Annotated in this window: 46 protein-coding genes, 1 tRNA gene and 1 pseudogene (1 of these 48 running past the window's edge); 19 read left to right on the top strand and 29 right to left on the bottom strand. The window is 55.2% G+C overall.

All coding sequences use genetic code 11. The annotated features are described in order from the left end of the window. Positions 1 to 109, bottom strand: partial view of a co-chaperone GroES gene (locus ACMHXI_RS04170; protein ID WP_025010152.1) — the 5' end (the start) only. The gene continues 182 nt to the left of window position 1, outside the view; 109 of the gene's 291 nt are visible here — the first part of the coding sequence; it begins with the start codon at positions 107 to 109; its stop codon lies beyond the left edge, outside the window. A 248-nt stretch (positions 110 to 357) separates the two neighbouring features. Between ACMHXI_RS04170 and ACMHXI_RS04165 the strand changes: the two genes are divergently transcribed. The 3 genes from ACMHXI_RS04165 (at position 358) to ACMHXI_RS04155 (ending at position 3,338) form a co-directional block, all read left to right on the top strand. Continuing rightward, positions 358 to 1,722: an MATE family efflux transporter gene (locus ACMHXI_RS04165; RefSeq protein ID WP_129979973.1), complete on the top strand. Its 1,365-nt coding sequence runs from the start codon at positions 358 to 360 to the stop codon at positions 1,720 to 1,722. Between the two features lie 19 nt (positions 1,723 to 1,741). Continuing rightward, positions 1,742 to 2,326 carry a DUF4274 domain-containing protein gene (locus ACMHXI_RS04160; protein ID WP_413734086.1) on the top strand — a complete coding sequence of 195 codons (585 nt, stop codon included), beginning with the start codon at positions 1,742 to 1,744 and terminating at the stop codon, positions 2,324 to 2,326. A gap of 79 nt (positions 2,327 to 2,405) precedes the next feature. Beyond that, a complete protein-coding gene (locus tag ACMHXI_RS04155) occupies positions 2,406 to 3,338 on the top strand; it encodes a CPBP family intramembrane glutamic endopeptidase (protein ID WP_413734084.1) in 933 nt (310 codons plus the stop codon). A gap of 111 nt (positions 3,339 to 3,449) precedes the next feature. On the opposite strand, the gene ACMHXI_RS04150 is transcribed toward ACMHXI_RS04155, so the two are convergent. Beyond that, complete coding sequence (locus ACMHXI_RS04150) at positions 3,450 to 5,507, bottom strand: ATP-binding protein (protein WP_413734082.1); 2,058 nt, start codon at positions 5,505 to 5,507, stop codon at positions 3,450 to 3,452. Then, the gene (locus ACMHXI_RS04145) at positions 5,458 to 8,454 is read right to left on the bottom strand and encodes a histidine kinase dimerization/phospho-acceptor domain-containing protein (RefSeq protein ID WP_413734080.1); all 2,997 of its coding nucleotides are present in this window, start codon (positions 8,452 to 8,454) and stop codon (positions 5,458 to 5,460) included. The genes ACMHXI_RS04150 and ACMHXI_RS04145 overlap by 50 nt, the downstream gene beginning before the upstream one ends. 340 nt (positions 8,455 to 8,794) lie before the next feature. Here ACMHXI_RS04145 and ACMHXI_RS04140 point away from each other — a divergent pair, with 340 nt between their 5' ends. Next, positions 8,795 to 9,883, top strand: coding sequence for a two-component system response regulator (locus ACMHXI_RS04140; RefSeq protein WP_208185108.1), 1,089 nt, complete (start codon positions 8,795 to 8,797; stop codon positions 9,881 to 9,883). 44 nt (positions 9,884 to 9,927) lie between these two features. On the opposite strand, the gene ACMHXI_RS04135 is transcribed toward ACMHXI_RS04140, so the two are convergent. Continuing rightward, on the bottom strand, positions 9,928 to 10,677 hold the full coding sequence (locus ACMHXI_RS04135; protein ID WP_071238714.1) for an SDR family oxidoreductase: 750 nt from the start codon (positions 10,675 to 10,677) through the stop codon (positions 9,928 to 9,930). Positions 10,678 to 10,777: 100 nt separating this feature from the next. Between ACMHXI_RS04135 and ACMHXI_RS04130 the strand changes: the two genes are divergently transcribed. Beyond that, the gene (locus ACMHXI_RS04130) at positions 10,778 to 11,167 is read left to right on the top strand and encodes a winged helix-turn-helix transcriptional regulator (RefSeq protein WP_025010160.1); all 390 of its coding nucleotides are present in this window, start codon (positions 10,778 to 10,780) and stop codon (positions 11,165 to 11,167) included. Positions 11,168 to 11,276: 109 nt separating this feature from the next. Here the strand turns inward: ACMHXI_RS04130 and ACMHXI_RS04125 are convergent, their stop codons facing one another. Beyond that, on the bottom strand, positions 11,277 to 11,927 hold the full coding sequence (locus ACMHXI_RS04125) for an FxsA family protein (RefSeq protein WP_208185109.1): 651 nt from the start codon (positions 11,925 to 11,927) through the stop codon (positions 11,277 to 11,279). Between the two features lie 200 nt (positions 11,928 to 12,127). On the opposite strand from ACMHXI_RS04125, the gene cutA reads away from it, so the two are divergent. The 6 genes from cutA (at position 12,128) to ACMHXI_RS04095 (ending at position 18,826) form a co-directional block, all read left to right on the top strand. Continuing rightward, the gene (cutA, locus tag ACMHXI_RS04120) at positions 12,128 to 12,460 is read left to right on the top strand and encodes a divalent-cation tolerance protein CutA (RefSeq protein WP_037475009.1); all 333 of its coding nucleotides are present in this window, start codon (positions 12,128 to 12,130) and stop codon (positions 12,458 to 12,460) included. Next, the gene (locus tag ACMHXI_RS04115; RefSeq protein ID WP_208185110.1) at positions 12,457 to 14,262 is read left to right on the top strand and encodes a protein-disulfide reductase DsbD; all 1,806 of its coding nucleotides are present in this window, start codon (positions 12,457 to 12,459) and stop codon (positions 14,260 to 14,262) included. The genes cutA and ACMHXI_RS04115 overlap by 4 nt, the downstream gene beginning before the upstream one ends. Positions 14,263 to 14,389: 127 nt before the next feature. Further along, positions 14,390 to 16,009 (top strand): cation:proton antiporter family protein, encoded by a 1,620-nt coding sequence (locus tag ACMHXI_RS04110; RefSeq protein WP_062793692.1) that lies wholly within the window; start codon positions 14,390 to 14,392, stop codon positions 16,007 to 16,009. A 206-nt stretch (positions 16,010 to 16,215) separates the two neighbouring features. Continuing rightward, positions 16,216 to 17,367, top strand: coding sequence for a galactokinase (gene galK, locus ACMHXI_RS04105; RefSeq protein WP_062793691.1), 1,152 nt, complete (start codon positions 16,216 to 16,218; stop codon positions 17,365 to 17,367). Positions 17,368 to 17,399: 32 nt separating this feature from the next. After that, the gene (locus ACMHXI_RS04100; protein ID WP_107005161.1) at positions 17,400 to 18,431 is read left to right on the top strand and encodes an aldose epimerase family protein; all 1,032 of its coding nucleotides are present in this window, start codon (positions 17,400 to 17,402) and stop codon (positions 18,429 to 18,431) included. Beyond that, positions 18,428 to 18,826, top strand: a complete 399-nt coding sequence (locus ACMHXI_RS04095) for a DUF2391 family protein (RefSeq protein WP_025010163.1) — start codon at positions 18,428 to 18,430, stop codon at positions 18,824 to 18,826. Before ACMHXI_RS04100 ends, ACMHXI_RS04095 begins: the two co-directional genes overlap by 4 nt. Positions 18,827 to 19,017: 191 nt before the next feature. On the opposite strand, the gene ACMHXI_RS04090 is transcribed toward ACMHXI_RS04095, so the two are convergent. The 3 genes from ACMHXI_RS04090 to ACMHXI_RS04080 all read right to left on the bottom strand — a co-directional run bounded on the left by ACMHXI_RS04090 (position 19,018) and on the right by ACMHXI_RS04080 (position 21,529). After that, positions 19,018 to 19,611, bottom strand: a complete 594-nt coding sequence (locus ACMHXI_RS04090; protein WP_107005162.1) for a hypothetical protein — start codon at positions 19,609 to 19,611, stop codon at positions 19,018 to 19,020. A gap of 108 nt (positions 19,612 to 19,719) precedes the next feature. After that, positions 19,720 to 20,124: a hypothetical protein gene (locus ACMHXI_RS04085; RefSeq protein WP_025010165.1), complete on the bottom strand. Its 405-nt coding sequence runs from the start codon at positions 20,122 to 20,124 to the stop codon at positions 19,720 to 19,722. Between the two features lie 424 nt (positions 20,125 to 20,548). Then, positions 20,549 to 21,529 carry an NAD(P)H-quinone oxidoreductase gene (locus ACMHXI_RS04080; protein ID WP_107005163.1) on the bottom strand — a complete coding sequence of 327 codons (981 nt, stop codon included), beginning with the start codon at positions 21,527 to 21,529 and terminating at the stop codon, positions 20,549 to 20,551. 579 nt (positions 21,530 to 22,108) lie between these two features. Here ACMHXI_RS04080 and ACMHXI_RS04075 point away from each other — a divergent pair. Beyond that, a complete protein-coding gene (locus ACMHXI_RS04075; protein WP_107005275.1) occupies positions 22,109 to 25,243 on the top strand; it encodes a M9 family metallopeptidase in 3,135 nt (1,044 codons plus the stop codon). 62 nt (positions 25,244 to 25,305) lie between these two features. Here ACMHXI_RS04075 and ACMHXI_RS04070 read toward each other — a convergent pair whose 3' ends face one another. The 5 genes from ACMHXI_RS04070 to fdhD all read right to left on the bottom strand — a co-directional run bounded on the left by ACMHXI_RS04070 (position 25,306) and on the right by fdhD (position 29,184). Next, a complete protein-coding gene (locus ACMHXI_RS04070) occupies positions 25,306 to 25,530 on the bottom strand; it encodes a sulfurtransferase TusA family protein (RefSeq protein WP_025010173.1) in 225 nt (74 codons plus the stop codon). Positions 25,531 to 25,551: 21 nt separating this feature from the next. Beyond that, positions 25,552 to 26,589 carry a YeeE/YedE family protein gene (locus ACMHXI_RS04065; protein WP_107005164.1) on the bottom strand — a complete coding sequence of 346 codons (1,038 nt, stop codon included), beginning with the start codon at positions 26,587 to 26,589 and terminating at the stop codon, positions 25,552 to 25,554. Positions 26,590 to 26,599: 10 nt separating this feature from the next. Further along, entirely contained in the window at positions 26,600 to 26,833 is a 234-nt protein-coding gene (yedF, locus tag ACMHXI_RS04060; RefSeq protein WP_025010175.1) for a sulfurtransferase-like selenium metabolism protein YedF, read from the bottom strand. Next, a complete protein-coding gene (yedE, locus tag ACMHXI_RS04055; protein ID WP_028780618.1) occupies positions 26,833 to 28,047 on the bottom strand; it encodes a selenium metabolism membrane protein YedE/FdhT in 1,215 nt (404 codons plus the stop codon). The genes yedF and yedE overlap by 1 nt, the downstream gene beginning before the upstream one ends. A 300-nt stretch (positions 28,048 to 28,347) precedes the next feature. Beyond that, positions 28,348 to 29,184, bottom strand: a complete 837-nt coding sequence (gene fdhD / locus ACMHXI_RS04050; RefSeq protein WP_025887984.1) for a formate dehydrogenase accessory sulfurtransferase FdhD — start codon at positions 29,182 to 29,184, stop codon at positions 28,348 to 28,350. Between the two features lie 141 nt (positions 29,185 to 29,325). Between fdhD and ACMHXI_RS04045 the strand changes: the two genes are divergently transcribed. After that, positions 29,326 to 29,420: transfer RNA gene (locus tag ACMHXI_RS04045), tRNA-Sec, on the top strand. 69 nt (positions 29,421 to 29,489) lie between these two features. Here ACMHXI_RS04045 and selB read toward each other — a convergent pair. The 8 genes and pseudogenes from selB to ACMHXI_RS04005 form a co-directional block, all read right to left on the bottom strand. Further along, positions 29,490 to 31,325: pseudogene (gene selB, locus ACMHXI_RS04040) on the bottom strand (selenocysteine-specific translation elongation factor); the annotation flags it as partial. Then, positions 31,322 to 32,743: an L-seryl-tRNA(Sec) selenium transferase gene (gene selA / locus ACMHXI_RS04035; RefSeq protein ID WP_342180323.1), complete on the bottom strand. Its 1,422-nt coding sequence runs from the start codon at positions 32,741 to 32,743 to the stop codon at positions 31,322 to 31,324. The pseudogene selB and the gene selA, both read right to left, overlap by 4 nt. A 63-nt stretch (positions 32,744 to 32,806) precedes the next feature. Next, positions 32,807 to 33,721, bottom strand: a complete 915-nt coding sequence (gene fdhE, locus ACMHXI_RS04030) for a formate dehydrogenase accessory protein FdhE (RefSeq protein WP_215794438.1) — start codon at positions 33,719 to 33,721, stop codon at positions 32,807 to 32,809. After that, on the bottom strand, positions 33,722 to 34,363 hold the full coding sequence (locus ACMHXI_RS04025; protein ID WP_025887980.1) for a formate dehydrogenase subunit gamma: 642 nt from the start codon (positions 34,361 to 34,363) through the stop codon (positions 33,722 to 33,724). It abuts the gene before it with no gap. Continuing rightward, positions 34,360 to 35,283: a formate dehydrogenase subunit beta gene (gene fdxH, locus ACMHXI_RS04020; protein WP_025010179.1), complete on the bottom strand. Its 924-nt coding sequence runs from the start codon at positions 35,281 to 35,283 to the stop codon at positions 34,360 to 34,362. The genes ACMHXI_RS04025 and fdxH overlap by 4 nt, the downstream gene beginning before the upstream one ends. A gap of 2 nt (positions 35,284 to 35,285) precedes the next feature. Next, positions 35,286 to 38,300, bottom strand: a complete 3,015-nt coding sequence (gene fdnG, locus ACMHXI_RS04015; protein WP_093983768.1) for a formate dehydrogenase-N subunit alpha — start codon at positions 38,298 to 38,300, stop codon at positions 35,286 to 35,288. Positions 38,301 to 39,197: 897 nt separating this feature from the next. After that, positions 39,198 to 39,920 (bottom strand): single-stranded DNA-binding protein, encoded by a 723-nt coding sequence (gene ssb / locus ACMHXI_RS04010; protein ID WP_071238700.1) that lies wholly within the window; start codon positions 39,918 to 39,920, stop codon positions 39,198 to 39,200. A 34-nt stretch (positions 39,921 to 39,954) separates the two neighbouring features. Then, a complete protein-coding gene (locus ACMHXI_RS04005; RefSeq protein ID WP_107005167.1) occupies positions 39,955 to 41,322 on the bottom strand; it encodes an MFS transporter in 1,368 nt (455 codons plus the stop codon). 221 nt (positions 41,323 to 41,543) lie between these two features. On the opposite strand from ACMHXI_RS04005, the gene uvrA reads away from it, so the two are divergent. The 4 genes from uvrA to ACMHXI_RS03985 all read left to right on the top strand — a co-directional run bounded on the left by uvrA (position 41,544) and on the right by ACMHXI_RS03985 (position 47,804). After that, complete coding sequence (gene uvrA / locus ACMHXI_RS04000) at positions 41,544 to 44,366, top strand: excinuclease ABC subunit UvrA (RefSeq protein WP_107005168.1); 2,823 nt, start codon at positions 41,544 to 41,546, stop codon at positions 44,364 to 44,366. 7 nt (positions 44,367 to 44,373) lie between these two features. Continuing rightward, entirely contained in the window at positions 44,374 to 44,724 is a 351-nt protein-coding gene (locus tag ACMHXI_RS03995; RefSeq protein ID WP_129586019.1) for a hypothetical protein, read from the top strand. 73 nt (positions 44,725 to 44,797) lie between these two features. Continuing rightward, positions 44,798 to 45,829, top strand: a complete 1,032-nt coding sequence (locus tag ACMHXI_RS03990) for a M20/M25/M40 family metallo-hydrolase (RefSeq protein ID WP_243887489.1) — start codon at positions 44,798 to 44,800, stop codon at positions 45,827 to 45,829. Between the two features lie 169 nt (positions 45,830 to 45,998). Beyond that, positions 45,999 to 47,804 (top strand): DEAD/DEAH box helicase, encoded by a 1,806-nt coding sequence (locus ACMHXI_RS03985; protein WP_037475015.1) that lies wholly within the window; start codon positions 45,999 to 46,001, stop codon positions 47,802 to 47,804. 35 nt (positions 47,805 to 47,839) lie between these two features. On the opposite strand, the gene ACMHXI_RS03980 is transcribed toward ACMHXI_RS03985, so the two are convergent. Further along, positions 47,840 to 48,046 (bottom strand): cysteine-rich CWC family protein, encoded by a 207-nt coding sequence (locus tag ACMHXI_RS03980; protein ID WP_062793687.1) that lies wholly within the window; start codon positions 48,044 to 48,046, stop codon positions 47,840 to 47,842. Continuing rightward, a complete protein-coding gene (locus ACMHXI_RS03975; RefSeq protein ID WP_037436873.1) occupies positions 48,043 to 48,423 on the bottom strand; it encodes a GFA family protein in 381 nt (126 codons plus the stop codon). Before ACMHXI_RS03975 ends, ACMHXI_RS03980 begins: the two co-directional genes overlap by 4 nt. Positions 48,424 to 49,045: 622 nt before the next feature. Here ACMHXI_RS03975 and ACMHXI_RS03970 point away from each other — a divergent pair. Continuing rightward, entirely contained in the window at positions 49,046 to 49,441 is a 396-nt protein-coding gene (locus ACMHXI_RS03970; protein ID WP_025010187.1) for a hypothetical protein, read from the top strand. A 229-nt stretch (positions 49,442 to 49,670) separates the two neighbouring features. Here ACMHXI_RS03970 and ACMHXI_RS03965 read toward each other — a convergent pair whose 3' ends face one another. The 5 genes from ACMHXI_RS03965 to slyA form a co-directional block, all read right to left on the bottom strand. Further along, positions 49,671 to 50,723, bottom strand: a complete 1,053-nt coding sequence (locus ACMHXI_RS03965; RefSeq protein ID WP_413734068.1) for a c-type cytochrome — start codon at positions 50,721 to 50,723, stop codon at positions 49,671 to 49,673. A gap of 9 nt (positions 50,724 to 50,732) precedes the next feature. Beyond that, a complete protein-coding gene (locus ACMHXI_RS03960; RefSeq protein WP_232785981.1) occupies positions 50,733 to 51,287 on the bottom strand; it encodes a c-type cytochrome in 555 nt (184 codons plus the stop codon). A gap of 288 nt (positions 51,288 to 51,575) precedes the next feature. After that, positions 51,576 to 52,604 carry a DUF2955 domain-containing protein gene (locus ACMHXI_RS03955; RefSeq protein ID WP_025010188.1) on the bottom strand — a complete coding sequence of 343 codons (1,029 nt, stop codon included), beginning with the start codon at positions 52,602 to 52,604 and terminating at the stop codon, positions 51,576 to 51,578. A gap of 8 nt (positions 52,605 to 52,612) precedes the next feature. After that, positions 52,613 to 53,671: an HlyD family secretion protein gene (locus ACMHXI_RS03950; RefSeq protein ID WP_028780629.1), complete on the bottom strand. Its 1,059-nt coding sequence runs from the start codon at positions 53,669 to 53,671 to the stop codon at positions 52,613 to 52,615. Between the two features lie 10 nt (positions 53,672 to 53,681). Next, positions 53,682 to 54,149, bottom strand: a complete 468-nt coding sequence (slyA, locus tag ACMHXI_RS03945; RefSeq protein WP_025010189.1) for a transcriptional regulator SlyA — start codon at positions 54,147 to 54,149, stop codon at positions 53,682 to 53,684. A gap of 353 nt (positions 54,150 to 54,502) precedes the next feature. Between slyA and ACMHXI_RS03940 the strand changes: the two genes are divergently transcribed. After that, positions 54,503 to 56,350: a methyl-accepting chemotaxis protein gene (locus tag ACMHXI_RS03940; protein ID WP_413734115.1), complete on the top strand. Its 1,848-nt coding sequence runs from the start codon at positions 54,503 to 54,505 to the stop codon at positions 56,348 to 56,350. Positions 56,351 to 56,413: 63 nt separating this feature from the next. Here the strand turns inward: ACMHXI_RS03940 and metF are convergent, their stop codons facing one another. Further along, positions 56,414 to 57,304 (bottom strand): methylenetetrahydrofolate reductase, encoded by an 891-nt coding sequence (metF, locus tag ACMHXI_RS03935; RefSeq protein ID WP_025887953.1) that lies wholly within the window; start codon positions 57,302 to 57,304, stop codon positions 56,414 to 56,416. Positions 57,305 to 57,671 lie beyond the last annotated feature (367 nt).

The following is a 57,671-nucleotide window of genomic DNA, read 5'->3' as shown; positions in this document are numbered from 1 at the left end:
GGGTAGACTTTTCGGCTGCGCTGCCGGTCAGTACGATGCCACCGGCCGAAGTGCTTTCAACTTCCAGGCGTTTGACGATCACGCGGTCATGTAATGGACGAATATTCATCTATGGATTCTCCTAATGATTTTTGCCCAATATGAGGCGGTTCATGGTTTATGTAAAAGACGGCCAGGCCAACAGGCTTTAGCCGCTTGATGTTGGCTTATATGGGGCCGGATTTGGCACTTCCAAGGGGACAGGTCAAAATTTTTTGAAAATTTTTGACCCTCGTTTTTTAAAGCCGGGGCAATCCTGTTAGAATCGCGCTTCCGCACGATTGACTTCATCCATTTCACAAGAGGCAGATACGGGCCATGAGAGACAGACACGGGCTGCTCAGTCAGCCGATAGGTCGTGTACTGCTTAATATGAGTGTTCCCAACATGTTAGGAATACTCACCGTGCTGGGCTTCAACCTGGTAGACACCTACTTCATCAGTAAGCTGGGCACAGAGGCGCTGGCGGCGATCAGCTTCACCTTTCCTGTGACCCTGGTGGTGTCCAGTATTGCCATAGGCATAGGCGCCGGGGTGTCCACCAATCTTGGCCGCCTGATAGGCGCCGGGCACGCCCCCAAGGCCAAGGTGTTTCTGCACGACGCCCTGCTGCTGACCTTTATTTTGACTGCCGGGCTATCCTTGCTGGGCAGCTTGTGTATCGACCCGCTGTTTTCCCTGCTTGGCGCCAAAGACGACATACTGCCCTTGGTGCATGAGTATATGAATCTCTGGTATCTGGGGGCGCCGCTATTGGTGGTGTTGATGGTGGGCAATCAGGGCCTGAGAGCCACCGGCGATACCCGCTCACCGGCGGCAATTTTGTCACTGGCGGCACTGATTAACCTGATCCTCGACCCGCTGCTTATCTTTGGTATCGGCCCCTTCCCCAGGCTGGAAATTCAAGGTGCCGCCGTGGCGACCCTGATCTCCTGGTTGGTGGCGCTGTCGCTGTCCAGTTACCTGTTGGTGGTCAAACGCCATATGTTGGTGGCCGCGGGCTGGTGTTTCAGCCGCTTTGTCGATAACTGGAAACAGCTGGCCCATATCGCCCAACCGGCGGCGCTGATGAATATGATCAACCCCCTGGCCAACGCCGCGATGATGGGGATGCTGGCGCGGATAGATCACGCCGCCGTGGCCGCCTTCGGTGCCGGAACCCGGCTGGAGTCCTTGCTGCTGATTGTGGTGATGGGGCTATCTTCCAGCCTGGTGCCCTTTATCGCCCAGAACCTGGGGGCCGGACAGAAGGAGCGCGCCCGTGAGGCACTGTTGCTGGCGCTGAAGTTTGTGCTCCTGTTCCAGACCCTGCTGTATATCCCGCTGGCGCTGCTGGCGCCGCAAATTGCCGCCCTGTTCAGTACCGACCCTCAGGTGCTGGAATGGCTCAGTTTCTATGTTCTGGTGTTGCCCGCCGCCTATGGCCCGCTGGGCGTGGTGATCATAGTGGCCACCTCGCTCAACGCCTATCACAGACCCATGGCCTCGCTGGTACTGAATCTGTGTCGCCTGTTCCTGCTGATGCTGCCGCTGGCAGCGCTGGGCGCCTTCCTCGGCGGGGTAAAAGGCCTGATGCTGGCACTGCCGGTAACCAACATACTCATGGGCATTGCCAGCTATTATCTGGCCAGCAACATCAGCGAACCGCAAAAAATCAAATCCCCCTGCCCCAACGAGGGATGATAAAGGACAGGAGACAAGGATGGCCAAACGTCTGACCCAAGAGCAGTTTTTCAGGGCCTTTGAATGCGCCGAGAGCGGCGCCATCTGCGATGCCAAGCAGTTAAAGGCACAATTGGCAGACCCTGAAATCGGCGCCGCACTGGCGGCTATTGCCGGTGAATTTGCCAAGACTGCCGATAGCCTAATGACCATAGCCGAGCTGCAGAGCATGGAAGAGCTGCATTATGTGGCCGCCAATCTCAATTGGGACAACGGCCTTGCAAGCCCGGCCGCCATACTCAATCACCCTCTCTGTGATGCCGGCACAGCCTTGCTGCTCTACTGGTATGGGCAGGGCTTTTTCCATTCCAATCCGGCAGACGCTGAGCCGGAGGAGAAGGCACTGTTCGACCGCCTGATAACCCGCTTCAGCCAAGGAGATTTCGCCAGCTATCGCATCGCTTTTGATGCCATCAAAGAAGACATGTTGCCACCTCTGAAACAGATGCAGGAACGTGGCTGGCAGTTTCCTGGCATCTTACTGGCGCCCTACAGCACCATGGAGATAGCCACCTATCAGGGCGACTATCAGACTTGGGTTAATCAATTGCTCGGCAAAGGCTGAACAAGTCCGATCTCTGTTAGCGGCGCTTGCCCGGTATCCTCTATACAGCTTTAATCGCCGCTTTTTCGGAGCCTTCCCCATGCCCTTTGTGCCTTCTGTCGACTTGCTTATCTGGCTAGCACTGATGCTGGCGGTGCCTTTTGCGCTGCTGCGCCGTTTTCCCATCGCACTCTTGCTGCTCGCCACCAGCCTGCTACTGGCGCTGTTTTTGGGCCGCATTGCGGCGCCGACTCTGATACTTGTGAGCCTATTGCTGGCGCTGGCATTCAAGTTGCCACAATGGCGCCAGCGGTTTTGCCGACAGGCAAATTCAGCCAAGAGTGCGGCGGCGAATAATGAAGCAAGCGAGCAGGGCCACATACGGCTCAAGCAGCTTGCCGTTTATGGCGCCCAGGGCTTGATACTGCTGAGCGCCGTGGCACTCACAGTGCATCTGCTGCCAGGCTTTGACAACCTCAAGCTGCTGGATAAAGTGCAAGCCAGCAGCGGCAGTGCGCCTTTCAGCATGTATCTCAACCTGGATAAGCCGCTGAGCCTGTTCCTGTTGCTGCTGGCCTGGCCGCTGGTTGCGGGTACGCCGACATCTTTGCCAAGGCGAAAAATAATCCTGCTGGCCTTGCTGTTTGCCGCCACGCCCGCGCTGCTGGGGCTGGCCAGTTTAAGCGGCGCCATCAATTGGGATCCCAAGCTGCCGGGCTGGTGGTGGCTGTTTGCGCTCAATAATCTGCTGCTGACCTGCGTCGCCGAGGAGGTGCTGTTTCGCGGCGCATTGCAGCAGTATCTGGTCAAGCGCGGCGGCGCCCTGCTTGGGATAACGCTAGCCAGCGTGCTATTCGGGCTGGCGCACCTGGCCGGGGGTTGGACTCTGGTGCTGTTCGCCGCCCTCGCCGGTGTCCTCTATGGTTTGGTGTTCCAGCTGAGCGGCCGTTTGTGGCTGGCGGCGCTGTGCCACTTCTGCCTCAACTTCTGCCATCTGCTGCTGTTCAGCTACCCTATGGCGCTACCGCACTAGCTGCGCCACAGGGTTTTGAGACGCTCGGTTTTAGTGCAGCCGGTTTTAGTGCAGCAGGCTTTTACCAGACAGGCTTTACCCAAGCTGCCGCTTGATAGGGAGACAGCACCATCAAACCCCGGCCAACTGCCGAAGCCTGGCTAGTTCAGTGGCGGCGCGCTCGAAATCAAAGGCCCGCACCGCCCGCTGCAGCCGCTCAAGCGACTCGCGCCAGGGCTGCAGTGCCGAATGCTGAAACAGGGCATCGACCTGCTCCAAAGCTTCTGTGTTGTATTCATCCAGGCTCTGATGCAGGGCATCGAACTGGGCAGCAAATGTGGTCGCAGACGCACTTGAGCTGGAACTGCCTATTGGAGGCAGTGTCTCAAACGTCTGAGGCTTTAATGACGGCTGCGATGACGGTTGCGATGACGGCAGTGATGACGGCTGGGGCAAGGCCTCCAGGGCGAGAACCAGTGCCTCCAGCGCTTGCAATAGACTGTCCAGCCGAGTCTGTATCTGCGGCAAGTCGGTTGGATTATCCTGCTCCTGTTGCTGACCAAACTGCGAGCCGAGTGCTGTGGCTATCCGGCTATTCAGTGCCAACTCCAGGGCACCGGCGCACTCGGCCAGCTCAATAGCGCCGATATTGGCGGCCGAGCCCTTGATACTGTGACTCAGAAGCTGCAGATGCGGCCAGTCCTGGCGCTGCATCGCCTCTGCCAATTCAGTTGCCACCCCCTTACCAGTGTCGCAAAAAAGTTGCAGTAAGCGCAGGTAAAGTGCCTCATTGCCGTTGCAGCATCTGAGCCCAGCGACCTTGTCCAGCCCGGGAAACTCGGGTAAGCCACTCGCAGGCATGGATTCAGCAGGCGATTCCGCTGCCGGAGTTTCTTGCCTGGCTTTGACCCAACGCGCCAGCGCCCCATAGAGCACCTCGGCCTGAATCGGCTTGGTGATATGCTCCACCATGCCCGCCGCCAGCGCCTTTTCTCTGTCCCCCACCATGGCGTTGGCCGTCATAGCCAGCACAGGCACCCCCTTCAGCGCCGGATTGGCACGAATAGCCCGGGTCGCCTGATAGCCATCCATCACAGGCATCTGACAATCCATCAGCACGGCATCGAAGTCTTGCTGCTGCAGTAGCTCCAGCGCCTGCTGCCCATGCTGGGCCAGCTTGACCTGCATCCCCACCTGACTCAATAGCGCCAGCGCCAACTCCTGATTGAGCGGGTTATCTTCCACCAGCAGGATACGGGCGCCCTTGAGTTGTTGCCTTATGTTCACATGTGTTCGCGGCTCGTCGGAGTAACAGGGCGTTTCGCCGGACAGATCCAGCAAAGATCGCAGCGCCGTCAACTGACCACAGGGAGTGTAGGGACGCAGCAATCTCTGCTCGCCGCCGATGCGGCTTAACTGTTCATCCTGACTCAGGTTCCCCAGCAGCCAGACTCCGGCATGGCTTGGCAATGGCAGCGCCGCCAGGGCGTCCGGGCATTCGCGGCTCATATCCAGCAGCAGCGGCAAGCCTTTGAGCTTGGCTTCGCTGTCTGCTTCGAGGCCGCCCAACCATTCGCCAAGCTGTTGCAAACTATGGAAACGCTGCAGCCTGATGCCGAGCTGGCGACACAGCCAATGCCAGTGTCGGTACTCGCCGTCATCACTGCTGACCAGAGTCACCTCATGACCTCTGAGTGGCGCGTAATCGGCCAGATAGTGGTACTCGTCCCGGCAGGTGAGCTCCAACTCCAGATAGAAGCGGCTGCCCTCACCTTCGCGGCTCTGACACCAGATGCGGCCATGCATCATCTCGCTCAAGCGCTTGCAGATAGCCAGCCCCAGCCCGGTACCACCATACTTGCGGGAGGTGGAGGCATCCACCTGCTCGAAAGAGTCGAACAGGGTTGCCAACTTGTCCTCAGGAATACCTATGCCGGTGTCCTGAACACAAAACTGCAGCCGCACCTTGTCCCCCTGGCGATGCAGTAAACGGCCCCGCAGGCAGATTTCGCCGCCTTGGGGAGTAAACTTGAGGGCATTGCCCAGCAGATTGGTAAAGATCTGATTGAGCCTGAGCGGGTCCCCCAGATACAGGCGTGGCATATCCAGCGGCAGCTCCATTCGCAGTGCCAGCTGCTGCTCATCGGCCTTGAAGCCCATCACCCCCCACCAGTTGCCCCACAAGTTCAAACAGATCCAACTGCCGCTGTTCCAGTTTCAGCTTGTCGGCCTCTATCTTGGAGAAATCGAGAATGTCGTTGAGGATCCCCAAAAGCGACGACGCCGCCTGATGCACCTTGTCGAGATAGTTACGCTGACGACCGTCAAGCTCTGTCTGCAACACCAGCCAGGACATGCCCAGAATGGCATTCATCGGCGTGCGGATCTCATGGGACATATTGGCCAGAAACTCGGACTTGGCCCGGGTGGCCGCTTCGGCCAACTCTTTGGCATGGGCCATTTGAGTCTGCACCTGCTTGTTTTGAGTGATATCCACCACCCAGCAGAGGCTGGCGGCCTGGCCGTCCAGCTCGGTGCGATAGAGACTCAGCTGCACATCCCGAAAGCCGCCCTCGTCGGAGAAAATACGGGTCTCTATGGTCACGACATCGTTTTCCCCTTCCAGCCGCTGCACAGCTTCAGTGTAGGCCTCCGGCTCGGGGAACCAGGGCTGTAGCGGTTGCCCCAGGCGCATTCCCGTCATCCGGGTCATGGGCTCGTTGACATACCTGAGCACACCGTCAACGGCAATCCACACACCGACCGGACTGTTGCCCAGCACCTTCTTGAGAATGTCCCGCTCCCGCGCCAGTGACTGCTGCATCTGCCGCTTCTGGGTCAGGTCGTGGTAGGAGCAGAGGATCAGCGAGCGTTGCTGCAGCATCACCCGCACCAAGGTACCTTCAACCGGAACCCTGCGCCCATGAACCCCGAGCAAGTCGCCATCGAAGCACACTTTACCTTGGCTCAAGACCTGCTTCAGCCTTTGGTCCACCTGTTGACGATTCCCCGGCGCCGGGTAGTAGTACCAGTCCGGCTTTTGCCCCAGTAAGGGGGATTTTTCCTCACGCCCCAGCAGTGCCAGCATCGCCTGGTTGCAGTCGAGGATAGTTCCCTGACTGTCGGCCAGCACACAGGCATCCACCGCCGAGTCAAACAACGCCTGAAACCTCTGCATACTGGCCTTCAACTCGGTTTCTACTCTCAGCCTCTGCTGCACCTCGCGGTTGAGACGCCGGTTCCAGCGCCAAAACAGCAACAGCAAGGTGATGGTCAGCGCCGCGGCCACCAGGCTCCACTTGAGCACCTTACTGTGATGTATGCCGAAGTCGTACTTGACGTTGATCCAGCGGTTCTGGATCTCCTGTGACTTATAGGTTGGGATCTGCGCCAGGGCCTTGTCGAGAATAGACGCCAGCTCAGGCCAGTCTTTGCGCACCGCCATCGCCACCTGGAACTTATACTCGGTATCGCTGGCGAGCCAGAGTGGGCTGTTGAGGTGAGTGCCCAGATAGTGATTGGCCGTGGGCAGATTGGTAAATACGGCAGCGACCTGGCCTTTTTCCGCCGCCCGCATCATGGCTTCGATGGAGCGAAAACGCCGCAATGTCATCTGCGGATAGTCCCGCCGCATCACCTCTTCGGTGACATCATCCTTGAGTACGCCCAGAGTTTGCTGCTGCAGATCTTTAAGGCCGTTGATCTTCTTGGCATCGTGACGGGTAAGCAGCACTCCGGGGAACTCGGCCAGCGGCCGGGTAAACAACATATGCTCCTGGCGCTCGCTGGAAGGCGAAGCCAGACTCAGCATGTCCACCTCGGTATCCTTCAGCGCCCGGATATTCTTGTCCCAACTGAGCTCATTGCGGACATTGAACACCAGCGGCAGGAAGCGATCTATCTCGTAGAGAAAGTCGGCCATCATGCCCTGATGTACGCCCTCCAGGCTGAGAAAGTCCACCGGCGCCGCATCCGGTGCAACCCCGACATCCACCACCTGATGCTGCTGCAAAAACTGCAGCTCTTCCGGGCTCAAACGGGCAATAAATTCGTGCACATCCAGATCCGGGATCAGGTTTTCCAGTCGAAAATCCAACGACATGATCCTGGGGTTAGCGGCCATGGAGATCTGGGAAAAGTAGGGATTGAAGTTGCTGACATCAAACAATTGCCAGTAACGATTGAGGTTTTCGCCATTAATGGCGATCAGGTTGAGATACTGATTGAACGCCTGCCCGGACAGATCCACGCCGCGCAGGTGATCCGCCAGCATCACCAGGGCAAAGGCACCTTGAAACTCCACCCCGCCAATGCCTGCGTGGATTTTTCCTCCGCGCATCGCCTCGGCAATATCGGTATCCCAATTACTGGTACCCAGCAGCAGCCCCTCTTCCTCGGCTTGTTTGGCAACTGCCAATGCCATCACCGCATTCATGGCCAATACCGCGTCCAGGCCCTGCTGCTCCAACGCTTGCTTCAAGGCTCGCTCGGCATCTCTGGCGCGCCATTGGGTGTATTTCACCGTTAGCTTCACCGGCTGCGGCAGGATATCCAGATAAGCGCGGATCCCCGCCAGTTGCTGTTGCACCTCGGGGTCGGACTCAGGCCCGGCTATCACCAGCAGTTGCAATTCGGGTTTCTCAGGATCGGCTTGCTCCAGCAGTTGCCGGGCCAGCATGCTGCCCAGCACCTTGCTGTTGGCCGTGACACTGCCAATCCAGTTGCGGTGCATTACATGGGGCTTGTGTGTCGACTCGGGAAAGGAGGATTTGATGGTAACTGTCGGCACACCATAACTGTCTGCCAATGCCAACAACTCTTTACTCTGCTCACCGAAAGGGGAAAAGATCAGCCCGGATGCCCCCTGCTCCAGCGCTTCGCGCCCGATAGACAGTTGGTTCCGCCCCTTGGCATCGCAAAAGCGAACCTGCAGATCCAGCTTGAGATCCTGCGCCGCCATCCGGGTAAAGCGTTCCACCCGCTGCCAAAATGGGCTGCCGTCTTCCAGCAAGAGCACCACCTTGGGCGTTTCCGACTGTGTCCCATCATCAAGCTGCAGCGGCAGATCGCCCACCTTGGAAAACCCAAAGGGGCTCAAGCAAATCAGCAGACAAAACAGCAACAGGGATTTTCCCATTATTTATTCCTTCGTGCTTGTGCCAAGCAGAGTAAAACGGAGTCGGGTGTCAGATTGCTGACACTGCCTCAATTCGGGCGTCAGCTGCCTAAAAAAGGCGCATATCTTGCGCGAAAGCCGCGATGGATGCCAAAGATAATTTGGCTTTAGTGAAGTAGATCGCCCCAAAGAAACAAACTGATACAACATTAACTGCTGAAAAGTGCCAAAATCTCAGCGCCTTTCAGATGAATATGGCATAAAAAGTAAATAGGATGTGACAGGATATTCAATATAACAAGGTGGTGACAGGAAGTTTCAGACACTAACTCGACCGCCCCATTGGGCACTGAGGAGATATATGCAAACTTTCGACAAGGCCTGCATTCTGGCCGTGGACGATACCGCCGACAATCTGCAACTTATCCATGCAGTACTGGCCAAGGATTATAGTCTGCGCGCCGCCACATCCGGTGAAAAGGCCCTGGCCATGCTGGATCAGGGGCTGGAGCCCGATCTTATCCTGCTGGATGTGATGATGCCCGGCATAGATGGTTTTGAAACCTGTCGCCGCCTGAAACAGCACCCCAGATCGGCGCAGATCCCGGTGATCTTCATCAGCACCAAGAATGAAGTGATCGACGAGCAAACCGGCTTTGAGTTGGGGGCCGTGGATTACATCTCCAAGCCCATCAGTCCGGCTATCCTCAAGGTACGTATCGCCAACCAGCTGGCATTGGCCAATCAGGCCAGGCAACTGCAACAACTGGTGAAGCTGCGCACCCGGGAGCTGGAACAGACCCGTCATAAGATCATTAACCGCCTGGGGCGCGCCGCCGAATATCGTGACAACGAAACCGGCCTGCATGTGCAGCGCATGAGCCACTATTGCCGGGTATTGGCCCGGCAGTTGGGCGCCTCTGAATCCTGGGTTGAGCTGTTGTTCAATGCCGCGCCCATGCACGATATCGGCAAGATAGGTATTCCGGATCATATTCTCTTGAAGCCGGGCAAGCTGACGCCGGAGGAGTACCGCATCATGCAGGGGCATACCAAGATAGGCGCCGATATTCTCGGCGATGATGCCTCACCTTTGCTGCAACTGGCGGCGGAAGTGGCCCGCAGCCACCACGAACGCTGGGATGGCAGTGGCTACCCTGAGGGTTTGCAGGGCAATGCCATTCCCCTCAGCGCCCGTATAGCCGCCATTGCCGATGTGTTCGACGCCCTGACCTCTGAGCGGCCTTACAAGAGCGCCTGGAGCAATCAGGAAGCCTTTTCCTACCTCAAGAAGGAGGCCGGAGGCCAGTTCGACCCACAGTTGGTGGCAGCCTTTTGTGCCTGCGAAGCTGAATTGCTCGACATTCAACAGCGCTTTGCCGAGCAGCAAGAGCCCAAGATAGGCAAGCTGATTCAACCCAAGCCCCCTGTCGAAGCCCTTTCGGCCTAGCCTCTGCCGACGTAGAGCACACATGGGACTGGCTCGCACCTTCCTTAGAGATTGGCAACGCCACCATCGACCAGTAATTCGGTGCCGATGACAAAGCGCGACTCGTCGGATGCGAGGAACACGGCCGCCTTGGCGATTTCCCAGGGCGTTCCCATACGGCCTATGGGCACCAATTGCCGAATCTCCTGCTGCAGTGCCTTTTGCTCTTCAGCAGCCAGCCCCAACTTACCCAAAGCCGCAGTCTCTGTCGGCCCGGGGCTTAAACAGTTGACTCTGATGCCAGACTCAAGCAGCTCTGCCGACAGGGTTCGCGCCAGCGACAGCAGCGCCGCTTTACTGGCGGCATAGGCACTGCTTTGCACCAGGCCGATATGCGCGCTGGTTGAACCACAGAGGATGACAGAGGCCGGGTTTGCCAATAGGGGCAAGAGTGATTGGATAAGAAAAAACGGCCCTTTGAGATTCACCGACATCAATCTATCCCAGGCGGTTTCGTCCCAATCCGCCAATGGCAGATGAGTAACGTCTCCGGCATTGGCATACAAGACGTCCAAACGCGGCCACTGGCGGCTGAGCGTTTGTGCCAATTCCCGTTGTGAGTTTATATCGCCGGCATCACAGCAAATGGCCAAGGTGTTACCCCCCAACTCTTCCCGAACCCGGTTGAGGGCATTGATGTCGCGCCCAGTGATGGCAACCTTGGCCCCCTCGGCAAGAAACTGTCGTGCGGTTTCCAGGCCTATACCACTGGTACCCCCGGTAACCAAGGCAAACTTATCTTGCAGTCGTTTCATGCATACTTCCCTCTACGCTGTTGGAGGGCGCATTTTATTTACAATAGTATCCATTGTATAGTAGGCACCTTTTTGATACTAAAGAGGCATTTGGATAGCTATGTCCGCCGCAGAGAGCTCTCAGAAAACAAGTTTAACGGCCGCGCCCTCCTATGAGTTGGATAGCTCTGAACCCTGTCCTATGGTGAGCTTTGTCAATCTCATTTCGGGTAAATGGGCCATCCCCATTCTCTATCGTTTGATAGTGATCGACTCTCCGGTACGCTTCAGTGAATTGCAGCGGGCCGTAGCCCCCATTACGCAGAAGGAACTGACGCGACAATTACGCCTGTTTGAACGTCGCAAGCTGGTGCAGCGCAAGGTTTATGCCGAAGTGCCGCCGCGTGTGGAGTATCGAATAACCCCATTGGGGAAGTCTTTGAAACCTACCTTGGATTCACTGGCCGACTGGATGCGAACCAAGGGCGCAGATTTGGCTGACGATAGTTGAGAATACGCTGCCGGCCTTTTCACTTCTTGAGGCAACAGGCTGTTTGCCGGCTATGAGAATAAAAAAGACCTTCCGAGCGGAAGGTCTTTTTTATCAGTGTTTATGCTGATCACCGGCTACCGGGCCGATCATCGTCTTGGTTTTCCGTATCCTGCGACTGAGGGCCGTTTTCACTTCGCTGAGGGCTATCTTCTTCCAGCTGATGGCCATTTTCACCTCGCTGAGGGCTATCTTCTTCCAGCTGAGGGCTCTCCCCACCCAGCTGATGGCTCTCAGGACGCTTATCGGAAGGGTCGGCCTTGCGCTCAAATTCACCTTCGAATACATCACCGCCCTGGCTTCTTTGATGTGGCGGCTCAAAGGGGTTGGTACCGGCTCTGAACTGAGCACCGGCAACCACCTTGAGCTGCATCCGCTGATAGAAATAACGCGCCAGCGGTGCCCGGGTGATTGGAGTCAGCAGGATAAGGCCGATAAGGTCGGTAACAAACCCTGGAATAAGCAGCAGAATACCAGCCATGGCCAGCATCATGCCCTCGACTATCTCTTGCCCCGGCGCTTCACCGGCGGCCAACTTTTTCTGTACCGACATCAGGGTACTCAAGCCCTGGCTGCGAACCAGAGAAACACCGACCACCGCGGTGAGGATCACCAATGCCACTGTGTTCCAGCTGCCCAGAACTTCGCCGACCCGGATAAGCACCGAGAGTTCGACGACAGGGATCAGCACAAAGATGATAAACATTATCAGAAATGGCATGTAGGCCTCATTTTTTACCTTAATTGAAAACTAAATGGGGATAACCCGGTCTGATTTCAAGTCCGCAGCCAGCCCCGGGTTTGACGCCTGAGCTCACTGTTTCAGTAAAGCCTTAATGCAAGCTTGCGGCAAAACACGTAAAGTAGACGCTCGATTTTAATCCCCTTGGCTTAAGTCAGGTTTAATTTAACCCGCTCATTATGGACATAAAATCTCAACAAGCGCTGCTGGTTTTTTGCAGTTGCCCGGATACAGACAGTGCCAAGAGCCTGGCCGCAACCTTGGTGCGCGAGTCGCTGGTGGCCTGTGCTCAGGTGAGCCAGACTGTGGATTCGTTTTATGTCTGGCAGGGCGAACTCTGCCAGGAGACTGAAGTCAGCCTGCAGCTCAAGTGTCTGGCCAGCGCTTACCCCAGGCTGGAGCAGAGAATACTCGAACTGCATCCCTATGAAGTACCTGAAATTATTGCTGTGCCCATCAGCCATGGGCTGCCCGCCTATCTGGATTGGATAAAAGACAACACTAAGCTATGAAGAAAATACTTACCCTGCTGCTAGGCAGCCTGTTGCTTCTCAGCCCGCTGGTTCAGGCCGATGGGATCTTTGGCAACAAGCAATTCGATTTTCTCAAGAGTGAACCTGAGCTGATGCCCGTGGATCAGGCCTTCGCCTTCGACTTCAGTCAGCAAGGCAACAAGGTCAAGCTCAGTTGGGTAATAGCCGACGGCTACTACATGTACCGCGACAAACTCAAGTTCAGCATAGATGGCGGTGAACTGGGCGAGATAGCCCTGCCCCAGGGCAAGGGTCACACAGATGAGTATTTCGGTGAGCAGCAGGTGTACTACTCCTTTATCGAGATTCCAGTTGCCATTAAGGAGGCGGGTGAAGCCGCCAAGTTGTCCGTAACCTTTATGGGCTGCGCCGAGGGCAAGCTCTGCTTCCCGCCCACCACCCGTGACGCCCTGCTTAAACCTGTGGCGGTCAATGATGGCATACTGCCCGATGCCGACAAGGGCGCAGATGCCCAGGCGGCTCCCAAGGGCCAGGCGGTGACCCAACAGGATAACCTGTTGGATAAACTGCTCTCCGGTGACAGCACCCTGCTCAACTATCTGACCTTCTTCGTGTTGGGGATAGGTCTAGCGCTGACTCCCTGCGTGTTCCCCATGTATCCCATTCTATCGGGGATCATTGTCGGTCAGGGGCAGAAAGTCTCCACCGGCAAGGCCTTTACCCTGTCGATGGCTTATGTGCAGGGTATGGCTATTACCTATTCGCTGCTGGGGTTGGTGGTGGCTTCGGCCGGCCTCAAGTATCAGGCGGCGCTGCAACACCCGGCTGTGCTTATCACCATAGCCGTGCTGTTCGTGGTACTCAGTCTGTCTATGTTTGGCCTCTATGAGTTGCGCCTGCCCGCCAGTTGGCAGCAAAGGATGAACAGTCTCTCCAATAAGCAAAAGGGTGGCAATCTGCTGGGCGTGGTCGTCATGGGTGTGCTTTCGGGCCTGGTGGCCTCGCCCTGTACCACGGCGCCTTTATCGGCAGTACTCGTGTACGTGGCGCAAACCGGCGATCTGCTGCAGGGCTTTTTGACCCTCTACATCCTCAGCATGGGGATGGGACTACCACTGCTGCTGATAGGCACCTCGGGCGGTAAGTTGCTGCCGCGCGCCGGCACCTGGATGAACATCATCAAGCATGTGTTCGGTTTCCTGCTGGTGGCCGTGTCCATCATAATGCTGGGCCGCATCTGGCCTGGATTGGTGTCGGATCTTATGTGGTCTGTGTGGGCCATCGTCTTTGTCGGCTACCTGATGCACCAGAACAAGCTGAGCCAGTTCAACTGGAAACAGACGGTGCGCAGCGTGATCCTGACCCTGCTGCTGCTGTCGAGCTTTTCCTATGGCCTCCAGGCGGTAATGAGCGCCATAGGTTACCACTTCATGGGGCAACAGCAAGCCGAGCATCATGCCTTTAAGCGCATCAAGTCGCTTGAGGACTTCAAGGCCGAACTGGCGGATGCCGAGGCGGCCGGCAAGCCGGTGATGCTGGATCTCTACGCCGATTGGTGTGTGGCCTGTAAGGAGTTTGAGCAGATCACCTTCAAGAATGCCGAGGTTAAACAGCGGATGGAACAGATGGTGCTGCTGCAAGCCGATGTGACCGCCATGGATGAAACCGATGTCGCTCTGCTGGAGGCCTACGATGTGCTGGGGCTGCCGACACTGTTGTTTATCGATGAACAGGGCCAGTTGAAGAATGAGCTGAGAGTGACAGGTTTCATGGGCCCGAAAGAGTTTGCCGCCCACCTGGATATTTTGCTCAAAAACTAGCATTCAACACGCCGACATTTCTGAAAAAGCGAATTTATCAGCAGATAAGTTCGCTTTTTTATTTAAATTTAATGCTCTTCTTATAGAATACTCTTTAAACAGCTAGCCTCCTTCCTGAAAGAGCAAAATGGAACCTGCAATTCTCGTTATTACCTTGGCCTGCGGTATGCTGGTCAACCGTATCAATTTACCACCGCTTATCGGCTACCTGGCCGCCGGCTTTGTGCTCTATACCATGGGCATAGAAAATGAAAGCCTGCCGCTGCTCAACCAATTGGCCAGTCTGGGTGTGACCCTGCTGCTGTTTGCCATAGGTCTCAAGCTGGATATCCGCAGCCTGTTCAAGGCCGAAGTCTGGGCAGGCTCCAGCCTGCACCTGATGTTGTCCATGGTAATCTTTGTCCCCATTCTCAAGCTGCTGGGCTTGATTGGCCTGGTGCAATTGACCAATCTCACGGTCGAACAGCTGACCCTGCTGGCCTTTGCCCTGAGCTTTTCCAGTACTGTGTTTGCGGTCAAGGTGCTGGAAGACAAAGGCGATATGCAATCTCTCTACGGCCGGGTTGCCATAGGTATTCTGATCATGCAGGATATCTTTGCCGTATTATTCCTGACTATTTCCAAGGGCGAGTTTCCGTCGATATGGGCCTTGGCGCTGCTGTTGCTGCCTCTGGCCAAGCCGCTGATATACAGGGCCTTTGACAAGGTCGGCCACGGTGAACTCCTGGTGCTCTTCGGCCTGGTAATGGCTTTGGTGGTCGGCGCCTGGCTGTTTGAGTCCGTGGGACTGAAACCGGATCTCGGCGCGCTGATCATCGGCATACTGCTGGCCGGGCACAAGAAGGCATCTGAGCTGGCCAAGTCGCTGTTCTACTTTAAAGAACTGTTTCTGGTGGCCTTCTTCCTCACCATAGGCCTCAACGGCCTGCCGAGCATGACAGATATTATGCTGGCGGTGCTGCTGGTGACTCTGGTGCCGCTGAAAATTCTGCTGTTTGTCTATATCCTTACCCGCTTCAAACTGCGCTCTCGGACCTCAATGCTGGGCTCATTCAACCTGGGTAACTTCAGCGAGTTCGGTCTGATTGTGGCTGCCGTAGCCACCAGCAAAGGCTGGCTGCCCGCCCAATGGCTGGTGATCATTGCCGTGGCCCTGAGCCTGAGTTTCGTGCTAGCGGCGCCGCTCAACGCCATGGTGGGCAGCATCTACCAGAAGTATCAGCAGAAGCTGGTCAAGCTCGAGAAGCACCCACTGCATCCGGAAGACAGGCAGATCCCCGTGGGCAACCCTCGCTTCCTTATTCTGGGTATGGGGCGCATAGGCTCAGGCGCCTACGATGAACTCAAGGCCAGGTTTGATGGTGAGATCCTCGGCATAGAACACAAACAGGAGTTGGTGGACTTCCACCGTGAACAAGGGCGTAATGTGGTACAGGGCGATGCCTCGGATACCGACTTCTGGGAAAAACTCGACCGGGCTCCGGCGCTGGAACTTGTGCTGCTGGCGATGCCGTACCACGCGGGTAACATGTTTGCGGTTGAGCAGCTCAAGAAACTGGATTACCAAGGCAAGATCAGCGCCATAGTGCAGTATGGTGATGATGCCGTGGCCCTGCGCGAATCCGGCGTTCACAGCGTTTATAACCTCTACGAGGCCGCCGGTGCCGGTTTCGTTGAGCATGTGGTCTGTGAACTGCTGGCGGCCGAAACCGTCAATGAATCGCCCGCCAAGGAAGCGGTATCCTGATATTTTTCGGCATCATTTAGCCTCACTCAGTCAGCTAACGGCGAGTGAGGCTTTTCTCTTGTTCCCATAGATATCTCCTTAATCTGCCCTTGGGCGCAACCCGAATAAAAATCTCACTTACACCTCAGTGACAGAAATGATATAACAACAGAAAAGCAGTCATTTATGTTGCTGTTCGAGCGTTTTTTTGCGGAATCCATAAGAGCATGTCGAATCCTGCCCCCAGCGTTACCAAACTCTTTGTCAAAACCTTCGGCACCAAGCCGGATGCCCTGTATCAGGCCCCCGGGCGGGTCAACCTTATCGGGGAACACACAGACTATAACGAAGGTCTGGTGCTGCCGGCGGCAATCAACTTTCACACCATAATCGCGGTCAAACGCCGTGACGATGACAAGTTTCGCGCCGTATCGGCTGCCTTTCCCGGCATTTTTGAATGGCACTATGGCGATGAAGGCAGCATGAGCGAGGATGAGGGCTGGGTCAGTTATCTCAAGGGCTTTACCTCGGCCATGGCCCAGAGTGGCCTGCCGGCTCGCGGCCTGGACCTGGCGGTGATCGGCAATGTGCCGGCCAACGCCGGATTGGCCTCATCGGCCTCGCTGGAAATCGCCTTCGGCACCGCCATCAATGACACCAGTCAACTGCACTTGTCGCCGCTGGCGATTGCACAACTGGCGCAGCGGGGTGAAAACCACTATGTCGGCTATGGCTGCGGCATAATGGATCAGATCACCTGTGCCATGGCCGAGGCCGGTGCGGCACTGTTGATCGATTGCCTGGATCTGGACTGCGAGAGCGTGCCCTTCCCAGACGATCTCAGCCTGCTGATCATCAATTCCGGCTTGCCCTCCATCGCCCACAGCACAGAGTTTGGCGAACGCCGCTTGCAATGCGAGCAGGTGGCCGGTCATTTCGGATTGGATACCCTGCGCCACTTGTCACTCAGGGCGCTGCAAAGCGCCGAAGATGAACTGGACCCGGTTGCCTTTCGCCGTGCCCGCCATGTGATCAGTGAAAACCAACGCACCCAGAGCGCCTGCCGCGCCCTGGAGCAGGGAGATATCGCCAGGCTCAGCAAACTGATGGCCGAATCACACCGCTCGATGCGCGATGACTTTGAAATCAGCCATCCGGCGATAGATACCCTGGTGGAGCTGATAGCCGAAGTCGTCGGCGAACGCGGCGGAGTACGGATGACAGGCAAGGGCTTTGGCGGCTGCGTCATCGCCCTGGTGGAACATGAGTTGACCGACAAGGTGATAGCCGCCGTTGAGCAGCAATATCCGGCTAAAACCGAGCTGGAGGCCAGTGTGTACCTATGCAGCCCCAGCGACGGAGCCAGCCGCCTGGACTGAGTTGTAGCCCTTAAGCCAAAAGGAACTAGCAGATGATACGTTTCAGCGCACTCGACAGTTGGGAAGATCCCCGCGGCGGCCAGATAGAAAGAATCAGAATCGACAACGGCATTCTGGCACTGGAAGTGCTCAGTCTCGGTGGCATTATTCGCTCACTGTGGGCGCCGGATCGCCACGGTGAACGAACCAATATCGTGCTTGGCTGTGACTCTGCAGCCGATTATCTGGCCCAGGACGCCTGTTTGGGCGCCGCTGTGGGACGTTACGCCAATCGCATCAAGCAAGGTCAAATCAACTGCCGCGGCAAGACTTTTTCTCTGGATAAGAACTTCAACGGCCACTGCCTGCACGGCGGCCGCGAAGGCTTTCATCGGCGCCTGTGGCAACTGGGCACACTGCCTGACGGGGTGCGCCTTAGCCTGATAAGCCCGGATGGCGACATGGGCTTTCCCGGTGAATGCCGGGTACAGCTGGACTATCGTCTGGCGGGCAACAACCTGTTTGTTGAGTTTATGGCCTCAAGCAGCCAAGACTGCCCTGTGAGCCTGACCCAGCACAGCTATTTCAACCTCGATGGCCGGGCGGATATCGCTGAGCACCAGTTGCAACTCGATAGCAACAAAACCCTGGCAACCGACTCTGAAGGCATTCCCTGCGGCATAGTCGATACCCAAGGCGGCATATTGGATCTCAGTCAGGGCAAGGTACTCAAGACGCTGCTGGGGCAGCCGGAACTCGCCGGCGGCCAAGGGTTGGATCACTGCTTTATCAGCCGGCAACAGAAAGATGAGCTCTGGCGTGTGGGCCGTTTGAGCGCGCCGCTATCGGGTCGCGGCCTGACACTGTATACCAATCAACCCGGAGTGCAGCTTTACACCGGCGCCGGGCTCGAAGGCGTCAAGGGTCGTAAGGGCCAGGCGATGAAGGCCTGGCAGGGTGTCTGTCTTGAGCCGCAAATGCTGCCGGACGGCGCCAATCAGCCACAGCTGCACGGCGATCCCTGGATAACACCCGGACAAGTCTATCACCATTTGAGCCGCTACGAGTTCGATACCCAGGCATGACCAAACTCTATTTCAACGCCGAGGATCTCGGCCAGATCAGCATAGGCGCCTTTGCCTTGTCCGTGCCCATCTCTTTTTCCGAGGAGGCCTGGATGCTGGCGGCCAATCTGCCGATGGTGAATCTGGTGCTGGTGGTGGTATTGAGCCTGAGCTTTATCGCCCTGTTTGCTTATCAGAGTGTGTTTCAGGCCAATATCAAGGCCAGGGTGTGGGTGTTCTGGCTGCGGATCCTGCTGGCTTATGCCCTGACCCTGCTGGTGGTGAGTGTCGTCTTACTGGCCCTGGATAAATGGCCATTATTGAGCGATCCCTTACTGGCGCTGAAGCGCACCCTGCTGATCGCCATGCCGGCCTCTATGGGCGCCATCATAGTCGATAGCTTCGATAAAGAATAATCGTCTATCACCGGATATTGATTGTCGTATTTCATTGACATTACAATTCAATTTAAAATTTTATTGTCAATAAAGGAAGAGCGGGTTGAATCTACATCATTCACCCCATATTGGCTTGGGTTGTATAGTTTAATTTCTGCCAGTATTTGCTGTGATGAAAATCTGACAATGATTCATCTTTAATCCAGCTATTAAATTGTCATACCAAAGCTAAGATCCCATTCCAGCACAGGAACCAAATGCAAACCACTGGCGTTCAAGGCGATTAATGGCTCTGCGATTGACTTATGCACCAAATAATCCATCATCCCTGGAATTTGGAAAATACATCTCTTTTCAAGAGGTATTTTAGATAACTTATTATAGTCCAGTCGGCAATTCCTTGGATTTCTTACTTCACCATCCTCTAAAATCCCAGTGTATTTTCCATTATCAAAGTCATAAGCATCAATATTATTATCTACGACTAAAATTGAATATGAATGTACATTTCCATCATTGTGGGTATATAAAGCAGGGAGTAACTGAACCTGATAAAGATCAAAGTATTCCAGTACTTTACTTATCCGGTTTGACAGTAATGGATCACTTAATGCAGTCATTGCTTCGATCAGCGGAATAACCTCATTATCATCTGCCCCAGATTCAACTTGGATCGGCATTTTAAGACAAGTCGGTTGTCTAAAAGTTAAATAATGACTTTTACTGCAGGAAACATAAGGGGAAGGCACCTTTCCAGAGCCACATATCAGTACATAATATTCTTCGTTAATATCTGATATCATTATTCTCCAACTTATAAATCATCATCTTAAAATGTCAACGTTCGACTGTCCGGTATACCCGGGCCACCGCTTCAGTGAACTGAAGTCGGACGGCCGGGCATAGGGATATCAGTCGTCGAAGCTGTCATCCCAATCGTCATCGAAATCATCACCCATGTTATCGGCTTCGACCTCGACCTCAGGTTCCGGCTTGGGCTTACGCGCGGGAGCGCTGTCTTTGACGTTGTTCAGATTGACTCTGGCCTGCTGCTTTTGCATAAACTCGCTGCGGACCGCTTTGAATGCACTACCGAACTCACGCTCGGCAGCCTTGGCTTCATCCTCACCCAGATCATGCAGGTTGGGTTTAACTATATCTTCCACGTATTCAATAATCGCATTACGCTGAGAGTTGAACAGGTAGATACGTCCAGGAGATGCCTCGGGTAACTGATTGTCATGGACGACGATAGCATTGCCACGTGCGGTTCTGAGCTCGCCATACCAAACTTGTTTCTTTGCAGTGTTATACATATATGCCAATACCCTTAAATCAACACATACACCAGAGAAGTTGCCAATAAGTCGCTGCGCATAGTGCCTGGACTTGCTCGCGCCTTCCCTAAAGTTTTTCGGCCAAAGAAGCGCACTACTGCTCACTTTGCCACAATAGGTTTCCACCTTTGGGAGGTGGAGTTTTCAAGTGCGTATTCTTACAGAATCTTTCCGAGAATCAATGCTACAAACCGTGATTTTTCCAACTAAATAACGATTAATTTTTCATGACAGCACCCTCGAGTGCTCTCACAAAGGACTTTAGCCCAAATTTCCATCAGGGCAAGTTGAATTTTGCACGCAAACGCCTTAAGGCTGCATGTTACAGCCAAACAGCGGCGACAGAGAAAAAGCTGCCGAGCGAGTGTTCAGCAGCCATAGGGTGTTGAGCGTCAGTAGCTACTTACTTCAGTGTCAGCACGACCTTGCCCGAGTGACTTCCGGATTCCAACAAGTGGTGTGCCGCAATGCACTCTTGCAGCGGGAAACTGGCAAAAATATGTGGCTTCAGGGCACCTTCATTCAATAACGGCCAGACCTTGGCCTTGAGCTCGGCAGCAATCGCCGCCTTGGCCGCTACGCTTTGAGGCCTCAGAGTCGAGCCGGTCCAAACAATACGTTTGGCCATCAGGCGAAAGATATCCACTTCAGCCTTGGCCCCCCTTTGCATGGCAATGGACACCATGCGGCCATCACAGGCGAGTACCTTGAGATTCTTGTTGGCAAAGTCTCCGCCTGCCATATCCAGCACCACCTCGACACCCTTGCCCAGGGTCCAGTCCAACACAGGCTCGACAAAGTCCTGTCGGCGGTAGTCAATCGCGAGTTCGGCCCCCAATTGCTGACACCAGGCGCATTTCTCAGGACTGCCGGAAGTCACCAGTACCCTGGCGCCAAAGGCCTTGGCCAGCGCTATGGCGCTGCTGCCGATCCCCCCCGAGCCGCCGTGGATGAGCACTGTCTCGCCTCTCTGCAACCTGGCTCGCATAAACAGATTGCCCCACACAGTAAAGAAAGTCTCGGGAATCGCAGCGGCTTCTTCCAGACTCCAGCCCCTGGGAATAGGCAAACAATGATCGGCCCAGGTGAGCACATACTCACTGTAACCGCCTCCCGGCACCAGGGCACAGACCTCTTGCCCGGTCTGCCATTGCGCTACGCCCTGCCCCAGCGCCACTATCTCGCCGGCCACTTCCAACCCCAGCACGGGGGAAGCGTCTGCCGGCGGCGGATAGTTGCCTTTACGCTGGGCCAGATCCGGGCCATTGACCCCGGCCGCCGCCACCCGAATCAACACCTGACCCGGACCGGGTTTGGGGATCTCCACATCCGTCAGATAAAGCACCTCGGGCTGTCCGGGTGTGTCGAAAGTCACCTGTCTCATACACTGCTCCTTGATAACTGAGCCACTGCCGAAAGATTTGCCTCTGACGTTAATCCAGAGGCCAAGCCTGGCAGAGACTGATACCTGTAGCCAACACAGTAGCAGAAGCCGTCTCAGGCTCATACCCGCGCCAAGGAAGATGCGAACAAGTCCCATCTATGCACTGCATCGGCTTTCAGGCCTGGATGCAAGGCGTGCTTCGCAGCAAATGGCTTCTGTCTTTTGCCAGAAGCACAACAAAGCCGCCAGGCAAAATTCAGCTTCGGCGAATTTAAATGTAAATTCTATTAATTTCATTGCGTTATAAATCTATCCTAGCTCGCGGTGACCAAGGAAATCCTCGCTGTTTTCCTTTGGAATAAAAAATAGACAATTTTATATTGTATATTTTATTCTTTTACTTCTATGATGAAACACTGATTTACCCTGAATAAAGTGTTGTGCACAGTCAGGCAGTATCGGCAAACGGCGCAGGAGGTCACTTTAACCACTAAAGATCTGCAACAGCAGACTCAAATAAAATGGAGAAAACCAATGAAGATCAGCCCACTGGTCGCCAGTATCGGCCTGCTTTCCGGCATGGCATTCAGCCAACAGACGTTTGCACAGCCCTCCTCCCCCCAAGCTTCCTCACCTCATCCCGCCGCCAGGCTGCACGGTCATCCCTTACTGCCCGCTCAAGCCAACGAGCAGGCGAGACTGGCCTCTCACGCGCGGCTTAAGCGCGAGGTCAACTCTCAAGCGGAGAGGCAGACAAAGGCTTCGTTGCCGGCGCCGCCGCAGGCCTTTAGCAGTCAGGCGGTGGCGAACCAGGTAATTGAAGGACATGCCGTTGACAAAAAAACGCCCCAAAAACGCCAAGCTGTCGAAAGCCTCAACCTGATGAGCCGCTCGGCGGCCGGCGATCTGCAGATGCAGGCCGACAGCAGCTGTGATGAGCTGACAGGCCTCAATGGTCAGGCACTGGTCGATGCATTAAGCGCCGCCACGCCTGCTTGTGTCGGTGCCTTTTACAGCCTGGTGGGCAGTCAGGCCACCGCCAGCTTCAGCCAGGCCAATGTGCTGGCGGTAGCCAATGCCATAGACGGCCGCGCCGAAAGCTACACAGGAACTGACACCCAAGGGCTGGAGTCCTTAATAAACTTTGTCCGCGCCGCCCTCTATGTGCAGTTTTATCATCCGGAAGATGTGCCCGCCTATGATGCCTCGGTAACCACGGCGTTAAGCGGCGCACTGGATAGTCTGTTCAACAATCCCAAGAGCTGGACAGTTTCCGAGGCCAATGCCGGGGTTCTCAAAGAAGCATTGATCCTGGTGGATTCGGCCAATCTGGGCGCCGAATTCAACTGGGTAACCATCAAGGTACTCAACGAATACGACAGCGACTGGCAGGCGCTGTTTGGCATGAATGCCGCCGCCAATGCTGTGTTTACTACCCTGTTCCGGGCTCAGTGGAACGACGAAATGCAAGCGCTGTTCGCCCGGGATCAGAGCATTCTCGATGCCCTCAATCAGTTTCAACTTGAGCAGCGCCAACTACTGGGAACCAACGCCGAATACCTGCTGGTCAATGCGGTACGTGAGATGTCCCGCCTCTACTACATAGAGGCGATGAAGCCCAGGGTCACGACTCTGGTCAAGACGGTAATCGACAGCAGCAGTAAAGAGGACAGCAGCCGCGCCATCTGGCTCGCCGCTGCAGAAATGGCCGACTACTATGACCGCAGCCAGTGCGACTACTACGGCATTTGCGGCTTCAAATACCAACTGGAGCAGGACACCCTGAGTTTCAACTGGAAGTGCTCGGATACCCTGAAGATGCGCGCCCAGGATCTGTATCAGGATCAGGCAAGCTGGATCTGCGAAGTGCTCAGCGGCCAGGAAGCCTACTTCCACAGCAAGCTGGAAACCGGCAATACTCCGGTGAGCGAGGATAACAACGACGATCTTGAGCTGGTGATCTTCAACTCCTCCGGCGACTACCAGTCATTCGCCGGCAGCTTCTTCGGCATCAATACAGACAACGGCGGCATGTATCTTGAAGGCTCGCCGGCCGGGCTCAAGAATCAGGCCCGTTTTATCGCCTATGAAGCCGAGTGGCGCCGCCCCGATTTCCATGTCTGGAACCTGCAGCATGAATATGTGCACTACCTGGATGGCCGCTTCAACCTCCACGGCGACTTTGCCCGCGGCATGTCGGCCGACACCATCTGGTGGGTTGAAGGATTGGCGGAATACATCTCCTACCGGGATGCCAACACCGCAGCCATAGCACTTGGTGAAACCAAGGCATTTGCCCTGTCGCAAATATTCAAAAACACCTATGATTCCGGGCAGGACAGAGTCTATCGCTGGGGCTATCTGGCGGTGCGCTTTATGTTCGAGCGCCATATGGATGATGTTCGCCAGATCCTCAGTCTGCTGCGCAGCGATAACTACAGCGAGTATCAAGCCCTGATAGATGGCATAGGCAGTCGTTATGACAATGAATGGTACAGCTGGCTGACAAGCGGCCTGAGCACGGCGGACAATGGCATAGTGGATAAGGGCCCCAGCGACATAGACGCCGCCCCCAGCGGCCGTGAAGGTAACTGGAGCGGCCCGGGCGGCAATATCAGCCGCGACTTTGCCCCCTGCACGGTCAGCGACGAATCCTATCGTTATCAGGAAGGCATGACGCCGCTGCTGGATGTGCCAATCGAGTGTATCGACTCGAAAAACGGCCGCGCCAGCCTGGTGTTTGCCAATGAGCAGCGTTCCGACCAAGAGCTGTGGATCAAGGTGGGTGACGGCTGGGGTGATGCCGATATCTATTTCAGCTCCCAAGGCTGGGCCAGCGCCGAAAACAACGAGGGCTTAGGTATAGGCAATGGGAATCACGAGGTGATCAAGGTGCGCCTCAACCCAGACAGTTACTGGCATTACCTGACTCTGGCCGGTGAATTTGGCGGCGTGGATCTATTGCTGTCGACCACAGAAGTCGAAGCCGACCCGGACCCGGCCCAAGGCGGCGGTGATGGCGATGGCGGCGAGCCGGTGGATTGTGGTGCTCCGAGCACAGACTATGGCCTGTTGCAGGCCGGCAAGAATGAATGCCTCAGTGGTGGCCGTTCCAGCTTTTATGTCTGGGTTGAGGAAGATAACACTCGCCTGACCTTCAGCCTCGGCGGCGGCAGTGGTGACGCCGATCTCTACTATGCTGCCGATACCTGGGCCGGCACAGCTCACTATGATGCGTTCGCCAAGACCGCAGGCAACAGCGAGACACTAACAGTCACGGCCAATCGCGGCTGGCGTTACCTGGCGGTGGAGAGTGACAGCCAGTATGCCGGTGTCAGCCTGAGCCTGAAAGTGGCCACGGCCGGTGAACCTCAGCCCGGTGTTCTCGAAAATGCCTGCGCCACCAAGGCTCCACAGAGTTACAGCGAGTTACAGTCCGGCGCGGCCATCTGCACCGCCAGTGGCCGGGGAGACTTCTACTTCTATATTGCCGAAGGTACTCAGGAGATTGAAGTTGTCACAGGCCACGGCAGCGGCGATGTCAGCCTCTATGGTGGCACTAGCTGGCCTACAGCCAACAGTTATCAACAGGCATCCACCCAGCAAGGCAACGCAGAACGTTTACTGCTGCAGGCGCCAAGCGAAGGTTGGTACTATCTGATGCTGGATGGTGCCAATGCTGAAGGGGTCAGCATCCAGATGCAGGCTCGCTGATAGCGTTACAGTTTGGATGAAAAAAGCGCTGCCTCGGCAGCGCTTTTTTACCTTTACGACCGTTAGCCCTTCTTGATGGTCATGGTCCAGGCGGCATCACCCTTCTGGGCAAAGTGAGTCACCTCATGGCCCTCTTCGGCGGCCCAGCGAGGAATATTTTCTGTCGCCTGGGCGCAGTCATAGTCCAGTACCACTTCGTCGCCTTTTTCTATGCCCTTTATCAGCTTCTGCAGCTCTATCAAAGGGAAAGGACAAAGTTTGCCGGTAGTATCGAGAACATGTTTCATATACAACTCCTTGGATAAAACTCAGATCTGAGCCAGGCGCATGGGCCGGATCAGGGTAAAGTAACTGAAGCAGTAACTGCCAAGCAGAATGGCCGGAATAAACAGCCAGCCCTGCCAGGACAGATAGGCGGTACCCACAAGCGCATTGCCCAACATGCAACCGCCGGCAATGCCGCTGCCAAAGCCCATCAACAGGCCGCCGACAAGCCCAAACAATACCGTCTTGTGGCCCGGATAGCGCCAACGCTGTTCCGAACTGCCACGGGCGGCAATAAAGGCCCCGACAAACAAGCCGATGAGGAAGTATCCCGGCCAGCCGAAGAACTTGGTGTTGCCAGTGGTCAGCAGATCCCACAGCTGAGCGCTGGGGCCACTGATACCAACGCCACCGACCCGACCGCTTTCCAGGCTCGCAGGCCAGGCCAGCAGAGCCAGCACGCCGATGATCAGCGCACTCACGAAGGGGTGCCAACGGGCTTCAAACAACAGGTGTGCCAGGCCGCTACGCCTCGGGGTCATCAGGGCCACAGGGCGCTTGCGCCGCTTGAGATAGCGCATCGCCAGTACGGAGGTCAGCAGCGCCAGGGCGATACTCACCAACCAGGGCGAAACACCCAGGCTTTGATACAGGGTCTGATCGGCCAACTGTTGCTGTTTGATGGGGGCCAGCATGCTCTTGAGCTCGGCCGTGCGCACCAGTTTACTGGCAACAATAAAGCCCAGCACTGCCATCACACTGGCAGCCAAGCCTTCGGCCGCCCTGTAATAGGCTCCGGTGGAGCAACTGCCTGCCGCCGCCATACCCAGGCCAAACAGCACGCCACCAATCAGAGTTGCCAACCAGGGGAAATGCCCCGTCGGCAACTTGACCCAGCCCAGCTCATAAAAGGCAAACAGCCCCAGGCTCTGGATACTGATGGCGATCAATATGGCAATCACCATGGTGAAGTCTTTCTGCAGGAAGGTGTCACGTATGCCACCCGCCATGCAGAAACGCCCCCGCTGCATCACAAACCCCATGGCCAGACCTATGCCCAAACCACTGAGAATCGTCAGCATAACCGGCTCCTCAGCGCTGGATCAGATAACGGATAGTCGGGCCGTTTTGTTCTATCTCCAGCACCTTGTAACCGTGGTTCTTGGCATCCAATGGAATATTGTTGATCGACTGTGGGCAGTCGCTGATCACTTCCAGAATTTCGCCAGGCTTGAGCTGGGGCATGGCCTCCAGGGTGGCAACGGCGGGATAAGGACAGGGTTCACCAACCATATCCAATTGATAATCAGGAGTATATTGGCTCATTACGCGGCCTCCGCAGTCAGTTGTGCATCCCGTTTGGCTTTACGGGCAAAGAATTGTTTTTCCCAGGCGAGCATGGCGGCAAACGCCAGGCCCAGCATCAGGTAGGTGGCCAGCAAGCCGCCCTTGTCCCCCAAGCTGGAAAGCAGGTTGACCTTGTCCCAACTGGTGGCCAGTGGTTCGGCAAAGTCGTCCCAGTAGTAGGCCAAAATGGTGGAGCCGATAACATTACCCAGGCCAACCCACCAGAAGTGCACCTGCCCTTCCACGGCGCGGTACATCCAACCGGTTTCGCAGCCACCGGCCAGCACTATACCGAAACCGAACAGCAAGCCACCGATAACCGCGTTGGGACCGGCCCACATGATCTTGGGTGAAACCCCTAGTTGCACATAGCTGTAAATCCCTATGGCACTTACCGCCATACCTATGATGATCGCCTTGGCCATATGGGTACGGCCGGTGATCCACATGTCGCGAAATGCCGAGGTAAAGCAGATCTGTGCCCTTTCAATCAACAGACCGAAACCGACGCCACAGAGCATGGCAATACCCAGCTTGGGTGCGTTGAACAAGGTCAGGAGTCCCCAACCGACTATGCCGATAAACACCAGCATACCGATCCGAAAACGCCTTCTGGCCTGGTTTTCATCCTGCTTGACCGAGCTGGCCTTGGTGACCTTCTTCAGCGCCACCGGAATGCGGAACATGGGCAGCAAGGTGAACTTGGCGCCAAAGTAGGAACCGGCAGCAGTGGCCAGCGCGAAGAACCAGGCATGCAGCGAGAACTGCGGAATACCGGTAAAGAAGGCCGCCAGGTTACACCCCATGGCCAAACGAGCGCCGAAGCCGGCTATGATGCCACCAACCAGGGCCTGCATGATGCGCACCCGGCTCTGTGGCATTCTGAGCTTGACGTTGTTGGCCCATAGCGCCGCAGCGATACAGCCACCGAACATACCGATAATCATCATGCCGTCGATGCGATCCAGCGGCGTACCGGCCAGACCTATCACCTTGAAGTAACCCCAGTTTTCCGGCTCGGCACCAAGCATTTGCAGTAAATGACCACCCCAGCGGGTAAATTCGCCGGTCACGGCCCAGAAGGTTCCGGTAAGACCAAAATAGTAGGTGGAGAGAATACCGGCAGCGATAACAGCCGGCATGGGAGCCCAGAAACGGACCAGATATTGTTGTTTAAATTGTTGCCATGTCATGTCATTACCCTAATGAACGAGACCTTGTCTAAACGGACACAGGCGTGTCCGTCAACCATTACAGGTGCGAACAGGCAGCCCGCAGAAACTGACCTGTCGCATCTTATGTATGCCTTTACGGCGATAAAATCGCTGGAGTGCAGCAAACGACCGGCTGTCAGCCATCATCAAAGCACTAAAGACCGGCTGGAACTGGGTTCCGACCGGTCATAAACAGTGTTTAACAACGATGATGAGCAGACAGTAAGCGCTGTGCCAGGGAAGAGGCCCGAGTACTTCGAGGCCTTATTCGCAGCTTCCCTAAATGGCTTTGGCCAGGCGATCGCGGCTCAACCCCGTCAGTCTGTGACCATGGGTGTAGAGCGTCGCACGACCGTTGCGGCAAAAGCCCACCAGCGTGATGTTGCTCTTCTCGGCCAACTCCAACGCCAGTGAGGTCACGGCGGACATGGCAAAAAGAATCTGAATATTGGCACTGGCAGCCTTTTGCACCATCTCGAAACTGGCTCTACTGGTCAATAAAACCGCGATTGGCCGCTCGGCATGTTTCTGTGAAAAGGCACCGATTAACTTATCCAGTGCTATATGTCTTCCAATATCTTCATAGGCATCAATAATATGCCCATCTTTATTTAAACCCATGGCAGCATGGGTGGCGCCAGTTAATTTAAAATGCTGTTGATTGTCCTTAACAAAATTCAAAGCAACCTTTAAATTGTTGATATTAAACTTGGCACCATCATCAACTCGAATAACAGGTTTAACCGCTTCTTCAAGTTGGGCAACACCGCAAAGTCCACAACCGGTTCTACCGGCCATATTGCGTCTTTGTTGCTTTAATTCCATGAAACATCTTTGGGTTATCTCAATCTGAACCAGCACACCTTCTTCGGTATACTCAAGTTCAATACCCTTGATTTCATTTATGTTTCTGACTATGCGCTCCGACAAGGTAAAGCCGATTGCAAAGGCTTCGAGATCCTGCGGACTGGCCAACATTACCGTGTGGGCAATGCCGTTATATACCAGGGCGATTCTCACTTCGTTCGCTAAGTAGTCAGTTAATTCCGAAGCCTGCCCTTGTTCCATAAGGGTGACTTGTTTCTCGGTGACAACGTCATGCGAATAATAATCCATAAGTACCCTCTGAACCTATCTAAATAATAAAAATTTACAGACTTTAAAATAAAATAAGAGCTATATCACAAACTCATAAAGTAAATAAAAACAGGGTTGCTTCAACTGCATTCATTTTCTATTATCCTTCTGTCTTTCGATGGAAGAACGTCGTCTCCGGTGAGGCGTCCGGACTTCAAATCCGGGTGGGGCTGCCAGCAGTCCCGGGTAGGTTCGACTCCTATGTTCTTCCGCCAATCTTCATGGGACCAGAAAAGTTCAGCGTCCCGGATCTCCCGACTGTTACTGCGATACTTCCTGCGAGTAAAACCGCTGCGATCGAAGAACTCCAACAGTTGAATACTCACCTTGCGGCCAAGACCTACCATCGCCTTGAACTCGGCGGTTTCCAGTTGTCCCTTTAACTCTAAATGACCGCGAATAAGATCGGCGTAGTGGCACAGCTTACTGCTGAGCAGATATCTGTCTTTCACCACTGCGGTGATAAACCCCTGTTGCACCAACTGGAAACACAGCGGCCGCAGCTCACCCGGCTCCAATTCAAGATATTCGGCCATTTCCGTGACCCACACAGGGGTATCCTGCTGCTCCAGCCAAGGAGATAAACGCCGCCAACAGGCTTCGGCTTTGGGATCCAAGGTCATTCTGTGCTGCGGTAACTGCAGCAAGGCGCCGCGCAGCACCATGCGGCGATCGCGACAGAGGCGCTCCAGGATCAGACTGGCCAGCGGCAAGGGGAACTTGCTGTGACTCATGCGCAGCAGGCGGTTGCGCCCCAGCCCCAATTGATCCGGGTGCTGCTGATGGTATTGCTCCAGCAAGGACAGATAGTGCTGTTGCTCGGCCTCAAGCAGTTCAGGTGCCAACAGGAAACCGCCATGGCGGCTGAGTCCGGATTCTTCGATGACCCGACTCAAACCAGCTTCGGTCAACTGCCAGCGCCAGGCCAAGTCAGGCACGGCCAAGGCCTGCTGCCTGCCTAGAAGGGTAAGAGCCGCGGCCGGAGTCTCGGCGTCGGCGAGACGGCCAAGAAGAGCGAGCCGCTCTTCGGTGCGTTTCTTGCGATTGGGCACTGTGAGTGCCAGTACTCTGCCGGCACCCAGGGTATGCTTGCCACTGGCATGACGCAGCACTATGGGGTCGTCCTGGCACAACATCAGTGGCTTATCCAGCACCAGTTCAGCCAGGCAGTAGCCGCGCTCATCGGCCTCGGTCAGTTGGGATATGCGTCCCAGAGTATGATCGGCGCCGTGGTGGCAATGTACACTCTGCCAGTGAGTCACTGGCTCAAAGGCACGGATCTGCACCACAGGGCGGCCACAGGCGTCCGGCTGCGGCAAGTTGCTGAGCCAATCACCGCGCTGCGGCGCTCTGTGGTTATCGACGCCACTGAGATTGAGGGCGACCCGGGTGCCCGGCAGCGCCGTCTGCGACTCCTGCCCCTGGCAGTGAATGCCGCGGATCCTCAGCTTGTCTTTCTGACCCGAGCTGTAGAGGTTATCACCGACATTGGCACTGCCACTGATCACTGTACCCGTGACCACCCAACCGGCGCCTTTGACGCTGAAGGCGCGATCCAGGGTCATGCGAAAGGCCTGCTGCGCGTCTGCGGCGACGCCAGCCTTCTCAAGCTGTAGCTCGCTCGATGCCAACGCCAGAATATGCTCTCTGAGTGAATCGATCCCCTGGCCATTGCTGGCCGAAACGCTAAACACACCGGAGGCCTTGAGGGCAAACTCACAAAGCAGCGCCTCACTCTCTGCAGCCACTTCATCAATGCGGGCCCGCTCCACCAGGTCACTCTTGGTGAGCACCAGCGTCAGGCTATTAAGCGGCAACATGGCTAAAATTTGCAGATGTTCGCGGGTCTGCGGCATCACGCCGTCGTCACAGGCCAGCACCAAGAGCGCGTGTCTGGCATGACTGACGCCCACCAGCATGTTGTTGATAAACTTTTCATGGCCAGGCACATCGATAAAGGCCAGTCGCTGGCCGTCGGCAAACGGCATAAAGGCATAACCCAGATCTATGGTCATGCCGCGGCGTTTCTCTTCCGGCAATCTGTCGGTATTTTGCCCGGTCAGGGCCCGAATCAGGCTGGTCTTGCCATGGTCTACATGGCCGGCGGTTACCAGGATCACAGCGACACTCCCAGAGTGCTCAGCTCGGCCAGTAACTCGGCTTCATCGTCGACCCCGCGCAGATCCAGCAGTAGTTGCTCATTGCTGATCCGGCCAATCACCGGCCGCTCCGCCTGCTTGAAGTGTTGCTCAAGCTCAATCAGGCTAGCGCCCGGATTGGCACTGAACGCCAGAGCCACCGAAGGCAGGAAGGTCTCCGGCTGTGAGCCACTTCCCACCTGGGTGCGGCACTCCACCAGCTCCAGTTGATAGCCGGGGGCAAACAGGGGCTGCAACGCCTGGTGCAAACGGCTGCCTAGCAGTTTGAGTTGCTGCTGGCTGCGGCCGAACTTGGCCATCATAGGCAGTTCAGTATCCAGGGTTTCCGGGTTGAGATAATGGATCAGTGTGGCTTCCAGCGCCGCCAGAATCAGCTTGTCGCAGCGCAGCGCCCGTTTGAGCGGATGGCTTTGCAACTTGTTGATAAGCGACTGTTTGCCAACAATCAGCCCCGACTGAGGGCCACCGAGCAGCTTGTCGCCGGAGAAGCTCACCAAGTCGACCCCATCGGCCAGCATCGCCTGGGGAGTGGGCTCCTGCTTGAGCCCGAAGCGGCGCAAGTCGGTGAGCGAACCGCTGCCGAGATCCGAGATCAGCGAAATATCGTGCTCGCGGCACAGTGTCGCCAGCCGCGACTCTTCCACCGAGGCGGTAAAGCCCTGAATATGATAGTTACTGGTGTGTACCTTCATGATGGCAGCGGTGTTTTCGGTTATCGCCTGCTCGTAATCCCTGAGGTGGGTACGGTTGGTGCTGCCCACTTCCACCAGGGTAACCCCAGCCTGACGCATGATGTCGGGGATCCGGAAGGCGCCGCCTATCTCCACCAACTCGCCACGGGAAACTATCACCTCTTTACCGGCCGCCACCGCCGACAGCATCAACAGCACAGCGGCGGCATTGTTGTTGACCACACAGCAGGCATCGGCGCCGGTGAGGCGGTGAATAAGCGAGCTGACGGCATTGTCTCTGTGGCCGCGCTTGCCGGCCTGCAACTCAAACTCCAGCGGAGTTGGGTAACGCATCACAGAAGTGACGGCCTCGATGGCCGCCTCGGATTGCTGCGCCCGTCCCAGGTTGGTGTGCAGCAGGGTGCCGGTGAGGTTCCATACCGGCCTTAAACTGTGGCGATAATCGCTGGACAGCTGATCAACCAAAATGCCATACAGGGTTTGGTGTGAGTGACACCACTCAGGCAGGCGTTGCTCGCTGCCTATCCCGGCTCTTGCCAGCCGAAGTTGTCCATCCAGCGCCTGTTTGACGGCGGCCTTGCCAAAGCGGCTCAGCAGTGGGGCCAGCGCCGGCTCGGCCAGCAGGCTATCCATGGAAGGCAAAGCCCGATAGAGGTCTTTGAGAGTATCGGCAGTTTGGGTCATCATCTGTTTCATCATTGACTGAATAAAGGGAGGGCCTGAGCCCTCCCGGCTTTCTTACTGGCTTGGTTACTCGCTGTCTTCTGTCTCGTGGGCCAGCAACAAGGGATTGACTGTGGTAGCACCATAGCCTTTCTCATTGAGCTGACTGTCGAGCATCAGGGTCGCCAAATCATCGGCGGCCACATCCATCAGCGGCGCCTTTTCGAGGAACATCATCTTGGTATAACCATGACAAGCCTCGCAGCTTTCGATGCGAACATTGGCCTGATAGTCGTCCAGAGACCAGAGGGTCATCTCCTTGTCATGCCCGCAGCAAGTGCAGTGGGCACGTATGTAGTGCCACTCGCTCTCACACAGGCTGCAATGCAGATAACGCAAACCGGCTCTGGGTTCATCGACTATCACGCTGGCAACCGGATGGCTGCCACAGACCGGACACAGGCTCTGCTGTTCGACCCTGCGCTGATCCATGCGCTGAATAACTGCCGGCGCCCAATGAGACCAATAAAGCCCCATAGCGGCCCACAGAAACAGACTGAACCTGGCGGGCACTGCACTCAGGTTGCCCTGACGCAGCGCCTGCCCCCAGGCACTCAATTGCTCGGGTGCCTGTTGCATCAAAAGACGCAGCACCCGGGCGACCGACTCATCCACCTGCGGCAGGAGTTCACTGAGCAACTGCTGCAGCAAGCTCTGCCAGTAACTGTCGGCGCTGGGACCCAAGTCGGTGAGGGGCTCGCCCTCGGACTTGTCCCAGGCTGGAGGAAGACCGAAGTCTTCCTTCGCCGCCAGTTTGGCCTGTACAGCAACCAAACGGCGACACAGCTCCAGGTAATCAGCCAGCGGCGAGTCCTTGGCCAACACTTCCAAACGCTTGGCTCTGCGCAGATAGACGCTGGCAGGGTCGGCGGCTTTCAGTGGTTTGAGCTCCAGCGGCGACTCGCTGCCGGGGGCCAGGGGTATCTCGGCTGTATGACTCATTTAATGTTTCTCCGCTTCCGAATCTTCTTCCAGCATTCTGGGGTGGTGCTTACGGCACCAGGCCTTGGAGACCTTGCCGTAGAGCATGCCCGCGACCGAACCTTCTACCCAGGTCGCCATCCAGAAGTGCACCATCACGAAAATCAACATGATGAGAGCACAGACGGCGTGCAGCAGAATGGCCCAGCCCACGGTAGTGGCTGAGAAGTAAGGTGCAAAATAGGGCTGCCACATGATGAAGCCGGTGACAGTCAGTACGATAGATGTCACCACAAACGCACGGAACAGCACCTTTTGCCCAGGGTTGTAATGGCCGATAGGCGGGATCTTGTCCTCGTTCTCAAACATCACATCCTTGATGGCCAGCATCCATTTCAGGTCGTTCTTCTCCCACTTGTTGTGATGGTAGTAACGCACCAACATCAGCATCAGCGGCAGACACATAAACAACCCGGCAATGGGGTGGATGAAGCGCGCCAATTGAGGCGTGCCCGCAATACCACCCAACCACTGGAAGGAAGGATAAAAGAACGAAAAACCGGTCAGGAAAGTGACTAAACCTGCCGCCACAATAAACCAGTGGCAGATACGGTCGAACAGCTTATGACGCACTATCATCTCTTGCTTGTGATGCTCGCTCATTTGCCGTCCTCCTCTTTCTGAGCCGCTTGCTGATCTTCTTCAGGCGGCTGATAACCGGGTTGATCCTCTTCGACTATGTTGCGGCCAACGGTGATCTTGTGCAGACAAGCCACAGCGGCTGTTGCCAGGATCCCCACGGTACCCAGAGGCTTGACCCAGTCCTGCCACAGAGTGACAGACAGTGGGATCTGCGGATCTTCCGGCATGTTGTAGCTTTCAGGCTGAGTGACATCGTGCAATATCATCATCATCCCTGTGCCACCCACACCCTCTGGGTTGTACAGTCCGGCCTTGGCAAAGCCACGCTCTTTGAGCTCAGCCACCCGCTTATCGGCATAGAACAACATGTCTTCACGGGTACCGAAACGCAGTGCGCCTGTAGTACAGGTCTTGACGCAGGAAGGCTCCAGCCCGACCGCCAGACGGTCGGAACACATGGTGCACTTGTAGGCCTTGTTGTCCTTGGGATCGATTTTGGGGATATCGAACGGACAAGCGCTGGCGCAATAACCGCAACCGATACACTTGTCTGAATCGAAGTCCACCACCCCATTGACATGCTGCACAATGGCGCCTGCGGTCGAACACGCCTTGAGACAGGCGGGATCGGCGCAGTGCATACAAGCTGAGTGAGTGAACTGCCAGCGCAGCTTATTGCGCTCGTCCATCACCTCGTTGTACTCCATCAGGGTCCAGACCTGGCCTGAGAGTTTCATCGGGTTTTGATAACTTCCCTCGAAACTGCCCACTTCTTCGCGCAGATCGTTCCATTCGGAGCACGCCACCTGACAGGCCTTACAGCCGTTACACTTGGTCGCATCAAACAGTTTTGCGACTTGCTTGACGTCACCAATCCGAGTTTGCGATGCCGGCGTTGCCGCTGAGGTGCCGGAGCGTCGAATAATATCTTGTGTTGCCATTATCAGACCTCCGCCTTCTCAACGTTCACCAGGAACGCTTTGTACTCAGGAACACCCGTGTTGGCATCACCCATTTCGGTAGTCAGCACGTTACAGCTATAAGCCTTCTTGGTGAGGGCGTTATGGCTACCGTGACGTGGAATACCCAAGGTGTGTACCGTTTGACCATTGACCTGCAGTGGCCGCAAACGCTTGGTCACCAAGGCTTTGGTAAGAATGTGGCCACGCTTGGAGCTCACTTTCACCCAGTCGCCATTCTTGATGCCTTTTTCTGCCGCCAACTGCTCGTTCATTTCCACAAAGGTCTCTGGCATGGAGATCGCCGCCAAACGGCAGTGAGTCGTCCAGAAGTTAAAGTGTTCTGTGAGCGAGTAAGTGGTACAGGCGTATGGGAACTCGTCTTTGGTACCTATGGTTTCTTTCACACCCTCAAACCAACGCAGCACTGGGCTGTGCACCACTTTCGGATGCAATGGGTTGGTACCGATTGGTGATTCCACCGGCTCATAGTGTTCAGGGAACGGCCCTTCTTTCAGCAGTTTCAGCGCGAACAAACGGCCCGCCCCTTCCGGCTGCATGATGAATGGGTGTGCACTGTCCTGTGGATTGAGCTTGGCGTTGAAGTCAGGCACGTCTATGCCTTCCCACTTGCCATCTTTCCACTCGACTATGGTGCGCTTTGGATCCCATGGCTTACCGTTGACATCACAAGAGGCTCGGTTGTAGAGCACCCGACGGTTGGCAGGCCAAGCAAATGCCCATCCCGGGGTAATCCCCTTGCCGGATGGATCGTGATTGTCACGACGCGCCATCTGGTTGCCTTGCTCGGTCCAGGAACCGGCATAGATCCAACAGGCACAGGCGGTGCTGCCATCGGCCTTGAGTTCAGTAAAGCTGCTCAGTTGACGGCCGGTGTTAACATCGTATCCGTTCAACTCTTTGGTCAGCTCAACAGAGCTCGGGTTATGGGCATCTGTGTATTCCCAGTTAACCGCAGCCACAGGCTCAGGCAGTTTACCGCCCTCTTCGCGATACAGCTTTTTCAGCTCCAGCAAGATGCCGGCAACGATTTCCGAGTCGGCCATGGCTTCGCCGGGAGCATTGGCGCCTTTATAGTGCCACTGCATCCAGCGACCCGAGTTGACGATGGAACCTTCTTCCTCGGCAAAACAGGTTGTGGGCAGACGGAACACTTCCGTTTGGATACTGGCGGTATCGACTTCGTTGAAGCCGGGTTCGTTTTGCCAGAAGGTTGCGGTTTCAGATGACAAGTTGTCCAGCACGACCAAGTACTTGAGCTTGCTCAGCGCCTTGAGGTTCTTGTTACGGTTGGGCATAGAGTTAATTGCGTTAACCCCTTGCACGATACAACCGTTGATCTGACCGCGATACATCATGTCGAGGTAGCGGCCAAAGTCATACATCTGATCCCATTTCGGCAACCAGTCGTAACCGAAGTCATTTTCAGGGGTCGCGTTATCGCCCCAGAACGCTTTCAGCAAAGAGACATAGAACTTGGGATAGTTTTGCCAGTAGTTGGTTTGACCCGGACGCAAAGGCTTGGGCGTATGCGCTGCCAGGTGAGCGGCCAAAGTGGGTTCATTGTCGTTGGGCAGTTTAACGTAGCCCGGCAGACTCTGCGCCAGCAGACCCATATCGGTTGAGCCCTGAACGTTGGCGTGACCACGCAAGGCGTTAACCCCACCACCCAACTGACCAATATTGCCCAGCAGCAACTGCACCATGGCCATGGTACGAATATTCTGCGCACCCTTACTATGGTGAGTCCAACCCAGGGCATACATAAAGGTCGCAACCCTGTCTTTGGTATAAGTGCTGCCAATCGCCTCACAGACCACCTGGTAGTCATCTACCGGCGTCCCTGTGATGTTGCTGACAGTGGCAAAGTCGTAACGTTCTACGTGCTCTTTCAGCAGGTTCCATACACAACGTGGGTGCTCAAGGGATTCATCCACCTTGGCATAGCCGTCTTCGTCGAGTTGATAGAACCAGGATTCTTTGTTGTAGTCGCCCTTCTCTTCATCGAAACCGGAGAACAGACCTTCGTGGAATTCAAAGTCTTCCCGCACCAGATAGCTGGCGTTGGTATAGGCCTTCACATAGTCGAAGTTGATCTGGTTAGTGGAGATCAGATAGCGGATCACACCCAGCAAGAAGGCAATATCTGTGCCTGAGCGGATAGGAGCATAGTGATCGGCCAAAGCGGCACTACGGTTGAAGCGAGGGTCAACCACAATCAATTTGGCATTGTTATGTTGCATAGCTTCTGTAACCCAGCCGAAACCGACAGGGTGCGCTTCTGCAGCATTACCGCCCATAATTATCACTACATTAGAGTTCTTGATGTCGATCCAATGGTTGGTCATGGCACCGCGCCCAAATGTTGGAGCAAGACTTGCTACCGTTGGGGAGTGTCAGTTACGTGCAATGGTATCGATGGCGACTAGGCCGAGAGAACGAGCAAACTTCTGAGTCGCAAGACCACTCTCGTTCGCCATACCGGATGAAGTCATCATCCCTGTGGTCAACCAACGGTTGACTGTAACGCCATCGGCGTTTTTCTCAATCAGGTTGGCATCACGGTCGTCTTTCATCAAACGGGCGATACGCTTGTAAGCTTCGCCCCAGCTGATGCGCTTCCATTCATTGGTGCCCGGAGCGCGATACTCAGGGTACTGCAGACGGTGCGGACTGTTAACATAGTCCACCAGGCCTGCGCCTTTAGGGCAGAGCGCCCCGCGGTTTACCGGATGATCGGCATCACCTTCAATATGAAAAATGGCATGTTCAGAGTTTTTGCCACCGCTGCCTTGGCTATACATAAGCAAGCCACAACCCACCGAGCAATACGGGCAGTTGTTGCGGGTCTCTTTAGCTCTGAGTAGTTTGAATTCCCGAACTGCGGCATAAGCCTTCTCGGACAACAACCCCAGCGCAGATATGGCTGAAGTTGCCGCCCCGGCAGCGCACAGTTTGAAAAACTGACGTCTGTTCATAGCGTCCTCACACTCTTGTCGTTATGAGTTTTGATTGGGGTCGCAGCCCTTGGCTGCGACCTGCCAAGTGCAGTCGAACCAAAGACCACACTCTGTGTAAGATTATCCTTAAAGAAACTCAGGATAACAAATAATGACACGAGACAGAGATCACAAAGGAATAGCTATGACAAATTGAACCACAAAAATAGAATCAAGCAGAACAAAAAGTCAATAAATAAACCAAAATCAGTTCATAAAACCAAAATGAACAAAAAATACACTGAAAGACATTTTGTCCAAACATATAGGTAAATTTTGTCCCAACAGCGAAAAAGGCAGGATAAAGCACCATTAACTGAGGCTCAATCGACGGGAAATAGAAAAGGGTTGCGCTAAAAAAGCCGGCAACAAGCACAAGGGGAAATAACAGAACGCAGGAATATAACAGATAAAACAAACTATTACATCAGTAACACTTTCACACTATCTTCAATGGACAGCCGGGGAAACAGAATAACCTTCATCAAGTCAAATTGACCCACCGTCTAAAAAACCGTCAAATACTAAACGACAGATAAGCCACTCACAAATGTAAAGATTGTCAATTTTTATCAAAAATATCCTGCTGCTATTGGCGAATCAGGCATAGCGGGCACTGACTTGAGACCAAAAGCGCATCTGTACCTATCAGGAAAGCATCTCAGTAAACCGTCCATGACGCCGATAATATTGCTAAAGGCCTGGTCAGGTTTACCCAAGGAGACGGAGCCAAACAAGCAATGGCCCGCTTTCGAGCCTCAAACGATTACCACAAAAAGAGCCGCGACTTTAGCTCGAAAGGCACCAAGCAAAAAGCCACTGCAGTTGCAGTGGCTTTTTGCGGTATCAAGCACAAGAGCCTATCTCCAGCATACCTCAGAACGGGATATCATCATCCCAGCCGTCATCCAGATCCGGCGTGTAGTTCTGCTGTTGTGGCTGAGGCTGTGGTGCCGGCCGCTGTTGCGGAGCTGCCTGTTGTTGCGGCGCTGGCTGCTGTGGCTTGGGCGCATAACCTGAGTTCTGCTGCTGACCATAGCTTTGCTGCTGCGGCGCGTTGTACTGCTGTTGTGGCTGCTGCGGTTGCTGAGCAGGCTTGGGCTGATAGCCGCCGGACTGCTGTGGCGCATTGTATTGAGATTGAGACTGAGACTGTGCCTGACCACCGCCGTAACCACCTTGGTTTTGGTTCATACCACCTTGGTTCATACCGCCCTGATTGCCGCCCTGGCTCATACCGCCTTGGTTTTGGTTACGGCCACCCAGCATCTGCATGGTACCGCCCATATCGACAACCACTTCAGTGGTGTACTTGTCCTGACCGCTCTGATCTTTCCACTTGCGGGTCTGCAGCTTACCTTCCAGATACACTTGCGAGCCTTTGCGCAGGTACTCACCGGCAATTTCAGCCAGCTTGCCGAACATGACAACCCGATGCCACTCGGTACGCTCTTGCTGTTGGCCCTGTTGGTCCTTCCATGACTCACTGGTGGCCACTGTGATATTCGCTACGGCGTTGCCGTTTGGCATGTAGCGCACCTCTGGGTCCTGTCCCAGATTGCCCACCAGAATTACCTTATTAACACCACGACTGGCCATCGAAATCTCCTGCGATTTTCACGTAATACTTAGCTTAATTGACAGAGCCTAACACAGCTCTGGCTTGTCTTAAATCGAATTGATCGTTCACCTTGAGGTAAGCGACTCTTTCTTCCAAAACCACTATGGCTTCGGCAACCCCCGGCAATTGAGAAAGCTCAGCGGCCATCTTCTGCGCCTGCTCACGGCCACTCACTTGGGCCTCTAGAGTATAACTCTTGAGCAGCACTGGATTTTTCATTCCCAGGGTCAATGCCAGCCAGATAATCAACAGCACGACCGCCACGGTAAATACTCCTGCAGCGCCCATGATTTGATAAGCGCCACCACCGAGCAAACCGCCACAGAAGGCGCCGAGAAACTGACTGGTGGAATACACCCCCATGGCAGAGCCTTTGGCGCCCACGGGACAAAATTTGGCGATCAGGCTGGGCAGCGAGGCTTCCAAGTAGTTAAAGCCGGTAAAGAAGGCCACTATGGCGACCGCCAGCACCCAAAGACTATGGGAAAACAGCGCCATCGCCAGCAAGGCAGCCAGCATGATCAGCAGGGCCAACTGGAACATACCCTTGGTATTATTGCGCTTCACGCCGATGATGATCAGCGGCACCATCAAAAAGAAGGCGCCGACAAAGGCCGGGAAGTACAGCATCCAGTGCTTTTCTTTGGCAAGGCCGGCGTCCACCAAGTCCAGCGGCAATGCCACGAATACCGCCGTCAGTACCAAATGCAGAATAAAAATACCGGCATCGAGGCGAAACAACTGCGGATCTTTAAGCATATTTTTCAGCTTACCCGGTTCCGCCATGGTATCGCCCTTGGGCGCATGAGCCACAGGGTTGGGTACCAGCAGCTGCACTATCAGCATACCCAGCAGCGCCAAGCCAGCCGTCAGGGCAAACAAGCCCGATAACCCCAGATGCTGTGCCACCACAGGCCCCACCAGCAGCGACAAGGCAAAGGAGAAACCTATGCACATGCCTATGATGGCCATCACCTTGGTGCGTTGCTCATCCCGGGTGAGATCTGCCGCCAATGCCAGCACAGCGGCGGCGATGGCACCCATACCCTGCAAGGCTCGGCCGGCGACAACGCCGTAAATGCTGTCGGACATAGCCGCCAGGACACTGCCGAGGGCAAACACCAACAGGCCGCCGAGGATCACCGGCTTGCGGCCAATTCTGTCTGACAGTATCCCCATGGGGATCTGCAGTATCGCTTGAGTCAGACCATAGGCGCCGATGGCAATACCCACCCACAGAGGTGAGAAGCCTTTGAGATCTTGTCCATAGAGCGCGAAGACAGGCATGATCATGAACAAGCCCATCATGCGCAGCCCAAATACACTGGCTAATGAGAACGCGACTTTTCTTTCTGTGCCGGAAAGTCCACCGTTGGCCATAGTTTTTGCCCTGGATTAAGAATTTTTTAAGGGAGCGCATGTTACCACGAAGGTTTTGAACAGCTCAAAGAGAAAAACCCAAGTCGCCCTCAGCCCACGGCTGAAGGCTTGCTACTGACAGTATGGTGTCAGTAGGACAAATGCGCCGCCGCTATCGGCACAGCGCAAAATATGTGATACTTGTGCTCTTTTTCTCCAGTGATTAGCCAAAGTAGAGACTGATGGACAAGATAGACATTCGCGGTGCCAGAACCCACAATCTCAAGAACATCAATCTGACCATTCCCCGAGACAAACTCATTGTTATTACAGGCTTATCTGGTTCGGGTAAATCTTCTCTCGCCTTCGATACCCTCTACGCCGAAGGTCAGCGGCGCTATGTGGAATCCCTGTCGGCCTATGCCCGCCAATTTTTGAGCCTGATGGAAAAACCGGATGTGGATCATATCGAAGGTCTGAGCCCGGCGATCTCGATTGAACAGAAGTCCACTTCCCACAACCCCCGTTCTACTGTGGGAACCATTACCGAAATCTACGACTATCTCAGATTACTGTTTGCCCGTGTGGGTGAGCCTCGTTGCCCGGTTCACGGCCAGCCGCTGGCGGCACAAACTGTTAGCCAAATGGTAGACAAGGTGCTGGAGCGCCCCGAAGGCGAGCGCCTGATGCTGTTGGCCCCCGTAGTGCAGGGCCGCAAGGGTGAACATGTCAAATTACTGGAGAACCTGGCGGCCCAGGGCTATATTCGCGCCCGTATCGATGGCGAGGTGTGCGATCTGTCCGACCCGCCGCCACTGGATCTGCATGTAAAACACAATATCGATGTGGTGGTTGACCGCTTCAAGGTACGCGAGGATCTGCAGCAGCGGCTGGCGGAATCCTTCGAAACCGCACTGGAGCTGTCCGGCGGTGTGGCCACTGTGGCCAGCATGGAGGAAGGCAGCAATGAAGAGTTGCTGTTCTCCGCCAACTTCGCCTGCCCTCACTGTGGTTACTCCATGGCCGAGTTGGAACCCAGGCTGTTTTCCTTCAACAACCCAGCAGGTGCCTGCCCGACCTGTGACGGCCTCGGGGTGCAGCAGTTTTTCGATCCCGATCGGGTAATCACCAACGACGAGCTGTCGCTGGCGGGTGGCGCCATTCGCGGCTGGGACAGACGCAACTTCTACTATTTCCAGATGCTCACCTCACTGGCCGAGCATTACGGCTTCGATGTGGAAACCCCCTTTGGCGATCTCCCTGCCAAAGTGAAGAAGATAGTGCTCTATGGCTCAGGCAAGGAGAATGTCGCCTTCCGTTATATCAACGACCGCGGCGATGTAGTGGTTCGCAACCACCCGTTCGAGGGGATCCTCAACAACATGGACAGACGCTACCGGGAGACAGAGTCCAACTCGGTGCGTGAAGAGCTGGCCAAATATATCAGCAACCAGGCCTGTTCCAGCTGTGGCGGCTCACGCCTGCGCGAAGAGGCCCGCAACGTGTTTATCGGCAATATCAATCTGCCGGAGTTGACCACCTGGTCCATTGGCGAGGCCAGCGACTATTTCGCCACCCTGGGCTTTGAGGGGCAAAAGGCACAGATAGCCGAGAAGATCCTCAAGGAAGTGCGCGATCGCCTGGGCTTTTTGGTCAATGTCGGTCTTAACTACCTGAGTTTGTCTCGTTCGGCAGAAACCCTCTCAGGTGGCGAGGCGCAGCGGATCCGCCTGGCCAGCCAAATCGGCGCCGGTCTGGTTGGGGTGATGTATGTACTCGATGAACCTTCGATTGGTCTGCACCAGCGCGACAACGAGCGCCTGCTCAACACCCTCACTCACCTGCGGGACTTGGGCAACACTGTGATAGTGGTCGAACACGATGAAGACGCCATCCGCATGGCGGATCATATTATCGATATCGGCCCAGGTGCCGGGGTTCATGGCGGTGAAGTGATCTGTGACGGTGACATCAACGCCATTATGGCCTGTGAAGAGTCTGTCACCGGCCAATATATGTCCGGCAAGAAAAAGATCACTGTGGCCGGAGGTCGGGTGCCCTGTGATCCTGGCAAGATGATCAAGCTGTTCGGTGCCAGTGGCAACAACCTCAAGCAGGTGGATCTGGAGATCCCGGTCGGGCTGCTGACCTGTGTCACCGGGGTATCCGGCTCGGGTAAATCCACCCTGATCAACGACACCTTCTTCAAGATTGCCCATCGCATGCTCAACGGCGCCACCGCCGAAGAGCCGGCGCCTTATGAGCGTATCGAGGGCATGGAACTGTGCGACAAGGTGGTGGATATAGATCAAAGCCCCATAGGCCGCACGCCGCGCTCCAACCCGGCCACCTATACCGGCATATTTACCCCGATCCGCGAGCTATTTTCGGCGACTCAGGAATCCCGTACCCGCGGCTATCAGCCGGGGCGTTTCTCCTTCAACGTCAAGGGCGGCCGCTGTGAGGCCTGTCAGGGTGACGGCCTTATTAAGGTAGAGATGCACTTCCTGCCGGATGTTTACGTGCCTTGCGATGTCTGTAAGGGCAAGCGCTACAACCGTGAAACGCTGGAAGTGAAGTACAAGGGCAAGAACATTCACGAAGTGCTGCAAATGACGGTCGAGGAAGCCCGTGTGTTCTTCGATGCGGTGCCGGCCATTGCCCGTAAACTGCAAACCCTGATGGATGTTGGTCTGTCTTATATACGTTTGGGCCAGAGCGCCACTACCCTTTCCGGCGGCGAGGCTCAGCGGGTCAAACTGGCTAAAGAGCTATCGAAGCGGGATACCGGCAAGACCCTCTATATTCTGGATGAACCCACTACAGGGCTGCACTTTGCCGATATCCAGCTGCTGCTGGATGTACTGCACAGACTCAAGTCCCAGGGCAACACCATAGTGGTGATTGAACACAATCTGGATGTGATCAAAACCGCTGACTGGATAGTGGATCTGGGGCCGGAAGGCGGTTCGGGTGGCGGTACCATTCTGGTGGCCGGTACCCCAGAGCAGGTAGCCGAGCATCCAGAGTCCCATACCGCCCGCTTCCTTAAACCTATGCTGTGAGGTGACTGTGACAGGCAACAGACTGCTGTTATTGGCCCTGGTTATCTGTATGGCGGGTTTATTGCTGGCGGCTTTTGATCCCTTGGTGGGTAACTGCAAACGCTATTTGGGTGAAGTAGTGCATTCCGGCCCGGACGGCACTACGGTTGCCCTACCCGATGGCCGCACGGCGCTGGTTGAACCCAGTGCCCTGCCCCCGGCGACTCTGGTCACCATAGGCGCCAAGCGCCATTTGGTATCGGGTATTGAGGTGTTCAAGCTCAAGGGCCGAGCGGAAACCGAGACACCTTCGGCCAGCCGCGGCGGCAACACCCCACCGCCCGGCTATCAGGGCGGCATGGCACAACTCGCCAAATAAGCAGGCAAAGCCGTCTTGGGGAATGGTATAAACTGCAACATAGCTTGAGTTGATTTCCCTTGCCGGAGGCTGGATGCCGATGACACTCTCTATCCACCCGCCGCTGTGGGCACTCTCTATTCGCTCTCCGCTGTGGGCACTCCTATTGATATTGCCGGCGCTTGCTGCCGGCTGCAGCAGCTCGCCCGAACGCTGCGGCGGTGAGATTCTGCTGAGCTGGGCCGAGACGAAGCAGTTGCAACAGGATGTCGAAGTGCTGGCCTCGCCCAGGCTGCAAGGTCGGCGCACCGGCACCCAAGGGGCGTCGTTCAGCCGTGAGTACCTCACGGAACGCTTTGAACAAATCGGCCTGCAGCCACCCACTTCGGTATTTCCGCCCCTTGCCGAGACTCTGAGCGGCTTTCAACACTCATTCAACTATGTCGATGGCTTTGCCGACGCTCGGGGCATCAACCTGCTGGGCTGGCTGCCGGCTGCCCAGCCGACCACTGAGTGGCGCCTGCTGATTGCCCACTATGATCATCTGGGCGATCGCGGCCCGGGCTTTTATCCGGGAGCCGACGACAACGCCTCTGGCGTGGCGGCCTTGTTGGCCATAGCCCGAAGAGTCAAACAAGCGCCCAGTCGCTACAACCTGCTGTTTATTGCCAGTGACGCCGAAGAGCCGGGACTCTATGGCAGCAAGGCCTTGGTGAGCGCATTGCAACAGAGCGGTTTTGCCGAGCACATCTCGCTGGCGGTCAATCTGGATATGATAGGCAGGCCCGGGCTTCCTTATGCCATCTACCTCGAAGGCAGCCGCTATTTCCACCACTATGATGACTTCAGCGCCGCACTGATGGCGGGCACAGGGCTGTGCATTCGTCCCAGTCATCCGCGCCCTATTGGTCGCAGCGTGCAGCGTACCGATTGGCTCAGGGCCTCGGATCATTATCCCTTCCACCAGGCTGGGATCCCCTGGCTCTATTTCGGCGTTCCCGCCCACGCCCAGTACCATACCCGTGACGACACGGCAGACAGACTGGATTATCCTTTCATCGGCGCCGTGGCCGAGGCGGCGGAACAGTTGCTGCGACTGCCAACTAAGCAGTTACAAAACCGATAGTTGGCCTACTATTTGCTTTAAATTTGCCATAAAAATTCCTTTAGCCGTGGAAAGAAGCAGATTTCGCTGTTATAATCTGGCGTTTTCGGTGCGGGAAATCGACACGGGGTTGATTTTCTGTCTGTGAAACTTTCTGCGTCATCCAGACGCGTCCACAAGGCTACAACCCATGTCATCCAGTGAAAAAACTTTCCGAGAACTCGGCCTCTCCGAGGCGTTGCTGCGTGCTCTAGATGAGCTCGGCTACGAGAACCCGACCCCAATTCAAGCTGCGAGTATCGCCCCCCTGATGGCGGGCCAGGATATTCTCGGCCAGGCACAGACAGGTACGGGTAAAACCGGCGCCTTCGCTCTGCCTCTGCTTAATGCAACAGATCATAACCTCAACGCACCGCAAATTCTGGTGCTGGCACCAACCCGCGAACTGGCGGTACAGGTAGCTGAAGCTTTCTCAAGCTATGCCAAATTCATGAAAGGTTTCCACGTACTGCCTATCTATGGCGGTCAAAGCATGCACCAACAGCTGCAGGCGCTGCGTCGCGGCCCTCAGGTAGTTGTTGGTACTCCAGGCCGGGTCATGGACCATATGCGCCGTGGCACCCTCAAGCTCGACAGCCTCAAGGCTCTGGTGCTGGATGAAGCCGATGAAATGCTGAAAATGGGCTTTATCGACGATATCGAGTGGATCTTGGATCATACTCCGGCCGAGCGTCAGCTGGCACTGTTCTCTGCCACCATGCCTGAGCAGATCAAGCGGGTTGCCAACAAGCACCTGAACAACCCTGCCACCATCAGCATTGCCGCCAGCCACACCACAGTTGACTCCATCGAGCAGCGTTTTGTACAGGTGTCTCAGCACAACAAACTGGAAGCCCTGGTACGTGTGCTCGAAGTGGAAAACACCGAAGGTATCATCATCTTTGTGCGTACCCGTAACTCCTGTGTGGAACTGGCCGAAAAGCTGGAAGCCCGCGGTTACGCCTCATCACCACTGCACGGTGATATGAACCAACAGGCCCGTGAGCGCGCCGTGGATCAACTCAAGTCCGGTAAGCTGGACATTTTGATTGCCACCGACGTTGCCGCCCGTGGCTTGGACGTTGAGCGTATCGGTCACGTAGTCAACTATGACATCCCTTACGATACCGAAGCCTATGTACACCGTATCGGTCGTACCGGCCGCGCCGGTCGTACCGGGATGGCGATTCTGTTTGTGACCCACAGAGAGATGCGCATGCTGCGCACCATTGAGCGTGCCACCAACAGCCGTATTTCCCCGATGAAGGTCCCAAGCCCTGAGACTGTGGCCGAGCGCCGTCTGTCACGCCTGGGCGAACAGGTTGCTGCCATCATAGCCAACGAAGAGCTGGACTTTATGAAAGGCGCCGTGGCTCAGCTGTGTCAGCAGTTGGAAGTGGACACAGATATTCTGGCTGCTGCACTGCTGCACCAGGTACAGCAAGAGCGTCCGCTGCAGTTGCCTCCGATCCAGGAACGTCAGCGTGACAGCCGTGATGAGCGCAGCGGCTCACGCGACGATCGTGGTTCACGGGAAGAGCGTGGTTCGCGCCGTCGTGACTCTCGTCCGGTTCCCGGCGATCTAGGCAAGGCCGATTCCCTGAAGGACAACCCGGATCTGCAGATGTGCCGTTACGTGCTGGATGTGGGTCGTGAACACGGTGTAGGTGTAGGCAATATCGTTGGTGCCATCGCCAATGAAGCCAGCATAGACAGCCGTTACATAGGCCAGATCCAGTTGTTCGATACCCTGACCACTGTCGATCTGCCCGCCGGCATGCCTAAAGACGTACTGGCACACCTGAAGAAAGTACGGGTATGTGGCAAACCTATCAATATCCGTGAAGCCGGCAGCCAGAGCTTCGAAGGTGAACAGCGCCCGGCTCGTCGCCCTCGCAAGCACTCTGGAGAGCGCCGTCCGGATCGTAAGCCCCGTCGTCGTGACGACCGCGGCTGATCCAGCGGATTAAATCAACTCGGTAAAAATGCCGCTCACTCATAGTGAGCGGCATTTTTCTTTATATTGATTAAGCAGTGTCGGCAGATACAACTGTGCTTGGGAATATCCCGCAGGGTCAGTTCCAGGTAACTAAAATCAGCCTTCATGCACCAGCAAAGCGCAGGATCTGTCCCGGCCGCCATGGCGCATTGGTTGGCTTGTTGACATACAGGGCAACGAGCAGCAGACTTTTCGGTCATGAAGCCTCCCTGTCAGCGGGATGATTGATGCCATCCATCACGGGAGCATCCTTGAAGGTAAAAGGATCCAAGTCGTCGATGCACCCCAGATTAACGCCATACTCCTCTGGATTCGAGCGCCTTTGATGGTGAGTATAGATACCGCAGCGACTACAGAAATAATGTTTGGCGGTATGAGTATTGAACTGATAACAGCTGAGCAGCTCTGCACCGCTAACCAGCTTGAGATTGGCCAAGGACACAGAGGCTACCGGCGCGCCGCGGCGGCGACACATGGAGCAATCACAACGGCGAACATTGTTCACTCCTTCGGGAAAAGTGAGCGCCAACTGAACCCCGCCACAATGGCAACGGGCAATATAGTGAGTCTGAGTCATGACAATCCCTGTAATCCTGCTGAAAATTCGAGCAAAACGGCATACGGCTGAATTCATCTTGCCCCAGGGAAAAACCCTTGCCAATAGACAGAAGCTGAACTGCCAAGCTAAAGAAAGTAATCTTCCCAACAAAGAGTAAGCATTTCCCCCGATATTGCTGCAGCCAATAGCCAAGACTCCCTATCATAATGGAGCAAACTGCGGCCCACATCTACTGCGCCCCAGCTCAAGTCAATGCCGAATTTCCCCCCCCAGGAGTCAGTGATAAGGCGCGGCGACCACTGCCTCAGTATGACGCTAAGCATAGCGGCCAAGCTGCTTACCGCCCCTATAACAGCGAGGATTTGTCATCGCCGCTAGAGAGTTGCCAACGAGTGTTTCTATTCGCGAACAAATAGCCTGTCACCGGACAGAAACAACCAACCTCATTGATTAGCTGAGTTTTTAATTTATTTTTAAGGAAGCATTTTCGGTTATAACCCTATGGATCCCATGCCACAAAATAGGTAGACTGGCCCCGGTTTACCTCCTTGGAAACAAACCAAGGGATATGATTTGGGGGCGTAAATCGGTTGCTTGAATAGCCAGTACGCGCTCTCCTCAACTTATAGAGAAGGAAATAATGGGTTTACAAGAAAAACAATGGAAGCGCTCTATCGAAGAGCAGTATGTGGTTGAGTTCAAGCAGGACATAAAAAGCATTCTGGATGCCGACCTGGACGTAACCTTTGACTGGGACAGCTTCGACAGCGCCAAAGAGATCATGTACGTGCCCACCTATGCACTGGATCGTGTCAAATCCGCGTTCAGAGAACTCGCCAACGACCAGGACGCCAAGGAAGAGATTGTTGCGCAGATCAAAACCCTGCATATAAAGAACATCAACGACAATGCCGAAGAAGCCAAGAACATGCGTATCGGCGATGGCGTTTTCGCTCTCGAAGTCGGTTTCGGCGGCAACCATGCCTGTGTCTTCAACGACACAGCTATCCGCCAGTACCTGGAAAACAACCTCTGATCATCTAAGCAGAGCATGATGCCTGGGTTCATCTCCGTTTGAGCCCATCAGTATCCAAGGCCGGTCATTCCCCTGAGACCGGCCTTTCTATTTATTTCTATGCCCTCCCGGCTATTTAATGCCTGTCCCCTCGGTGGTCTATAGCCAGCAGAGCTGCAATCCCTACTCCTTGCAGCCAGGTATAAAAAAGCGCGCCTATGGGCGCGCTGAATAGATTAAGGCTCTGAGCTTACTGCTTCTTGGGGAAGACTGGATAAGCCTCTTTGCCCAGCAAGATACCCTTTACTTCTTTACCATAGTAACCGGCATGCTTGTGATACTTGCCTTGGGTTTCCTCGAGCTTTCCTTTGAAGCGGGGATCCTGAGGACGCTCATGGGAGTTGATATAGGCAGCCACATCCCAGGCTTGCTGAGTGGTTAGCTGCATACTCTTGCCCAGTGGCATATTCTCGTGAATAAAGAAAGCAGCCGTGTTAACCCTGTGCATTCCGGCGCCCCAGTTAAAGCTCTGAGGCCCCCAAAGAGGTGGCAAGGCATATACACCGGCTATCGCCTGACCTTGGCCATCGGCACCATGACATGCCTGACAATGGGCCTGATAAACCTGCTCACCACGGGCAGGGTCATAGGCCTGCTCAGGTTTGGGGATTGAAGGGTAACCCCGGCCCGGCAGATTGGCGCGTTGCTCTACCGTCAATTGCTGCTTAATGGCTTCAGGAATAGGGAAGTCTTCCCGTTTGCCGCCCTTGATAAGCTCGGCATCGGCCAGTTCAGGCACTTCGCCGTTGACGCCGTATTGATCCATCAAGCCACCGACCCCAAGCCAATAGGCATAGGCAGACAAGGCCACCAACTCAGGGCTGCCGCTCTTTGGCGCCTTGCCGTTCATTGAATAGGTAAAACAGCCCTGGATACGCTCTTCGAAGCTGTTGACCTTATCATTCTTCTTCCGATAAGCAGGATAAGCGAAATAGGCACCCCAGATAGGAGAAGCATTAGGCTTACGGCCGGCATCCATGTGGCAGTTGACACAGTTCAGCTCATTGCCGACGTATTTATCCCGCAGTTGCTGAGTATTGACGAACAGCTGATAGCCCTTGCGCACCTTGTCACCAAAGGCACCGGCCGGAATGGCATCCAGCGGTCTGGGGATCAGATACTCCTGTCCCTCCACCTTGGGAGAAGAAGGCAATTGCGCCTGGCGATCGGGAAGGTTCTCGGCCTGGGCCTGAGCTGTCATTGCGGCCACAGCACCCATGATAAACAGAGTAGATTTTTTCATGCTGCGTCCTTACTTGAGATTGGCAAAATAACTGGCGATAGCGTCGATTTCGGCGCTATCGAGCTGTTTGGCAACATGCTCCATCATGCCATCGACATCACCTTTACGGGTGCCATCCTGCCAGGCGTGCAGTTGAGTCTTGATGTAGCTGGCCTGCTGACCGGCAAGCCTTGGAAAAGTGCCGCCACCCAGGCCTGACGGGCCATGACATGTTACACAGGCGGGTAGGTTCCGGGTCCAGTCGCCCTGATACACCAGTTTTTCAGTCGGATCGGCAAATACCACTTGCTCACCTCTGAGCTTGGGTTTGACCTCGGCGACGCTCTGGGCAGAGAAGTAATCCGCCACCTGGCCGATAACCTCATCACCCTGCAGAGTCATTGCCATGGGCATCATAGTGGCGTTTTGGCGGGTCCCCGCCTGGAACAGCTTGATCTGTTGTTGAATATATTGGCTGGAAAGTCCGGCGAGCCTTGGGCCCAGCGGCTCTACGCCCTGTCCCTGAGGGCCGTGGCAACTGCCACAAAGCGCGGCCTGTGGTGGCATAGCCGGTTGTGCTGCCATAGCGGTTCCTATGGACTGAGCCAGCAGCAGCAGGCCACCTGCGGCGAGCGTGATTGATTTCATCTGTTATCCCCCATTATGAGTAAGGGCTATAGCATAGATCCAAATCACATATATGAGAAGTTTGCGATAAATATCAAAAAACCAGGGTAACCGGGCACAATCCAGATGCCATAAGGTTTGCAGCTCATATGAATCCCAGGCTTTGAAATATTTGCTTACGATTTGAGTTTTATAAAAAACCCTTTTCTAACAATGTATTGGATAACGATTCTCGTTTAGAGGTAATTACTCTCCAAAGCGGGTCGCCTCAAAACTGTTGAGAAAATGATGTAACAGGTAACAGGCCAGTAAAGTACCGACTATGGCCACCAGAATGCTGCTCACCCGATACAGGGCACTGAAGATCAGATCATTCCCCGGAGTCAGGTATTGGCCGAACAGTATTCCCAAGGTGGTCATGGCACCAAAGCCCACCGCCGAGCCACTGGCCTCTTTGACATGGGCCTGGGCAAACAACAGGGTACCGAACCAGAGCATGGGTACGACCAACAAAAGCACACCGGACCAATCATACAGAAACAGCTGCACCGCCATCCCGTATACCACCCCGAGTACAGTGCCCATTGCCCGTTTGCGGGCGTAGTCGAGAGCCCCATTCCAATGCATGGGGAACAGCAACAGCAAGGTAGTTGCCTGAGCCGACATGGAGTCGCGCAGATCAAAAGCCTGGAATATCAGAAACGACAGGGTTGCAACACTGGCCCCCATCAGCGCTTCATGGCGCATTCTGTGGGGCTGCTTGGGCCCGGGCACATAAGCGCTGCGAGGTTCAACATCCGGGATCAGCACTGTCATCAAATAAGCTATCAGCACAGACAGTACACTGGCCCAAAAGTTACCGAAGATGAGATCGTTAAGATCGGTATCCGGATAGCTGGCAAAATGCAGCATGATGCTGAGGCTGATCACCCCGTTGGCACCAAACAGAAACAGAGCGCCACGGGACATACAGGCAAAGCGATACAGAAACAGTACGAAGACAATCAAGGTCATCAGTGCCGGATGGCTGCCAAGCAAACCGCCTATGATGCCAACCTCAATCCCACAGATGGCCGCAGCAGCCAGCAACTGACGCGCCGCATGGCCATTCATCACAGGTACCAGTCCCAGCAACAACATGGGGGTGACAGTGTAAAACACCCCGTAATTCCAATTCATCAGCTTACAGATCAGAAAGCCCAGGCTGGCGCCGGTGGCTATGCGCAGGCACTGGCGCAGCTCATTCTGAGTCAAGGGGTGGTGACGCAGGATCATCGGCCACCTCAATAGATGTAGTGCAGCAGGCTGATAGCCTTGATCTGCAGCTTGGCCATGAAACGGTAGAAACTGTTGTCCGGCAGCAGTTGTACGGTAGCACGGGAGCCGGCGGCCAACATGGGGTGTTCTTCACCCAGGAGTTCAAAGTGCAAACGCAGACGCTGGGCATCCCGCACCCAACGATCCGACTCGGTCGGTGTCGCCAACATGCCATTGGCGTCGAATTGTCCGGCGCTGACACCGGCATCGCGGCTGCTGACCCTGGCGGGGTAGAGTCTGCCTGGCTCGGCATCGAACGCCACCCAGGCTTCAGTGCCCGGTTCGACTCCCCTGAGGGTTTTCTCGCGAAAATCGGCAATGATATCCAGCTGTTCCGACACCAGAGCCAATACAGGTTGGCCCTTGTTGGCCATGCTGCCACTGGCCAGTTGCAGATTGGTTACTATGCCTTCGTTTTCTGCCAGCACCTTGGTGTAACTCAGATCCAATTCCGCCTGAGCCAAACGGCTGCGGGCCTGGCGCAACTTGAGATTCTCTGTCCCGGCTGTTCCCCGGGAAACCTTGAGTTTGGCCAACTGCGCCTTGGAGGCTGCCAACTTGGCTAGCGCCGAACTGGCATCAGTATCTGCCTGATCCTTGAGTTGGCGTGACACACCATTGCTGGCATAGAGGGCATCCAGGCGCCTGGCCTCGCGTTGTTTCTGTTGCAACATGGCCTCATTGGCGCTGACATCGGCTCTGGCAGCCTCTATGGCGGCATCCAGCTCGGCGTTATCCTGCATCGCTTGCTCCAGCGCCAATTTGGCTTGCTCAAGCGCAAGCTCAAAGGGGGCCGGATCTATGGCGAAGAGCAACTGACCGGCCTCTACATGTTGATTGTTGGCCACGGCCACAGATTGCACCGGGCCGCTCACTTGAGGAGCTATCTTGACCACAGTGCGGGTCGCCATCGCCTGCGGCGTCAGCGGCATCTCCAGATCCGCCAACATGAAATAGGCAAAGACCAGCACAAAGCCTGCCATGGAAATTTTAACGAGTCTGGCAAATTGTTGATCTGGCGTCATAAAGTCTCTCTCACTTATCTTGTTCTTGCTGCAGCTGATGTTGGGCGTTATCGCAAATCCTGGTGATCACGGCTTCAAAATGGGCCAGCTCATCCGGATCTATACCCACCAGCAGCTTGGCCCTCACCTGGATGATTCTGGCTTCCATGGAGCGAATAACTTCCTCTCCTTGGGCCGTCATGGAAACGATGCGAGCCCTTTTGTCGTGCTCGCAGCTGTGGCGGGTGATCAACCCCTGCTGCTCCAACTGCCCCAGAGTACGCATCAAAGAAGGCAGCTCTATCTCCAGAGACTCGGCCAGCTGCTTCTGACTGATGTGGTCGCCCATGCGTCTCAGCTTCCACAGCGCGGTCCAGCGAGGATGGGTCAGCCCCAGAGGCGCCAACTCGTTATCGGCGACCATGCGCCACAACCTGTGTAAACGCCCCAAGCGCTCTCCCAGAGAAGTCTCGGTCAGCTGTTCTATATATCTGTGCATCTTGATTAACTGATTAATTAGCAGGCTAAGTATTTTATTTATTTAGCCTGCTAAGTAAATAGCCGATCGAAAATAAACCCGATCTGCCTCGCACATCTGTTCAGTAAGTAAACGGATCGGGACAAAAATTTGTCATACGTCGCAATCAGTTAACACAAGGGCCACTATAATTTTCCAACCTTGTTTGACCCGGTGAAGGTACAATGAGCCCAGCGCAAGGTCGGTGGCTATTACAAGGCTATTGAGATCCTGCGCCCTCGTTTTAATCACTCCCATGCCTGGAGGCTAACTTGTTCTCACATTTGAAAATCGGCACTCGAATCGTGCTGGGGATCTGCGCCGTGCTTATCGCCATGATGAGCTTTATCATGCCCTTGGTACTGTCGGAATTTTCCGGCCAAATTGACAATGCCGAGCAGCGTGAACTGCATAAGCTGTATCAAACTGCGATTGCTGAAATTGACTCTTCAGGCAGATTGGCCGAGGCGCTGGCCACAGTGGTGGCCAACACCCCGGAAATGCAGCAGGAATTCGCCTTCGGCGACAGGGACTCACTCAACAACCGCAGCCAACAACTGTTCACCCCATTGAAACGGGATTTTGCCGTGCAGCAGTTTCAGTTCCATCTGCCACCGGCCACCTCTTTCCTCAGGGTACATAAACCGGAAAAGTTCGGTGACGATCTCTCAGGGTTTCGCCAAACCGTAGTGCAGACCAACAACAGCAAGCAGCCGATAATGGGGCTCGAGAAGGGTGTGGCCGGCCTCGGGATCCGTGGCCTGGCGCCAATGACTTATCAGGGAAAACACACAGGTTCGGTTGAGTTTGGCATGTCATTTGGCCAGCCTTTCTTCGATGCCTTCAAACAGAATTACCAGGCCGAAATTGCCCTGCTGACACCTGACAGCAGCGGTTACCGCCGTTTTGGCGGAACCTTTGAAACCGCGGCTTTCAAAGACACGGCGCTGCTGCAGAAAGTACAACAGGGAAAAGCTGACAAGTCTCTGATAAGTCTGAATAACAATAGTCATGTCCTCTACCTGCATCAGGTGACTGACTTTTCCGATAATCCCATTGGCGTACTGGCGATCGCCATGGATCGCAGCCACTCGGAAGCCAGCCTCTGGTATATCAAACTCAAGTTGGTGGCCATTGGTGCCATAGCGCTGTTGGCGGGCGCCGTTATCGCCTTCTTTATCGCCCGCAGCATCACCCGCCCTATAGCGCAAACTACCAGCGCCATGGAAGATATCGCTCAAGGGGAAGGCGACCTGACCAAGCGTATCGAAGTGAGCAGCAAGGATGAAATTGCCGATCTGGCGCGGGCATTCAATCTGTTTGTAGCCAAAATCCAGCAAACTATTCAGCAGGTGACTCAAGCCACAGACTCACTGGCAACCTCAGCCGAAGAGATGTCCGGCATCACCAGCGCCAGCCGCCACAGCGCCGAGCAGCAGCAAAGGGAAACCGAACAAGTGGCTACCGCCATGAACGAGATGGCTGCCACGGTTCAGGAGGTCGCCCAAAATGCCACTGTTGCCGCCGACTCGGCAGAGCAAGCCGATGCCGCCACAGATTCGGGTAAACAGGTGGTCAACAGTGTGGTTGAGCTGATGGCCGGGCTGGAGTCAGAGATCCGCGGCGCTGCGGCTGCTATCGACAAGCTCGAGCAGGACAGTCAGGCGATAGACTCTGTGTTGGAAGTGATCCGCAATATTGCCGATCAGACCAATCTGCTGGCACTCAATGCCGCCATTGAAGCAGCCAGGGCCGGCGAGCAGGGGCGGGGCTTTGCCGTGGTAGCCGATGAAGTACGCACCCTGGCGAGCCGCACTCAGGCATCGACAACCGAAATTCAGCAGATGATTGAAACCCTGCAACAAGGGGCGCAATCAGCCGTCGGTGTGATGCAAAGCAGTAATCAAACCATGGATAAGTGTGTTGCCGAAGTGCAAAACGCCGATGCGGCTCTCAATGAGATCCGCGCCGCGGTTTCCGCCATCACCCAGATGAATATCCAGATAGCCAGCGCCGCCAATGAGCAGTGCGCCGTCTCGGCAGAGATCAATCGCAATCTCAACAATATCAATGATGGCGTGGCTCAGGGCAGTGAAAGCGCCGCCCAGATAGCCGTCGCCGGTGAAGAGCTGGCGCAGCTGTCGGTACGCCTCAAGCAGTTGGTCAGCCAATTCAAGGTTTAACTCACTAAAGACAAGCCCACCGATTGGTGGGCTTCCTTTTATCAAAGGTTCACTTAGAGGCTATTACTTGCCTGGACGCACTCCCAGTGTATGGCAGATGGCATAGGTGAGCTCGGCGCGGTTCAGGGTATAGAAGTGGAAATCTTTCACCCCTTCACGGGAAAGCACCTTGACCATGTCGATGGCCACGTTGGCGCCCACCAACGCCCGGGTGCCGGGATCGTTATCCAAACCTTCAAACTGGCGGTGCAGCCATCCCGGCAAAGACACATTGGTCATGGCGGCGAAACGCTTGAGCTGGTTGAAGTTGCCCACAGGCAATATCCCGGGAACAATTTCCACATCAATGCCGGCGGCCACACAACGGTCGCGGAACCTGAGATAAGACTCCACATCGAAGAAAAACTGGGTGATGGCACGGCTGGCACCGGCCTCAATCTTGCGCTTCAGGTTGATAAGGTCAGCCTGGGCATTGGCCGCATCCGGGTGCACCTCAGGATAGGCAGCCACCGAAATATCAAAGTCGGCGACCGAGCGCAGCAAACGCACCAAATCTGAGGCAAAACGTGTCGGCTTGGGGCTGCCTTCCGGCAGATCGCCCCGCAGCGCCACTATGTTACGAATACCGCTGTTCCAGTAATGACGCGCCAACTCCAGTAACTCTTCATCACTGGCATCCACCAGCGTCAGGTGCGGCGCCGCCACCAGCTCGGTTTCCTGCTGGATCCTCTCGATCACGCTGTGAGTGCGATCCCGCACTCCTGAGTTGGCACCATAGGTGACAGAAACAAACTTGGGATTCAGTGGCTCCAGGCGCTGAATTGAGTTCCACAACAAGGTTTCCATCTCAGGCGTTGAGGGCGGAAAGAACTCGAAAGAAACATTGATGTCGCCGTTGAGCTCGGACAAGCTCTGGTTCAGCGAGTGCGCATGTTGTGCGTGATGAAAAGCCATTGAAAATTCCCTCAACTGTCTATCTGGACGTTTGGACGTCTATATGTCCACATACTAGAGAAACTGTCATTGAAGTCAAGCCCAAAGATGGCTTCAAAGGTGTATTTATCTTAATCAGTATGAAAGCCACTAATGAGTGTTTCTGCAAAGCCTCGGCTTTACACCTGGGGAGAGCTTTCGCACAAGTTATCCTGTGCCTGGAAAATAGGCGTATGTCTGCAAATCGCTCAAATATTTCAAGCTGCTCAGGACTAACAGAGTTGCACCTATTCCCCCCTCGGTGTCGCCGAAAGCCGTTGGCGCAAATAACGTGGCTGAGGCATGGATGCCGAAGCAGCGACAGTCGAATCAGGGATGAGCGTCTGAA

Origin of the sequence: Shewanella sp. BJSY2023SW005, from assembly GCF_047314585.1 — a bacterium.
GTDB classification, from domain to species: domain Bacteria; phylum Pseudomonadota; class Gammaproteobacteria; order Enterobacterales; family Shewanellaceae; genus Shewanella; species Shewanella algae.
The sequence above is the reverse complement of the archived record's forward strand: the minus strand, read 5'-3'. Positions and strand labels throughout refer to the sequence as shown.

Coding starts and splice junctions, on each gene's coding strand:
- ACMHXI_RS04135 (WP_071238714.1), bottom strand. CDS start 10,677: ATGAAACGACTGCAAGATAAGTTTGCCTTGGTTACCGGGGGTACCAGT.
- ACMHXI_RS04145 (WP_413734080.1), bottom strand. CDS start 8,454: ATGGGAAAATCCCTGTTGCTGTTTTGTCTGCTGATTTGCTTGAGCCCC.
- ACMHXI_RS03975 (WP_037436873.1), bottom strand. CDS start 48,423: ATGACTCAGACTCACTATATTGCCCGTTGCCATTGTGGCGGGGTTCAG.
- ssb (WP_071238700.1), bottom strand. CDS start 39,920: ATGGCCAGTCGTGGTGTTAATAAGGTAATTCTGGTGGGCAATCTGGGA.
- ACMHXI_RS03970 (WP_025010187.1), top strand. CDS start 49,046: ATGGGTTTACAAGAAAAACAATGGAAGCGCTCTATCGAAGAGCAGTAT.
- ACMHXI_RS04085 (WP_025010165.1), bottom strand. CDS start 20,124: ATGTATAACACTGCAAAGAAACAAGTTTGGTATGGCGAGCTCAGAACC.
- ACMHXI_RS04140 (WP_208185108.1), top strand. CDS start 8,795: ATGCAAACTTTCGACAAGGCCTGCATTCTGGCCGTGGACGATACCGCC.
- ACMHXI_RS03965 (WP_413734068.1), bottom strand. CDS start 50,723: ATGAAAAAATCTACTCTGTTTATCATGGGTGCTGTGGCCGCAATGACA.
- ACMHXI_RS03940 (WP_413734115.1), top strand. CDS start 54,503: ATGATGAGCTTTATCATGCCCTTGGTACTGTCGGAATTTTCCGGCCAA.
- ACMHXI_RS04080 (WP_107005163.1), bottom strand. CDS start 21,529: ATGAGACAGGTGACTTTCGACACACCCGGACAGCCCGAGGTGCTTTAT.
- ACMHXI_RS04115 (WP_208185110.1), top strand. CDS start 12,457: ATGAAGAAAATACTTACCCTGCTGCTAGGCAGCCTGTTGCTTCTCAGC.
- ACMHXI_RS04125 (WP_208185109.1), bottom strand. CDS start 11,927: ATGCCATTTCTGATAATGTTTATCATCTTTGTGCTGATCCCTGTCGTC.
- ACMHXI_RS03960 (WP_232785981.1), bottom strand. CDS start 51,287: ATGGCAGCACAACCGGCTATGCCACCACAGGCCGCGCTTTGTGGCAGT.
- galK (WP_062793691.1), top strand. CDS start 16,216: ATGTCGAATCCTGCCCCCAGCGTTACCAAACTCTTTGTCAAAACCTTC.
- fdhE (WP_215794438.1), bottom strand. CDS start 33,721: ATGAGTCATACAGCCGAGATACCCCTGGCCCCCGGCAGCGAGTCGCCG.
- ACMHXI_RS04025 (WP_025887980.1), bottom strand. CDS start 34,363: ATGAGCGAGCATCACAAGCAAGAGATGATAGTGCGTCATAAGCTGTTC.
- ACMHXI_RS04130 (WP_025010160.1), top strand. CDS start 10,778: ATGTCCGCCGCAGAGAGCTCTCAGAAAACAAGTTTAACGGCCGCGCCC.
- slyA (WP_025010189.1), bottom strand. CDS start 54,149: ATGCACAGATATATAGAACAGCTGACCGAGACTTCTCTGGGAGAGCGC.
- ACMHXI_RS04065 (WP_107005164.1), bottom strand. CDS start 26,589: ATGCTGACGATTCTCAGTGGTTTGGGCATAGGTCTGGCCATGGGGTTT.
- metF (WP_025887953.1), bottom strand. CDS start 57,304: ATGGCTTTTCATCACGCACAACATGCGCACTCGCTGAACCAGAGCTTG.
- selA (WP_342180323.1), bottom strand. CDS start 32,743: ATGATGACCCAAACTGCCGATACTCTCAAAGACCTCTATCGGGCTTTG.
- fdhD (WP_025887984.1), bottom strand. CDS start 29,184: ATGGATTATTATTCGCATGACGTTGTCACCGAGAAACAAGTCACCCTT.
- ACMHXI_RS04155 (WP_413734084.1), top strand. CDS start 2,406: ATGCCCTTTGTGCCTTCTGTCGACTTGCTTATCTGGCTAGCACTGATG.
- yedE (WP_028780618.1), bottom strand. CDS start 28,047: ATGACATGGCAACAATTTAAACAACAATATCTGGTCCGTTTCTGGGCT.
- ACMHXI_RS04070 (WP_025010173.1), bottom strand. CDS start 25,530: ATGAAACATGTTCTCGATACTACCGGCAAACTTTGTCCTTTCCCTTTG.
- ACMHXI_RS04160 (WP_413734086.1), top strand. CDS start 1,742: ATGGCCAAACGTCTGACCCAAGAGCAGTTTTTCAGGGCCTTTGAATGC.
- ACMHXI_RS03980 (WP_062793687.1), bottom strand. CDS start 48,046: ATGACCGAAAAGTCTGCTGCTCGTTGCCCTGTATGTCAACAAGCCAAC.
- ACMHXI_RS04075 (WP_107005275.1), top strand. CDS start 22,109: ATGGCATTCAGCCAACAGACGTTTGCACAGCCCTCCTCCCCCCAAGCT.
- ACMHXI_RS04095 (WP_025010163.1), top strand. CDS start 18,428: ATGACCAAACTCTATTTCAACGCCGAGGATCTCGGCCAGATCAGCATA.
- ACMHXI_RS03955 (WP_025010188.1), bottom strand. CDS start 52,604: ATGATCCTGCGTCACCACCCCTTGACTCAGAATGAGCTGCGCCAGTGC.
- ACMHXI_RS04110 (WP_062793692.1), top strand. CDS start 14,390: ATGGAACCTGCAATTCTCGTTATTACCTTGGCCTGCGGTATGCTGGTC.
- ACMHXI_RS04100 (WP_107005161.1), top strand. CDS start 17,400: ATGATACGTTTCAGCGCACTCGACAGTTGGGAAGATCCCCGCGGCGGC.
- ACMHXI_RS03950 (WP_028780629.1), bottom strand. CDS start 53,671: ATGACGCCAGATCAACAATTTGCCAGACTCGTTAAAATTTCCATGGCA.
- ACMHXI_RS04090 (WP_107005162.1), bottom strand. CDS start 19,611: ATGATATCAGATATTAACGAAGAATATTATGTACTGATATGTGGCTCT.
- ACMHXI_RS04165 (WP_129979973.1), top strand. CDS start 358: ATGAGAGACAGACACGGGCTGCTCAGTCAGCCGATAGGTCGTGTACTG.
- fdxH (WP_025010179.1), bottom strand. CDS start 35,283: ATGGCAACACAAGATATTATTCGACGCTCCGGCACCTCAGCGGCAACG.
- yedF (WP_025010175.1), bottom strand. CDS start 26,833: ATGAGCCAATATACTCCTGATTATCAATTGGATATGGTTGGTGAACCC.
- uvrA (WP_107005168.1), top strand. CDS start 41,544: ATGGACAAGATAGACATTCGCGGTGCCAGAACCCACAATCTCAAGAAC.
- ACMHXI_RS04005 (WP_107005167.1), bottom strand. CDS start 41,322: ATGGCCAACGGTGGACTTTCCGGCACAGAAAGAAAAGTCGCGTTCTCA.
- ACMHXI_RS03990 (WP_243887489.1), top strand. CDS start 44,798: ATGCCGATGACACTCTCTATCCACCCGCCGCTGTGGGCACTCTCTATT.
- ACMHXI_RS03985 (WP_037475015.1), top strand. CDS start 45,999: ATGTCATCCAGTGAAAAAACTTTCCGAGAACTCGGCCTCTCCGAGGCG.
- cutA (WP_037475009.1), top strand. CDS start 12,128: ATGGACATAAAATCTCAACAAGCGCTGCTGGTTTTTTGCAGTTGCCCG.